Annotated in this window: 60 protein-coding genes; 30 read left to right on the top strand and 30 right to left on the bottom strand. The window is 55.0% G+C overall.

Going from position 1 to position 55,847, the window contains the following annotated elements; all coding sequences use genetic code 11:
• Positions 1-75: 75 nt before the first annotated feature.
• Positions 76-4,020 (top strand): trifunctional transcriptional regulator/proline dehydrogenase/L-glutamate gamma-semialdehyde dehydrogenase, encoded by a 3,945-nt coding sequence (gene putA, locus IB226_RS03270; RefSeq protein ID WP_192233554.1) that lies wholly within the window; start codon positions 76-78, stop codon positions 4,018-4,020.
• 70 nt (positions 4,021-4,090) lie between these two features.
• On the opposite strand, the gene IB226_RS03265 is transcribed toward putA, so the two are convergent.
• From IB226_RS03265 to IB226_RS03200, 14 genes are all read right to left on the bottom strand, one after another.
• Positions 4,091-5,173, bottom strand: coding sequence for an acyltransferase family protein (locus IB226_RS03265; RefSeq protein WP_101764049.1), 1,083 nt, complete (start codon positions 5,171-5,173; stop codon positions 4,091-4,093).
• A 467-nt stretch (positions 5,174-5,640) separates the two neighbouring features.
• The gene (locus IB226_RS03260) at positions 5,641-6,729 is read right to left on the bottom strand and encodes an acyltransferase family protein (protein ID WP_192233552.1); all 1,089 of its coding nucleotides are present in this window, start codon (positions 6,727-6,729) and stop codon (positions 5,641-5,643) included.
• 236 nt (positions 6,730-6,965) lie between these two features.
• Positions 6,966-7,718 carry an L-cystine ABC transporter ATP-binding protein TcyN gene (tcyN, locus tag IB226_RS03255; RefSeq protein WP_064739083.1) on the bottom strand — a complete coding sequence of 251 codons (753 nt, stop codon included), beginning with the start codon at positions 7,716-7,718 and terminating at the stop codon, positions 6,966-6,968.
• Positions 7,715-8,383 (bottom strand): cystine ABC transporter permease, encoded by a 669-nt coding sequence (gene tcyL, locus IB226_RS03250; protein ID WP_064739084.1) that lies wholly within the window; start codon positions 8,381-8,383, stop codon positions 7,715-7,717. The genes tcyN and tcyL overlap by 4 nt, the downstream gene beginning before the upstream one ends.
• Complete coding sequence (gene tcyJ / locus IB226_RS03245) at positions 8,383-9,183, bottom strand: cystine ABC transporter substrate-binding protein (protein ID WP_101764047.1); 801 nt, start codon at positions 9,181-9,183, stop codon at positions 8,383-8,385. Before tcyJ ends, tcyL begins: the two co-directional genes overlap by 1 nt.
• Positions 9,184-9,288: 105 nt before the next feature.
• A complete protein-coding gene (locus tag IB226_RS03240; RefSeq protein WP_192233550.1) occupies positions 9,289-10,275 on the bottom strand; it encodes a D-cysteine desulfhydrase in 987 nt (328 codons plus the stop codon).
• A 131-nt stretch (positions 10,276-10,406) separates the two neighbouring features.
• On the bottom strand, positions 10,407-10,910 hold the full coding sequence (gene fliZ, locus IB226_RS03235; RefSeq protein ID WP_007891377.1) for a flagella biosynthesis regulatory protein FliZ: 504 nt from the start codon (positions 10,908-10,910) through the stop codon (positions 10,407-10,409).
• A 51-nt stretch (positions 10,911-10,961) separates the two neighbouring features.
• The gene (locus tag IB226_RS03230; RefSeq protein ID WP_007891379.1) at positions 10,962-11,684 is read right to left on the bottom strand and encodes an RNA polymerase sigma factor FliA; all 723 of its coding nucleotides are present in this window, start codon (positions 11,682-11,684) and stop codon (positions 10,962-10,964) included.
• 143 nt (positions 11,685-11,827) lie between these two features.
• Positions 11,828-12,796, bottom strand: coding sequence for an HNH endonuclease signature motif containing protein (locus IB226_RS03225; protein WP_192233547.1), 969 nt, complete (start codon positions 12,794-12,796; stop codon positions 11,828-11,830).
• Positions 12,797-13,007: 211 nt separating this feature from the next.
• Positions 13,008-14,399, bottom strand: a complete 1,392-nt coding sequence (gene uhpT, locus IB226_RS03220; RefSeq protein ID WP_192233545.1) for a hexose-6-phosphate:phosphate antiporter — start codon at positions 14,397-14,399, stop codon at positions 13,008-13,010.
• A gap of 137 nt (positions 14,400-14,536) precedes the next feature.
• Positions 14,537-15,865 carry an MFS transporter gene (locus IB226_RS03215; RefSeq protein WP_192234502.1) on the bottom strand — a complete coding sequence of 443 codons (1,329 nt, stop codon included), beginning with the start codon at positions 15,863-15,865 and terminating at the stop codon, positions 14,537-14,539.
• 8 nt (positions 15,866-15,873) lie between these two features.
• Positions 15,874-17,370: a signal transduction histidine-protein kinase/phosphatase UhpB gene (gene uhpB, locus IB226_RS03210; RefSeq protein ID WP_192233543.1), complete on the bottom strand. Its 1,497-nt coding sequence runs from the start codon at positions 17,368-17,370 to the stop codon at positions 15,874-15,876.
• Positions 17,370-17,960, bottom strand: a complete 591-nt coding sequence (gene uhpA, locus IB226_RS03205) for a transcriptional regulator UhpA (RefSeq protein ID WP_192233541.1) — start codon at positions 17,958-17,960, stop codon at positions 17,370-17,372. The genes uhpB and uhpA overlap by 1 nt, the downstream gene beginning before the upstream one ends.
• 179 nt (positions 17,961-18,139) lie before the next feature.
• The gene (locus IB226_RS03200) at positions 18,140-19,882 is read right to left on the bottom strand and encodes a FliC/FljB family flagellin (RefSeq protein WP_192233540.1); all 1,743 of its coding nucleotides are present in this window, start codon (positions 19,880-19,882) and stop codon (positions 18,140-18,142) included.
• A gap of 337 nt (positions 19,883-20,219) precedes the next feature.
• Between IB226_RS03200 and fliD the strand changes: the two genes are divergently transcribed.
• The 3 genes from fliD to fliT are packed head-to-tail and all read left to right on the top strand — an operon-like array spanning position 20,220 to position 22,417.
• Positions 20,220-21,644 (top strand): flagellar filament capping protein FliD, encoded by a 1,425-nt coding sequence (fliD, locus tag IB226_RS03195; protein WP_192233538.1) that lies wholly within the window; start codon positions 20,220-20,222, stop codon positions 21,642-21,644.
• Positions 21,645-21,656: 12 nt separating this feature from the next.
• A complete protein-coding gene (fliS, locus tag IB226_RS03190) occupies positions 21,657-22,064 on the top strand; it encodes a flagellar export chaperone FliS (RefSeq protein ID WP_008105355.1) in 408 nt (135 codons plus the stop codon).
• On the top strand, positions 22,064-22,417 hold the full coding sequence (gene fliT, locus IB226_RS03185; protein WP_110866410.1) for a flagella biosynthesis regulatory protein FliT: 354 nt from the start codon (positions 22,064-22,066) through the stop codon (positions 22,415-22,417). The genes fliS and fliT overlap by 1 nt, the downstream gene beginning before the upstream one ends.
• A gap of 182 nt (positions 22,418-22,599) precedes the next feature.
• Here fliT and yedD read toward each other — a convergent pair whose 3' ends face one another.
• Entirely contained in the window at positions 22,600-23,067 is a 468-nt protein-coding gene (gene yedD, locus IB226_RS03180; RefSeq protein WP_192233535.1) for a lipoprotein YedD, read from the bottom strand.
• A gap of 195 nt (positions 23,068-23,262) precedes the next feature.
• On the opposite strand from yedD, the gene IB226_RS03175 reads away from it, so the two are divergent.
• The 3 genes from IB226_RS03175 (at position 23,263) to IB226_RS03165 (ending at position 26,586) form a co-directional block, all read left to right on the top strand.
• On the top strand, positions 23,263-24,807 hold the full coding sequence (locus IB226_RS03175; protein ID WP_137386036.1) for a methyl-accepting chemotaxis protein: 1,545 nt from the start codon (positions 23,263-23,265) through the stop codon (positions 24,805-24,807).
• An 8-nt stretch (positions 24,808-24,815) separates the two neighbouring features.
• A complete protein-coding gene (locus tag IB226_RS03170) occupies positions 24,816-26,108 on the top strand; it encodes a sugar ABC transporter substrate-binding protein (RefSeq protein WP_225608145.1) in 1,293 nt (430 codons plus the stop codon).
• Between the two features lie 154 nt (positions 26,109-26,262).
• Positions 26,263-26,586, top strand: a complete 324-nt coding sequence (locus IB226_RS03165) for a DUF6388 family protein (protein ID WP_101764036.1) — start codon at positions 26,263-26,265, stop codon at positions 26,584-26,586.
• 197 nt (positions 26,587-26,783) lie between these two features.
• Here the strand turns inward: IB226_RS03165 and iraP are convergent, their stop codons facing one another.
• Entirely contained in the window at positions 26,784-27,077 is a 294-nt protein-coding gene (gene iraP, locus IB226_RS03160; RefSeq protein ID WP_061717593.1) for an anti-adapter protein IraP, read from the bottom strand.
• Positions 27,078-27,140: 63 nt separating this feature from the next.
• On the opposite strand from iraP, the gene IB226_RS03155 reads away from it, so the two are divergent.
• Positions 27,141-27,380, top strand: a complete 240-nt coding sequence (locus IB226_RS03155) for a DinI-like family protein (RefSeq protein WP_101764035.1) — start codon at positions 27,141-27,143, stop codon at positions 27,378-27,380.
• A 20-nt stretch (positions 27,381-27,400) separates the two neighbouring features.
• On the opposite strand, the gene IB226_RS03150 is transcribed toward IB226_RS03155, so the two are convergent.
• The 4 genes from IB226_RS03150 to IB226_RS03135 all read right to left on the bottom strand — a co-directional run bounded on the left by IB226_RS03150 (position 27,401) and on the right by IB226_RS03135 (position 29,061).
• A complete protein-coding gene (locus IB226_RS03150; protein ID WP_110866413.1) occupies positions 27,401-27,667 on the bottom strand; it encodes a hypothetical protein in 267 nt (88 codons plus the stop codon).
• Positions 27,668-27,823: 156 nt separating this feature from the next.
• A complete protein-coding gene (locus tag IB226_RS03145; protein WP_192233533.1) occupies positions 27,824-28,279 on the bottom strand; it encodes a hypothetical protein in 456 nt (151 codons plus the stop codon).
• Between the two features lie 82 nt (positions 28,280-28,361).
• Complete coding sequence (locus tag IB226_RS03140) at positions 28,362-28,691, bottom strand: hypothetical protein (RefSeq protein ID WP_192233531.1); 330 nt, start codon at positions 28,689-28,691, stop codon at positions 28,362-28,364.
• Positions 28,672-29,061: a hypothetical protein gene (locus IB226_RS03135; protein WP_110866415.1), complete on the bottom strand. Its 390-nt coding sequence runs from the start codon at positions 29,059-29,061 to the stop codon at positions 28,672-28,674. Before IB226_RS03135 ends, IB226_RS03140 begins: the two co-directional genes overlap by 20 nt.
• Before the next feature lie 144 nt (positions 29,062-29,205).
• Here IB226_RS03135 and IB226_RS03130 point away from each other — a divergent pair, with 144 nt between their 5' ends.
• Both IB226_RS03130 and IB226_RS03125 read left to right on the top strand, forming a co-directional pair.
• Positions 29,206-29,853 (top strand): S24 family peptidase, encoded by a 648-nt coding sequence (locus IB226_RS03130; RefSeq protein ID WP_110866416.1) that lies wholly within the window; start codon positions 29,206-29,208, stop codon positions 29,851-29,853.
• Between the two features lie 120 nt (positions 29,854-29,973).
• Positions 29,974-31,185: a diguanylate phosphodiesterase gene (locus IB226_RS03125; RefSeq protein WP_192233529.1), complete on the top strand. Its 1,212-nt coding sequence runs from the start codon at positions 29,974-29,976 to the stop codon at positions 31,183-31,185.
• A 31-nt stretch (positions 31,186-31,216) separates the two neighbouring features.
• On the opposite strand, the gene IB226_RS03120 is transcribed toward IB226_RS03125, so the two are convergent.
• Positions 31,217-31,924: a YnfC family lipoprotein gene (locus IB226_RS03120; RefSeq protein WP_110866418.1), complete on the bottom strand. Its 708-nt coding sequence runs from the start codon at positions 31,922-31,924 to the stop codon at positions 31,217-31,219.
• Positions 31,925-32,052: 128 nt separating this feature from the next.
• Positions 32,053-32,364, bottom strand: coding sequence for a flagellar hook-basal body complex protein FliE (gene fliE, locus IB226_RS03115; protein WP_008105389.1), 312 nt, complete (start codon positions 32,362-32,364; stop codon positions 32,053-32,055).
• A gap of 258 nt (positions 32,365-32,622) precedes the next feature.
• Between fliE and fliF the strand changes: the two genes are divergently transcribed.
• The 15 genes from fliF (at position 32,623) to IB226_RS03040 (ending at position 46,490) form a co-directional block, all read left to right on the top strand.
• On the top strand, positions 32,623-34,353 hold the full coding sequence (gene fliF, locus IB226_RS03110) for a flagellar basal-body MS-ring/collar protein FliF (protein WP_192233527.1): 1,731 nt from the start codon (positions 32,623-32,625) through the stop codon (positions 34,351-34,353).
• Positions 34,350-35,342, top strand: a complete 993-nt coding sequence (gene fliG / locus IB226_RS03105) for a flagellar motor switch protein FliG (protein ID WP_101763955.1) — start codon at positions 34,350-34,352, stop codon at positions 35,340-35,342. The genes fliF and fliG overlap by 4 nt, the downstream gene beginning before the upstream one ends.
• Positions 35,335-36,036 (top strand): flagellar assembly protein FliH, encoded by a 702-nt coding sequence (gene fliH, locus IB226_RS03100; RefSeq protein WP_137386041.1) that lies wholly within the window; start codon positions 35,335-35,337, stop codon positions 36,034-36,036. Before fliG ends, fliH begins: the two co-directional genes overlap by 8 nt.
• The gene (gene fliI / locus IB226_RS03095) at positions 36,036-37,400 is read left to right on the top strand and encodes a flagellar protein export ATPase FliI (protein WP_008105395.1); all 1,365 of its coding nucleotides are present in this window, start codon (positions 36,036-36,038) and stop codon (positions 37,398-37,400) included. Before fliH ends, fliI begins: the two co-directional genes overlap by 1 nt.
• A 19-nt stretch (positions 37,401-37,419) precedes the next feature.
• Complete coding sequence (fliJ, locus tag IB226_RS03090) at positions 37,420-37,863, top strand: flagellar export protein FliJ (protein ID WP_064739112.1); 444 nt, start codon at positions 37,420-37,422, stop codon at positions 37,861-37,863.
• Positions 37,860-39,122, top strand: a complete 1,263-nt coding sequence (locus tag IB226_RS03085; RefSeq protein WP_192233525.1) for a flagellar hook-length control protein FliK — start codon at positions 37,860-37,862, stop codon at positions 39,120-39,122. The genes fliJ and IB226_RS03085 overlap by 4 nt, the downstream gene beginning before the upstream one ends.
• A gap of 129 nt (positions 39,123-39,251) precedes the next feature.
• The gene (fliL, locus tag IB226_RS03080; RefSeq protein ID WP_101763951.1) at positions 39,252-39,737 is read left to right on the top strand and encodes a flagellar basal body-associated protein FliL; all 486 of its coding nucleotides are present in this window, start codon (positions 39,252-39,254) and stop codon (positions 39,735-39,737) included.
• A 4-nt stretch (positions 39,738-39,741) separates the two neighbouring features.
• Entirely contained in the window at positions 39,742-40,749 is a 1,008-nt protein-coding gene (fliM, locus tag IB226_RS03075) for a flagellar motor switch protein FliM (RefSeq protein ID WP_064739115.1), read from the top strand.
• Positions 40,742-41,152: a flagellar motor switch protein FliN gene (gene fliN, locus IB226_RS03070; protein WP_110866421.1), complete on the top strand. Its 411-nt coding sequence runs from the start codon at positions 40,742-40,744 to the stop codon at positions 41,150-41,152. Before fliM ends, fliN begins: the two co-directional genes overlap by 8 nt.
• Before the next feature lie 2 nt (positions 41,153-41,154).
• Positions 41,155-41,550: a flagellar biosynthetic protein FliO gene (gene fliO / locus IB226_RS03065; protein WP_101763950.1), complete on the top strand. Its 396-nt coding sequence runs from the start codon at positions 41,155-41,157 to the stop codon at positions 41,548-41,550.
• Entirely contained in the window at positions 41,550-42,281 is a 732-nt protein-coding gene (gene fliP / locus IB226_RS03060; protein ID WP_097097688.1) for a flagellar type III secretion system pore protein FliP, read from the top strand. The genes fliO and fliP overlap by 1 nt, the downstream gene beginning before the upstream one ends.
• Positions 42,282-42,321: 40 nt before the next feature.
• Positions 42,322-42,591: a flagellar biosynthesis protein FliQ gene (gene fliQ, locus IB226_RS03055; protein WP_008105408.1), complete on the top strand. Its 270-nt coding sequence runs from the start codon at positions 42,322-42,324 to the stop codon at positions 42,589-42,591.
• A complete protein-coding gene (gene fliR, locus IB226_RS03050; RefSeq protein WP_101763949.1) occupies positions 42,591-43,379 on the top strand; it encodes a flagellar biosynthetic protein FliR in 789 nt (262 codons plus the stop codon). The genes fliQ and fliR overlap by 1 nt, the downstream gene beginning before the upstream one ends.
• Positions 43,380-44,008: 629 nt before the next feature.
• Positions 44,009-44,644, top strand: a complete 636-nt coding sequence (gene rcsA / locus IB226_RS03045) for a transcriptional regulator RcsA (protein ID WP_008105413.1) — start codon at positions 44,009-44,011, stop codon at positions 44,642-44,644.
• A gap of 142 nt (positions 44,645-44,786) precedes the next feature.
• Entirely contained in the window at positions 44,787-46,490 is a 1,704-nt protein-coding gene (locus tag IB226_RS03040) for a methyl-accepting chemotaxis protein (protein WP_110866422.1), read from the top strand.
• A gap of 124 nt (positions 46,491-46,614) precedes the next feature.
• Here IB226_RS03040 and dsrB read toward each other — a convergent pair whose 3' ends face one another.
• Entirely contained in the window at positions 46,615-46,809 is a 195-nt protein-coding gene (gene dsrB / locus IB226_RS03035; protein ID WP_101763947.1) for a protein DsrB, read from the bottom strand.
• A gap of 68 nt (positions 46,810-46,877) precedes the next feature.
• Complete coding sequence (locus IB226_RS03030) at positions 46,878-47,036, bottom strand: YqaE/Pmp3 family membrane protein (RefSeq protein WP_007891469.1); 159 nt, start codon at positions 47,034-47,036, stop codon at positions 46,878-46,880.
• 313 nt (positions 47,037-47,349) lie between these two features.
• Here IB226_RS03030 and yodD point away from each other — a divergent pair, with 313 nt between their 5' ends.
• The 3 genes from yodD (at position 47,350) to IB226_RS03015 (ending at position 49,986) form a co-directional block, all read left to right on the top strand.
• Entirely contained in the window at positions 47,350-47,583 is a 234-nt protein-coding gene (gene yodD / locus IB226_RS03025) for a YodD family peroxide/acid resistance protein (RefSeq protein WP_192233523.1), read from the top strand.
• Positions 47,584-47,941: 358 nt separating this feature from the next.
• Positions 47,942-48,739, top strand: coding sequence for a mannosyl-3-phosphoglycerate phosphatase-related protein (locus IB226_RS03020; protein ID WP_110868371.1), 798 nt, complete (start codon positions 47,942-47,944; stop codon positions 48,737-48,739).
• Positions 48,740-48,765: 26 nt separating this feature from the next.
• The gene (locus IB226_RS03015; protein WP_101763945.1) at positions 48,766-49,986 is read left to right on the top strand and encodes a glycosyl transferase; all 1,221 of its coding nucleotides are present in this window, start codon (positions 48,766-48,768) and stop codon (positions 49,984-49,986) included.
• A gap of 48 nt (positions 49,987-50,034) precedes the next feature.
• Here the strand turns inward: IB226_RS03015 and IB226_RS03010 are convergent, their stop codons facing one another.
• The 5 genes from IB226_RS03010 to IB226_RS02995 all read right to left on the bottom strand — a co-directional run bounded on the left by IB226_RS03010 (position 50,035) and on the right by IB226_RS02995 (position 52,312).
• On the bottom strand, positions 50,035-50,214 hold the full coding sequence (locus IB226_RS03010; RefSeq protein ID WP_101763944.1) for a YodC family protein: 180 nt from the start codon (positions 50,212-50,214) through the stop codon (positions 50,035-50,037).
• 182 nt (positions 50,215-50,396) lie between these two features.
• Positions 50,397-50,531: a hypothetical protein gene (locus tag IB226_RS23320; RefSeq protein ID WP_255253243.1), complete on the bottom strand. Its 135-nt coding sequence runs from the start codon at positions 50,529-50,531 to the stop codon at positions 50,397-50,399.
• Between the two features lie 44 nt (positions 50,532-50,575).
• On the bottom strand, positions 50,576-51,478 hold the full coding sequence (locus tag IB226_RS03005) for a DUF808 domain-containing protein (protein ID WP_101763943.1): 903 nt from the start codon (positions 51,476-51,478) through the stop codon (positions 50,576-50,578).
• A 14-nt stretch (positions 51,479-51,492) separates the two neighbouring features.
• Complete coding sequence (locus tag IB226_RS03000; RefSeq protein ID WP_008105433.1) at positions 51,493-51,765, bottom strand: hypothetical protein; 273 nt, start codon at positions 51,763-51,765, stop codon at positions 51,493-51,495.
• A 70-nt stretch (positions 51,766-51,835) separates the two neighbouring features.
• Positions 51,836-52,312, bottom strand: a complete 477-nt coding sequence (locus tag IB226_RS02995; protein ID WP_101763942.1) for a very short patch repair endonuclease — start codon at positions 52,310-52,312, stop codon at positions 51,836-51,838.
• 128 nt (positions 52,313-52,440) lie between these two features.
• On the opposite strand from IB226_RS02995, the gene dcm reads away from it, so the two are divergent.
• Both dcm and IB226_RS02985 read left to right on the top strand, forming a co-directional pair.
• The gene (gene dcm / locus IB226_RS02990) at positions 52,441-53,832 is read left to right on the top strand and encodes a DNA (cytosine-5-)-methyltransferase (RefSeq protein WP_192233521.1); all 1,392 of its coding nucleotides are present in this window, start codon (positions 52,441-52,443) and stop codon (positions 53,830-53,832) included.
• Between the two features lie 124 nt (positions 53,833-53,956).
• Positions 53,957-55,549 (top strand): methyl-accepting chemotaxis protein, encoded by a 1,593-nt coding sequence (locus IB226_RS02985; RefSeq protein WP_192233519.1) that lies wholly within the window; start codon positions 53,957-53,959, stop codon positions 55,547-55,549.
• Positions 55,550-55,590: 41 nt separating this feature from the next.
• On the opposite strand, the gene IB226_RS02980 is transcribed toward IB226_RS02985, so the two are convergent.
• Positions 55,591-55,839 (bottom strand): hypothetical protein, encoded by a 249-nt coding sequence (locus IB226_RS02980; protein WP_008105442.1) that lies wholly within the window; start codon positions 55,837-55,839, stop codon positions 55,591-55,593.
• Positions 55,840-55,847 lie beyond the last annotated feature (8 nt).

The raw sequence follows: 55,847 nt of genomic DNA, 5'->3' as shown, positions 1-55,847 counted from the left end.
TTGCACAAAGTTGCAACATAGGTGATATTGCTGCCACGCAAGCGTTGAATCACTACTTTTGAGGACGAGGACATCATGGGAACGACTACCATGGGGGTGAAGCTGGATGAAGCCACCCGCGATCGCATTAAACTGGCGGCGCAGAAGCTTGACCGCACATCACACTGGCTGATCAAGCAGGCCATTTTTAATTATCTGGAGCAGCTGGAAGCCGGTGAATCCGTGCCGGAAATCCCGCAGTTGCTGATTGATGCCGCCGGTGATGAAAGCGTGCCCGACGAGGCGCTGCAACCTTTCCTCGACTTCGCCGAACATATTTTACCGCAGTCAGTCAGCCGCTCAGCTATCACCGCCGCATGGCGTCGTCCGGAAACGGATGCGGTGCCAATGCTGCTGGAACAAGCGCGTCTCCCTGCCCCGCTGGCCGAGAAAACCCATCAGCTGGCTTACAGCCTTGCCGATAAGTTGCGGCACCAGAAAGGTGCAACCGGCCGCGCCGGCATGGTGCAAAGCTTGCTGCAGGAGTTCTCACTCTCCTCGCAGGAAGGCGTGGCGCTGATGTGTCTGGCGGAAGCGCTGCTGCGTATTCCGGATAAGCCGACGCGTGATGCGTTAATCCGCGACAAAATCAGCAATGGCAACTGGCAATCGCATCTTGGCCGCAGCCCGTCGATGTTTGTTAACGCCGCCACCTGGGGCTTGCTGTTTACCGGCCGTCTGGTCTCTACCCATAACGAGGCTAATCTGTCGCGCTCGCTCAATCGCATCATCGGTAAAAGCGGCGAACCGCTGATCCGTAAAGGCGTGGACATGGCGATGCGCCTGATGGGCGAGCAGTTTGTTACGGGTGAAACCATCGCCGAAGCGCTGGCCAATGCGCGCAAACTGGAAGAGAAAGGGTTCCGTTACTCATACGACATGCTGGGCGAAGCGGCGCTGACCGCCAGCGATGCCAAAGCCTATTTGGTTTCTTACCAGCAGGCGATTCACGCCATCGGCAAAGCGTCGAACGGTCGCGGTATTTATGAAGGTCCGGGCATCTCCATCAAACTGTCAGCGCTGCATCCGCGCTACAGCCGCGCGCAGTATGAGCGCGTGATGGACGAACTCTACCCGATCCTCAAATCCCTGACGCTGCTGGCGCGCTCGTATGACATCGGTATTAACATCGATGCGGAAGAAGCCGATCGCCTTGAGCTGTCGCTCGATCTGCTAGAAAAACTTTGCTTTGAACCGGAGCTGGAAGGCTGGAACGGCATCGGCTTTGTGATTCAGGCGTATCAGAAGCGCTGTCCGTTCGTGATTGATTCGCTGATTGATTTGGCGCAGCGCAGCCGTCGCCGTCTGATGATTCGCCTGGTGAAAGGCGCGTATTGGGACAGCGAAATCAAACGCGCGCAGATTGAAGGTCTGGAAGGCTATCCGGTCTATACCCGCAAGGTGTACACCGATATCTCTTATCTGGCATGCGCGCGCAAACTGCTCGCGGTGCCGAACCTGATCTATCCGCAGTTTGCTACCCACAACGCGCACACGCTGGCGGCGATCTACCAGCTGGCGGGCAATAACTATTATCCAGGCCAGTACGAATTCCAGTGCCTGCACGGCATGGGTGAACCGCTGTATGAGCAGGTTGTCGGTAAAGTGGCCGATGGCAAGCTGAACCGACCGTGTCGTATTTATGCGCCGGTCGGTACCCACGAAACGCTGCTGGCGTATCTGGTGCGTCGTCTGCTGGAGAACGGTGCCAATACCTCCTTCGTTAACCGCATCGCTGATAACACCTTGCCGCTGGATGAGCTGGTCGCCGATCCGGTGGCCGCCGTGGAGAAAATGGGCATTGCGGAAGGCGCGATTGGTTTACCGCATCCGAAAATCCCGCTGCCGCGCGATCTGTATGGCGCCAAACGCGCTAACTCCGCCGGTCTGGATATGGCGAATGAACATCGTCTGGCGTCGCTCTCCAGCGCCCTGCTCAACAGCGCTAACCAGCCGTGGATTGCCCAGCCGCTGGTAGAAGGTGAATTGGGCGAAGGCGTCAGCCGCCCGGTGCTTAACCCTTCTGCACCAACAGATGTGGTGGGCAGCGTGCGTGAGGCTACCGAAGCCGAAGTCTCGGCTGCACTGGATGCGGCAGTCAATGCCGGTCCAATCTGGTTCGCGACGCCACCGCAGGAGCGTGCCGCGATTCTGGAGCGTGCCGCCGAAGCGATGGAAGGCCAGATGCAGCAGCTGATTGGCCTGCTGGTGCGTGAAGCCGGTAAAACCTACAACAACGCCATCGCCGAAGTGCGTGAAGCGGTTGATTTCCTCTATTACTACGCTGGCATGGTGCGCGACGATTTCGATAACGAAACCCATCGCCCGCTTGGTCCGGTGGTGTGCATTAGCCCGTGGAACTTCCCGCTGGCGATCTTTACCGGACAAGTTGCCGCAGCGCTGGCGGCGGGTAACAGCGTGCTGGCCAAACCGGCGGAGCAAACGCCGCTGATTGCCGCGCAGGCGGTGCAAATCCTGCTCGATGCCGGCGTACCGGCTGGCGTGTTGCAACTGCTGCCGGGCCAGGGCGAAACCGTGGGTGCGCAACTGACCGGCGACGAGCGCGTGCGCGGTGTGATGTTCACCGGTTCAACCGCGGTGGCGACATTGCTGCAGCGTAATCTGGCTGGTCGTCTCGATCCTCAGGGTCGTCCGACGCCGCTGATTGCCGAAACCGGCGGCATGAACGCGATGATCGTGGATTCCTCAGCGCTCACCGAACAGGTGGTGGTGGATATCGTGGCTTCGGCCTTTGATAGTGCCGGTCAACGCTGCTCGGCGCTGCGTCTGCTGTGCGTGCAGGACGATGTGGCCGAGCACACGCTGAAAATGCTGCGTGGGGCAATGGCCGAGTGCCGCATGGGCAACCCGGAACGTCTCTCGACCGACATTGGTCCAGTGATCGATGCCGAAGCGAAAGCCAATATCGAACGTCACATTCAGGCGCTGCGCAACAAGGGCTTCAACGTCTATCAGGCGGCGCAGGAGAATCCACAGGACAGCAAAGAGTGGAACAGCGGCACCTTTATCAAGCCGACGCTGATCGAACTCGATCAGGTAAGCGATCTGGATAAAGAGGTGTTTGGACCAGTGCTGCACGTGGTGCGTTTCTCGCGCAATAACTTGCCGCAGCTGGTGGAGCAGATTAACGCATCGGGTTACGGCCTGACGCTCGGCGTGCATACGCGCATCGATGAAACCATCGCGCAGGTTACGGCGAGCGCTAAAGTCGGCAACCTGTATGTAAACCGCAATATGGTGGGTGCGGTCGTCGGCGTGCAGCCGTTCGGCGGCGAAGGCTTGTCGGGCACCGGTCCAAAAGCCGGTGGTCCGCTCTATCTCTATCGCCTGCTGGCCAACCGTCCAGATGGCGCGCTGCGTATCACCTTTGATCGTCAGGATGCCGAGCGCCCGGTGGATAGCACGGTGCGTGCCGAGCTGATGCGTGCGCATCAGGCATTGCAGCAGTGGGCGCAGGATAAGCCTGAGCTGCTGGCGCTGTGTCAGCGTTACGACGAGCTGGCGCAGGCCGGTACGGTGCGTCTGCTGCCGGGCCCAACCGGCGAGCGCAATACCTTCACCCTGCTGCCGCGCGAACATGTGCTGTGCATCGCCGATAACGCAGAAGACGCGCTGACGCAACTGGCGGCGGTAACCAGCGTCGGCAGTCAGGCCATCTGGCAGGATGATGAGCTGCATCGTGCGCTGCGTACGTCTTTGCCTGCTGCAGTGCAAGCGCACGTCAAGCTGGTGAAGGATGCGCTGGCGGCGGAGTTTGATGCGGTGATTTATCACGGTGATGCCGATCAGCTGCGCAGCCTGTGTGAGCAGGTCGCGGCACGCGATGGCGCGATTGTCTCGGTGCAGGGCTTCGCGCGCGGCGAAACCAATCTGCTGCTGGAGCGTTTGCTCATTGAGCGTTCACTCAGCGTCAATACCGCCGCTGCGGGCGGTAATGCGAGTTTGATGACCATCGGTTAAGACGCGCAATAAAGTGCGCCGCTACAGTCAGTGCATGATTTGGTAGCGGCGCGATTCATCGCATGAATTTTCAGGCCGCAGACTTATTCCGCTTCAACCCGATCAGCGTTGGAAACACAAACAGCGACTGCCCCAATCCACGATTCGTCACCTGCCACACCGCCACCGAACACAGCGAACAGATGCCAACAATCGCCAGCGGATAGAAACAGGCCCACAGAATGGAGAACCATGCTTGCTCAAACAGGTGATGGCGCTGGGCGAACAGAATCGCCGACATACCGAAGAACTCAATGAAGATGCGGTGAATCACGTAAATTTGCAGCGTGTTGCGCCCAACCCAATTCAAGTAACTCATCTTGAAACGCGCGTTCAACCAGCGACACGCCGCCACGCTACCCAGCACCGCAAGGATGCACAGGAACAGGCTCTTATCCAGACCAAAGATGATATGCAGGCCCGAGACCGCCGCCAATATCGCCCACGGCACAATGTTGTCACGACGCCATTCACTGAGACGCAGCATCATCGGGCTCCAGAACGCCCCCAGCAGGAAGAACAGGAAATACTGCGCTACGCTTTGGGGTCCCCAGTACGGAATGATCTTCTCCACCGCCAGATAGTTGAGCGCAATCGCCACCACCAGCAACGCCACTTTCTGCTGTTTAAAGATCTTGGCGCACAGGAAATAGAGCGCCAGGCCGTAGAGATACCACGAGGTGCTCATGGCGAGGAATGTCAGCTTTAAGAACTCCAGCAGCGAACCGGCATACGCCGCGTTGAGGTTCTGTGAAATACGCTGCCCGGTGATCTCGGTGGAGATGCCAACAATCGACCACCACTGAATAAAGCCCCACAAAATATAGAGATAAAACAGGTTGGTGATGCGACTGGTAAACACCTGTTTCCATGGCCGATTTAAAATACCGTTAGTGGCTAATAAGCCCGAAACAAAGAAAAACGCCGGCATACGCAGCGGCGATAATACGGTATTAAACTGCACCCATATTTCTGCCGGGATCCAACCAGCCGTCAATAATTTCACCGTGCCTTCGAATCCAGGTAATACGGTGTGATACAACACCACCAGTAATATGCAGGCTCCCTTGAGGGTATTTATCCATGCGATATCTTCTTTCCTGGCGTTATTCATATGATGACTCCCGCTGCTGTTGCTGTGTAGGTCTTAAAGAAGAAGGATGAGGAAATAAGCGTTGTAGCATTTATGATTATTAAACGATTATTCAACAGGCAGGGCGGGCATGATGTAGCGAAAGTCCTAAATGTTTTTTTGTGGTCCTGATATAACAATACTTTACACATCCAGACAAAAATAGAACCCTGAGCAGGCTAAGGAAATTTGTCTTAATTTGAGTCACTAAAAGAGGATTAAGTAAAATAAGTGTGATCGTTGTCGCGCAGGGAAATTAAGAACAATCCACCCTTTCTTATGCCAGATTAAATTCAAATTCTAAATGTGGATTTATTTAATGTGCCAAATGGATAAGCAGGAATATTAGCGTTGTGCTAAGCGATTTATTACCGCGCATTCCGTAGCGGCGCGATTTATCGCGCAATGAATTGCGCCGCTACGGAATGTGCGGCGCGTGATCAACAAAGTTATTGCAGCGGTGCGCTTTTGTTTTCGAGCGCAGGTTTGCGCAGCAGGCGCGGATAGAGAAACAGCATGCGGCCCGGACCACGGTTGAGCAGCGTCCACACCAACAACGAAATACTGGTACACAACGCAACGCCGATAATTGGCATCAGTAGCGCCCATGCCCAGCTAAAGACGGTATGGTCAAACCAACCATAATGCACCGCCAGCACAATCGCACTCAGCCCCAGCAGCTCAATAAAGATGCGGTGCAGCACGTAGATTTGCAGCGTGTTACGGCCAATCCAGTTGAGCCACGCCATATTGAAATGTTCATTGAGCAAGCGGCATAGCACAATGCCAAACACGATGGTCAGCAAGCTGTAGAACGGATTTTTATAGATGCCGCCGACATGGTGCAGCAGGCCAATCAGCGCAATGCCGCCCAGCATCAACCAGTGCTGACGCTTCAGTTCGCTCAACTCGATCAACGCCTGGCTGAAGAACACGCCGAGCAGGAAATAGAGATAGTTCTGCGCCACGCTGGCGGGTCCCCAGCCGGGAATCAGGCTAAACTGCGCGGCGTACGTCGCGACAATCGCCAGCGCCATCAGGGCCATCTTCTGTTTGTGGAACAGCTTGGTGAACAGGAAGAATCCGGCCAGCGCGTAGAGATACCACAGGCTGGTCATCGAGGTCATCAGCAGCTTAACGAACTCAAACGGCGTGTCCGCATAGGCGGCGTTTTTAGTGCTGGAGAGCCGCTCCCCGAGGTGGGTGGAGATGTAGTGAATGCTCAGCCACTGAATGACGCCCCACAGCAGGTAGAGATAGACGATGTTGCTGAACTTTTTGGTGAACACCTCTTTCCAGCTCTTTTTGGTGATTGAACTGGCAGCCAGCAAACCGGAGACAAAAAAGAAGGCCGGCATGCGCAGCGGCGACAGATAGGTGTTAAACGCCACCCACCAGTGCGCTGGCAGTAGCCCAGCAGTGAGATGAAGCAGCGAAGGCGCGAACGTGGTGATGATGGAATGGTGTAATACCACCATCAAAATGCAGCCCCCTTTGAGCGTGTTGATCCAGAGGACCTCTTTCCTGGCAGTTGTCATTGCTATGTCCTAATTGCGCCATGAATTTGTAAAGAATTATTTATATTTACAAAGATGTCTCAATCGGGACTTTCCTAATAAGAAACCACCCTAAGTCGCGTAGGATACTGGTGAAATTTAAACGTTGAAATTCAGAAGGTTATTAAAGTCAGGCGAATTGACTTTAGGAAAATACTGAGAAGAAAAATACCGGGAGAGATAAGAAAAGCGTCGCCCTTATCAGGCGACACTGGAGATTATTGGTTAAGAAACTTGTCGAGAAATTGCCGGGTACGCGCCTGTTGAGGATTGCTGAACAGCGCTTTTGCAGCGCCCTGCTCCACGATGCGTCCCTGATCCATAAAGATGGCGCGATCCGCGACGTCACGCGCAAAGCTCATCTCATGGGTGACGATCACCATGGTGCGTTTCTCCTGCGCCAGCGCGCGAATGGTGTTGAGCACCTCGCCCACCAGCTCAGGATCAAGCGCCGAGGTCGGCTCATCGAAAAGAATCACTTCCGGACGCATCGCCAGCGCGCGAGCAATCGCCACACGCTGCTGCTGTCCGCCGGAGAGACGACGTGGAAAACTCTCTTCCTTGCCGTGCAATCCCACTTTCTCAAGCAAACTGCGCGCACGCGCGATGGCTTCCGCCTTCGGCTCGCCCTTCACAATTACCGGCCCTTCAATGATGTTCTCCAGCACCGAGCGATGCGGGAACAGATTGAAGTTCTGGAACACAAAGCCAACCTGCTGACGCAACTGGCGCACCAGCTGCTTCTGCTTGTTGAGGCCGAGCGCCGCATCAATGGCAATATCGCCAACTTTGATACGTCCGCTTTCCGGCACTTCCAGCAGATTGATACTGCGCAGCAGCGTGGTTTTACCGGAGCCGCTTGGCCCGATAATGGCCACCACTTCGCCTGGTGCCACGTCGAGATCGATGCCGTGCAGCACCGTCTGGCCGTGAAACTGCTTCACCAGCTGACGGACTTCAATTGCACTCATTTGCCCTCCCGATCCTGTCGATTTACATGCGCTTCGAGGCGATTTTGCAGCGCCGACAGCACGGTCGCCATCACCCAGTAAATCAGCGAGGCCGCCAGATACATGGTGAACACTTCCAGCGTACGTGAGGTGATCAGCTGCGCCTGACGGAACAGCTCCGGCACCTGAATGGTGGCGGCCAGCGAGGTATCTTTCACCAGGCTGATAAAGCTGTTGCCCAGTGGCGGCAACGCGGTGCGCGCGGCCTGCGGCAGGATCACGCGACGCAGCGTTTGCCACGGCGTCATGCCGATGCTGGCAGCGGCTTCCCACTGCCCGCGCTCAATCGCGGCAATCGCACCACGCAGTGATTCAGAGGCGTAAGCGGCGGTATTCAGCGACAGACCAATCATCGCCGAGGGAATCGGATCCAGCTCGATACCAAACTGCGGCAGACCGTAATAGATCATAAACAGTTGGGCGATGAGCGGCGTGCCACGGAAAATCGACACGTAGATGCGTGCCAGCCAGTTGATCGGCCAGAAGTGTGACAGGCGCATCAGCGCCAGCACGAAGCCGAGTATCAGGCCGAAGAACATCCCGCCGATACTCAGCTGCAGCGTGAACAGCGCGCCTTTCAGTAAAAATGGTGCTGAATCCAGCACCAGTTGTAAGCTTTCCTGCATTATTTAGTGACGTCCGCGCCGAACCATTTTTCAGACAGTTTGCTCAGCGAGCCATCTTTCTGCATGTCCGCGATGGCGGAGTCGATCGCTTTCAGCAGATCGTCGTTGCCTTTACGCAGCGCCACGCCCGATTCCAGACGGGAGAAGGCCGGGCCCGCTACCGCCATGGTGTCGCCGGTTTTCTTCACCAGATCCAGCGCCGCCAGGCGGTCAACCAGAATGGCGTCTAAACGGCCTGAACGCAGGTCCTGATACTTGGTTGGGTCATCATCATAGGTACGCACATCGGCTTTCGGCACATTATCCTTCAGCCACTGTTCGTAGTTGGAACCGAGTCCGACGCCGACTTTCTTGCCGGCCAGATCGTCTGGCTTGGTGACGGTCGCTGCGTTTTTCTTCAGCGTCAGCGCCTGCACGCCAGAAATGGTGTACGGCGTAGAGAAGTCATACTTTTTCTTGCGCTCAGGGGAAATGGTGACCTGATTGATCACCACGTCAATGCGTTTGGAATCCAGCGACGCCAGCATGCCGTCCCATTTGGTCGGACGCAGATCGGCTTTCACGCCAAGGTGTTGAGCCAGCGCCTGCGCGAACTCCACTTCGAAGCCGGTCAACTGGCCTTTTTCATCCTGGAAGCTGAACGGCGGATAAGTGCCTTCCAGACCGACGCGCAGCTCGCCTTTACTCTTTACTTTTGCCAGCAAATCTTCAGCGGCAAAGGATTTAACGTTAACGCCCGCGACCAGCGCGACCGCCATCATGCCCATCACCATTTGGCGACGAATTGGAGAGAAAGTCATGTTTACCCCATTTATTGTGATGTGTTGTTGTGTGCTTTGTCAGGCCGCCCTCGACGGCGACCGTTTGAATAACCGCTGGATTATAAACCGTTTTTACGTTCTGTCTCAGACCGAAGGGTGATAAGCAAATAACGCCGGCGATCCCCCGGTATGCACGAACAGCAATGGACCTTCACGACGGAAGCGATTTTGCGCAATGCCATCAATTAATCCCGCCATCGCTTTGCCGGTGTAGACCGGATCGAGCATGATGCCTTCCAGCCGCGCCAGCAGTTTCACCGCCGCCATGCCCTCATCGTTTGGCTCGCCGTAAAGCGGCGCGAAGTAATCATCCCACAAGGTGATCGGCGCTTTGGCCTGCACTTCCAGCTGCTCTGCCAGCGCGCTGCGAATGCGCTCCACCACCGGCAACTGCGCCTCAACTTTGCGCGACACGGTAACGCCAACTAGCTCGGTTTCGGGCAGCAGCTGTTCCAGACCCACCGCCAGGCCCGCGTGCGTGCCGGCGCTGCCGGAAGCGACCACCACCGCGGCAAAATCCACCACGCCTTCGCTTTGATGCGCAATCTCCTGCGCACACTCAACGTAGCCGAGCGCACCGAGCGCGTTGGAACCGCCAACCGGCACAATATACGGACGAAATCCCTGCGCTTCGAGGTGTTCGGCCTGAGCGGCCAGCTGTTCAGTGGGATTGTGCAGCGCATCAACCATGACGATTTCCACATCCATCAAATCGAGCATGAGGCGATTGCCGTTGCTGAGGTAGTTTTCTGACGCGGTGCCAATCGGGTTTTCCAGCAGCGCCACGCACTTCAGGCCGAGCTTCGCCGCTACCGCTGCGGTTTGACGCACATGGTTAGATTGAATAGCGCCCGCCGTCAGCAGCACATCCGCGCCTTCGCGCAGCGCATCCGCAGCCAGGAATTCGAGTTTACGCAGTTTGTTACCGCCGAGGGCCACCGGCGTGAAGTCATCGCGCTTAATAAAGATATCGCGACCAAGATAGTCAGAAAGCCGGGGCAAATGCTCAAGCGGCGTAGGTGCACCGAGTAATTCAAGACGGGGAAACTGGTGCAGAAGATGTAAGGACAATGCAGCCTCCATTCGGGCAATGTGCAGTTATCCATACAGTGTTGCAGAAGATGAGAAAAGTCGCACCCGGAATTCACCGCGTGCTGCCCTTGTTGCTGTCATGCTCGACAACAACAAGGGTGGGATCACCCTCAGCCCTGCTGCCAGCCTAAAAACTGGTCATATTTTCGCAGTGCGATGCGGTAATTGTTATTGCCCGCATCAGGCAGATCGTTCTCCAGACATTCATGCCAGCTATTGCCCCGTAAACGATCAGCCGGGAAATTTTTCGCCTTCAGCATGTCATCAAGCCGACGCAAACGTACCACATACTCACGTATGGTACTGTGGCTCATCTCGGTCTGCTCAAACAGGTATTGCTTAAACGCCATAATGTCGAAGTAATTCGGATGGGTATTACAAAATATATCGCTGCAGAAACGACACAAGGCGGTCAATTCTGGCTGGAGTTTCATCCACACCTGATCGTCAATCATTTGGTCCATGCGTGCGATAGCCTCTTTATTGATGATCTGGCCGCGAAAGACTAACGCCATACGATCTAAAACTTTGCCACAGTGTGAACAATTGCTTTGGCTGTGCTTATAGTCTTTAAGATAGCGACTTAAAGGTCTGGCTTTAACTTTGGCTCCCATTGCTGAGTCCCCGGTTTTATTGTTTTTTTCGATCGCCAGGAACTGAGTCTGTTAGCGCGCCCCCGATAATCGGGCACGCAGGCGTTTGATCGCCTGACTGTGCAGTTGACTGACGCGGGATTCCCCCACTTCCAGCACCGCGCCAATCTCCTTCAGGTTCAGTTCTTCCTGGTAGTACAGTGTGAGCACGAGTTTTTCACGTTCAGGCAAGGCCTCAATCGCTTCAATCACGCGGTCACGTAGGTTTCCTTCCAACAACTGATGAAGCGGGTTGGCTTCCTCATGCCCCTCCGTCACCAGCTCCGCACTGTCGCCGTGTTCTTCCCGATACTCGTCGTAGGAGAAGAGTTGGCTGTTGTTGGTATCGAGCAGAATCTGCCGATACTCCTCCAGCGAAACATTCAGTCGCTCAGCCACTTCCTGCTCAGTAGCCGAGCGCCCCAACGCTTGTTCTACCTGATGCATGGCACCTGCCACTTCGCGCGCATTTCTGCGTACGCTGCGTGGTGCCCAGTCGCGACTGCGCAGCTCATCCAGCATTGCTCCCCGGATACGCTGCACGGCGTAGGTAGTAAAGGCGGTGCCCTGTAGCGCATCGTAGCGCTCCACGGCATTTAATAAGCCAATGCCACCGGCCTGCAGCAGATCGTCAAGCTCAACGCTGGCTGGCAAACGTACCTGCAGGCGCAGCGCTTCATGCCGCACCAGAGGAACGTAGCGCTGCCAGAGCGAATGTTTATCCATCACGCCATCGGCGGTATAGAGATCGTTCACATTGACTACCCTGCGTTAGTAAAGTTATCGGCATGATTATCCAATTCTGTAGGGGTTTTGATTGGCAGAATAGGCGGGCAAAAGCGAGGTTATTTCAAATTTGTTATGGATGGCGGTGGATCGCACCGCCATCCGCGCGGGCGTTAGCGTAAATTACGCAGTCTTTCCCGCGTGCCAGGCGGCACCGCGTCCCATAATGCGCAAACTTTGCCCTCAAGTGCCTGATAAAAAGGGGTAATCAACGCTTCAGTTTCCAGCACAGGATTAAACAGCACCTGACCGGTTTCCGCGTTGATGCTTATCATTTTGTTGATAAACAGCCGCTGCAGGTCGCTACGCAGGAATAAGCCGTTATCGGCGCTGTTATCCGCCAGAAAGCCCTCTTCGTTCTCTTGCGTGTCGATGTAGCAGGCTTCCACCCACGGCCAGCTGTGACGTTCGGTCAGCTGCGTGCCGGTGATAATGCAGGCGCCGTAGCGCGCTTTTACCGCCGAGGTGAACTCCGCCTGGCTGGAGCGCTGCAGCACTTTAGCTTTCACGCGGCGTCCGACTTCGGTGCCGGGCATCACGCCGCTCGGCACTTTGTATTGCGGCGTGCTCAACACCACCAGAAACTGGATTTTGCGCGACAGCGGGAAGCACGGATGCGCCTGCGCATCGAACAGCTGCCAATACTCATCCTCTTCGGTCTGCCGCATCAGCACCAGCTTAAAGCCCCGGCTGTTGAGCAGATTCTGCGCCGCTGCCGAATTGGGATCGAGCATGGCAAACACCTGGGTTTCGCCGACCACTTTCCAGCGCCCTTCTTTGCGCGCTTCGTCGTTGCGCCGGAAGTAGAGAAACGCCTGCTGGTTTTTCAGGTAATGCTCAAAGCGACGCAGATAATTTTTGCGCTCGTTGTCGTCCGAGACAAACAGCAGATCCTCGATCGGGCTGTTGATCTCCTCCTGCGCGAACAGCGCGCGGATCACCAAATTGCGAAAGCTGGTCGACGGGCTCAGCAACCCGCGTGCGGTAAGCTCTTTCTCGTCGGGATGCTGCTGCGTGTAGCGCAGGGCAATCTCTTCGAAGGTCAGTAGCTCACCCGGTAACAAGTCATAATTGAAGCGCATAGACACCCCAGAAACGGAAAAATGTGGTTCAAAAATTGGAATGATTCTGAGGAGAGTTATCGGCAATCTGGGCGAGGACTGTAACAAGGTGGTTACTTTTCTGAGGAAGTAGTGCAGCAGCTAAAATCGTCCATTCCCCTGCGTATGAATTTGTTTTAGGTCAGCAGGATTTATCGCCCGAAAAAGCCCCGGTGAAAACCGGGGCTAGACATCATGCTGCTTTCAACCGTTGCAGACGCTTTTCACGGCGAATCTTACGCTCTTCAAATACCGCCACCATCGCCATTAAGGCTATACAGCCAATCGCGGCGGCATCCAGCGCCGCAAAGGTCCCGGCCCAACCGGTTAAGCCAAAGATGGGCGTGCCATCGGCGATCATTCCCAAGCCTAACTTGGCGAAGCTGTCACCAATCAGGTAAGCAAAGGTGCCTTTGATGCCATCGGCGGCACCAATGGCTTTTTTTGGCACAAAGCCAACGGCGGCAACGCCAATTAACAGCTGCGGACCAAACACCAGGAAGCCCAGAGCAAACAGCGACACCAGATAAACATACTGATTGCTAGCATGTTGATAGATACCAAGCGTGGCGATAATCAACGCCAGCGCCACGCATGCCACCAGCGCACGACGACCATTCGCCAGATCCGACAACCAGCCCCACAGCAGCGTGCCGACTAACGCACCGACTTCAAACAGCGTGAAGCCCTGAATCGCCACCTCCTTCGACAGTTTTAATTCCTGGAAGGCATACACCGTCGACCACTGATCGATACCAATGCGCACCACGTACAGGAAGATGTTGGCGAAGCACAGCAGCCAAATCACTTTGTTTTTCAGCACGTACTCGACAAAGATCTGCCATTTGGTCATCGCCTGATCTTCGGTCTCTTTGTCCTCTTCACTGATCTCTTCGCCAAACAGTTCCTCGGCTTTACCCAGACCGTAAGATTCGGGTGAATCGCTGCCGTAGCGCAGACCGATAAAACCGACCACCAGGGCGATCAGTGACGGGAACACAAACATGCCGACCACGTGCCCATCGAACAGGTAATTGGCACCAAACAGCGCCACACCTGCCGCACCTGCGCCGCCCAGGTTGTGCGAAATATTCCACATCCCCAGATAGCTGCCGCGTTTACGCCGCGGCGTCCATTTGGTGATGGTGGAGTAGCTACAGGATCCGCCGGTACTTTGGAAGAAGCCGCTCAGCGCATAAAACGCGATCATCAGGAACAAACTCACCGAGCCCGCGCCCATGCTGGCGCTGAAGCCCAGCATGCAGATGGCCGAGAGGATCAGCATAAACGGCAGGAACTGCTTAGTATTTTTCCCATCGGCGTAATAGGAGACCAGCGTTTTACCGACGCCGTACGTAATGGAGAAGCCGAGCCCAATCATACCCAACTGGGTCATGCTGAGTCCGTAGGTGGTGATCATGTCGTTCTGCGCAATGTTGAAGTTTTTGCGGATCAGGTACATGGTCAGGTAGCCGATAAAGACCACCAGATAGGACTGCATAAAGGGTTTGAACCACATCTTGCGCCGCTCTTCGAGCGACAGATTCAGGGTCGGCTTGCGCACCTGATTTAAGAAAGCCAGCATGGAGTGCTCCTGATTAATGACCTGCGTGATGGCAGGCATTGTAAAAATCAGCAGCGGTTTCGGCCTGAGACAACTGCCCGGCGCAACCGGGAAAATTTCTTAGTTTTGTCGATGTAAGGATAAAAAGCGGGGATGCATCACACTTCCTCGCGCTGGCGCGGTGTTTGAGCATGCAGGAATGGCAACAGCAGCAAGGCCGAAATGCCCGCCGCGCAGGCGATGACCGCAAAGAAACCGTTCCAGTGCCAGACATCGATCACCCGCGCCAGCGGCCAGCCGGAGAGCGATGCGCCCAGATAGGCAAACAGGCCAACAAATCCGGTCGCCGCGCCCGCCGCGTCTTTATGCGAACATTCCGCCGCCGCCATGCCAATCAACATCTGCGGCCCGAAGACAAAAAAGCCGATGGTAAAGAAACACGCAGCCTGCATCACGTAGCTGGCAAACGGCATCAGCCACAGCGATCCCACTGACAGCAAAATGCCGGCGGCAAAGATCAGGTTCATCGGGCCACGATTGCCGTTGAACAATTTATCCGATCCCCATCCCGCCACTAACGCACCGCCGAAGCCACCGAGTTCAAACATGGTCACCGCCGAGTTGGCCGTCACCAGATTCACGCCCAGCGTCTCGGACATATAGAGATTGCCCCAGTCGTTAATCGCGGCACGCACCACGTAAACCAGCACGTAACACAGCGACAGCAGCCAGATGTAAGGGTTGAGCAGCACATATTTAGCGAGGATCTGTTTGTGACTCAGCCCCGCGCCCTCTTGCTGCTGAGCAATCTCCAGCGCATCGTGGCGCCAGTCACCGACCGGCGGTAAACCCACGGTTTGCGGACGATCGCGCAGGCGCCAGCAGAGAAAAATACCAGCGACGATCGCCAGTCCGCCTGCAATCATCATGCCGGCGCGCCAGCCATAGTGCAGCGCGGCGGCCCCGACGATCATCGGGATCAGCGCACCGCCAACGTTTTGTGCTGTGTTCCACAACGCCCACCAGCCGCCGCGTTCGGTGCGTGAAAACCAGCTGGTCAGCAGACGCGCACAGACCGGCGATCCCCATCCCTGGAAAAAGGCATTTAACACCCACAACACGGCGAAAGCCCACAGCGACGTGGAGAAGCCAAACAGAATATTCACCACGCCTGTCGCTATCAGCCCGATGCCCATGAAGTAGCGCGCGTTAGAGCGGTCGCTGACGATGCCAGAGAAAAACTTCGACAGGCCGTAAGTGATGTAAAACAGCGTCGCCAGCAGGCCGATGTCGGTGCGCGTCATCACGCCCGCCGCCAGAATTTCCGGCGATGCGGCGTTGAAGCTTTTACGGGTGAAATAGAACAGCGCATAGCCGAGCCAGATGGTGATCATGATATGGCGACGCCAGTAGCGATAGCGCGCATCAATGGTCGCTTTATCGCTGATCGGCTGCGCGCTGGCGGGCACTTTGAGAAATCTGAACATCATATTGGTTATCCCTTGCGCAGCGGTAACGTGACGCTAACGCGCGTGCCGTGGGTGCAGGAGATCCCCAGCGAGCCGCCGAGTGCCGTCACGCGTTCGCGCATGCCGGCAAGGCCAAAACCGTGCTGCGGGGAACCCAGCGGTAAGCCGCAGCCGTCGTCTTCAATCACCAGCTGCAACCGCTCGTCCTGCAATGTGCCTTGCAGCGTCACCGCACGGGCGCTGGCGTGTTTCACCACGTTATTGAGTCCTTCCTGACAAACGCGAAACAGCGTGACGCGCTGCGCTTCACTCAGTCGCGCTTCGTCGATGTGCCAGTCGAGATGGCTGATAATGCCGTGCCCTTCCAGCTCCATTTCCCGCATCAGCGAACGGATTGCCTGCTCGAGCGAAAGATCGTCCAACTGGCGCGGACGCAAGCGCCCCAGCAAACGGCGCACCGAATCGTAAATGCCCAGCGATAGCTGCTCAATCAACATGCCGCTCTGCTTGACGCCACTTTCCGGGCTGATGCGCTGCATGATCCCGGCCTGGGTGCGAATCGCGGTGATGGTCTGGCCGATATCATCGTGCAGCTCGCGCGCCACTTCGCGTCTGACGCTCTCTTCGGTCTCCAGCAGGCGCTCCGTCAGACGGCGATTGCGCACCAATTCGGTTTGCAGCGACTGATTGAGTTCACGTAAACGCTGAATACCCGCGCCGAGCAGCAGCCCGGTCAGGCTTTGCGCCAGCAGGGAGAGCAGCAGATCGACCGCGTGATCGTGCCAGGTCTGGCTGGCGATCAGCGCGATGGCGTTCATCAGTGTGGCGATCAGCGCGCCCTGCCAGCCGTAATGCCACGCCAGCGCAATAATCGGCAATGCCAGACAAAACGGCGTGAAGCGCGACAGCTCTGCAGGCAGCCCAAGCTGCAACCACAAACTGACCATAAACAGCAGCACATAACCAAACAGATGGCGCACGCGCCAGTTGACCGGCTGACCGACCAGCGAAGGGCCAAGCGGCTGCCAGCGCGTGCTGGTGAGGTAATGCCAGATCACCAAACAGGTTGGTGCCACGGTCAGCGCGCCGGTGAGTGTGAGCAGCACCGCATTCAGCGCGGCGGGTTCTGCGATCCACGGCAACGCCTGCAGCAGCGCCGCGCACACCATCGCACCGCCCTGCCACAGCAAGGTGTGCCAGTCGCGTTGATGACGATAACGGGAGATCAGCGCCACCGGCAGCAGCGTCAGCACGCTGCCCAGCATCAGCAGCGGCAGATGCGCCAGCGCCACTTCACGTGACAGCCAATAAAGCAGCAACCACTCGGCACCGAGCAGCACCGGCCAGTAGGCGCGCGGGCACTGCAACATCAGTCCAAGGCGCAGGCCAAAGGGAAACAGCAACACCGCCAGCTCAGGACGATCCGCCAGATGCAGGCTGATGCTCCACAGGCAAAACCACGCGGCAGAGAAGATACAAAAACTGGCGATGACGGCAATCAGCCGCGAAAAGAGTGGCTGCATTACCAGCCATCAAACATGCGGCGCGCCAGTTCAACGTCGTTACTGACGTTGAGCTTTTCCAGCAAATTGGCGCGATGAACGTGAACGGTTTTCGGCGACAGTCCCAGTTCGGCCGCGATCTCTTTTACCGCTAAACCTTGCGCCAGTTTTTCCGCCACCTGGCGTTCGCGTTTGGTGAGCGGGTCCTGACGTCCGGAGGCGAGCTTCATAGCAATATCGGGCGTCAGATAGCAGCCGCCTTTGGCCACGGTATGCACCGCGGCGATCAGTTCATCCGGGCTGCAACGTTTAGAGAGGAATCCACGCGCGCCCGCATTCAACGCCTGCTCCACCAGCGCCGGACTGTCGTGCACCGATAGCATGATGGTCGCCATGCCTTTCGGCAGTTGGCTCAATAACTCGAGCCCGGAAATATCCGGCATTGAGATATCGCAGATGCACACCTGCACGCCACGCCCCGGCAGCATATTGAGCGCTTCCCGCCCGGAACCGCATTCGGCAACAACCTGGAAATCCGGTTCCAGCCCCAGCAATTGGGCAAAACCCGAACGGACGATCATATGGTCGTCGATGAGCGCGATGGTGGTCATGAGGTTTCCTGGCGGTGAAAAAACGCGCTTACCTTAGCGATAAGCGGGGGAAGCTTCAAGGGGATTGGGTGGGTTTGGGTCACGTAATTTGTTGCGCCTGCAAATATGCATATTATGAATATGCAGGTATAAAAAAACCCCGCCGAAGCGGGGTTTGATAAGCAAAGAGCTTAGAGCGATTAGCCCTGCAGCAGAGACAGAACCTGCTGTGGAACCTGGTTAGCTTTCGCCAACACTGAGTTACCCGCCTGCTGGATGATCTGTGCTTTAGACATGTTTGAAACTTCAACCGCGTAGTCAGCATCCTGAATACGAGACTGTGCTTCAGACAGGTTAGTCGTGGTGTTGTTCAGGTTAGTTACCGCTGAATCCAGACGGTTCTGAATCGCACCCAGGCTTGAACGGAACTTATCGATGCTGCTGATAGCATCGTCCAGCGCTTTCAGTGGATCTGCAGTGGTAGCTGCAGTGGTTGCTGCATCAGTGGTGAATTTACCCGCTGCGTCTTTAAATACTGCTTTACCTGAACCGTTAGTTACCGAACCGTCTTTCTGCAAGAACAGGCTGGTTTGATTGCTGGTTGTCAGTGAACCATCAGTATTGGTATATGCAGCTGCAAAGGTCGTGCCGTCGGTGGTAGTTTGAACACTTCCATCCGCAGCAACCTTGATATCACCTGCGCCAGCACCAGCAGTACCATCAGCATCAATGGTGAATGCAGTACCTTTAGCAGCTGATTGCAGAGCAGCAGAGCTCATTTTAACATCAGTCAAGGTAACGGCACCTGCAGTTGTACCGGTATCAGCACTACCTGCAAAATTGATTTTAGTGTTGTCAGCGGTAGTGATTTCTACACCAACAGCAGCAGTACCATTGTTGTTCTTAGTTAAACCATCCATCGTAGCCAAGTTAGCACTAGTCAGGCCAGCGCTGTTCTGGGTCAGGTTACCTGTTGAATCGATGTAGAGAGCAGAACCATCTTTAGCAGTGATTTTGCCATCGCTTGCCAAGTTAACATCAACCGAAGTTGAACCAATTTTCACGCTCAGAGCGGCAGTATCACCTGCTTTCGGCGTCAGGAATGATTGCACCTGCGCGGCAGTAGTGTTTTCACCCGCAGCAACGTCAAAGGTATAGTTGCCCGACGTCTTGTCCAAGGTGTAGGTACGATCAGATGCTGCAGCTGCTGCATCGCCAAAACCATTAGCAATTTTAGCGGTAACTTTAGCGCCATCAGACAGGCTGGCGAAGGCATCAGCAGAAGTAGTGGCTTTCAGGCCAGCACTCACAGTATAAGTGCTAACACCGTTAGCATCTGGAGTTGGTGCAGCGCCAATCTGGGCAGCAGTTAAATCAGCTTTAGTTGCCGCAGTATTCGCTACTGAACCAGAACCGTTTACGTTGAAGCCAGTCAGGCCCAAAGTAGAAGAGTCGATTTTTTTCAGGTCAATAGTGATAGTTTCACCGTCGTTAGAACCAACCTGAATTTTCATTGAGCCGTCTTTCGCCAGCACGTTCACGCCGTTGAAAGTTGTTTGGCCAGATACGCGGTCAATTTCGTCCAGACGTGATTTGATTTCGTCCTGAATTGAGTCCAGGTCAGACTGGCTGTTGGTGCCGTTCTGAGACTGTACAGTCAGTTCACGTACACGCTGTAAGTTGTTGTTGATTTCTGACAGTGCGCCTTCAGTGGTCTGCGCTGCAGAGATACCGTCGTTAGCATTACGCGCTGCCTGAGTCAGGCCGTTGATGTTTGACTGGAAGCGGTTAGCAATTGCCTGGCCCGCTGCGTCATCTTTAGCGCTGTTAATACGAAGACCAGAAGACAGACGCTCGATTGAAGAAGACAGAGCAGACTGGTTCTTGTTGATGTTGTTCTGAGTGATCAGCGAGAGGCTGTTGGTATTAATGACTTGGGCCATGATAATTTTCCTGTTAATCAAGTCTTTCGGTTAAGGTGTGGGCTTCAACCCGCCGGCTTCAGCGCCGTCAATGTTGTTATCGTCTGCCCTTAAACAACCTTTAGAATTTTTTTAGGACCAGGTGAAAATTTTTCCCTTCAACCTGTCACGCTTATGGTTATCGCCACCCTGCCGCACTTCTTTAGACTTAATTAACGAATTTTCTAGCTGTCGAAATACCCTTCTATATAGGCCTTATTTACCTCATTACACTAAGGCAAATAATTCTAAACTTTAGTTATTAAAGGCCGATAACCCAGGTATTCAAAATCCGTGTCGACCATATAAAGGAAAAAGCATGGCTACTATTTCTACCCTCGGTATCGGTTCAGGCCTCGATTTAAGTACCATTCTGGATAACTTAAGCACCGCAGAAAAAGCGTCTTTAACGCCAATCTCGAATCAGCAGAGCGCCTACACCGCGAAGCTGAGTGCTTACGGCACCTTGTCGAGCGCGTTAACGACCTTTCAGACCGCTAACACGGCATTAAACAGCGCAGATCTGTTTACCGCGACCAGCGCCACCAGCAGCAGCTCTGCTTTTAGCGCCACCACATCTGGCAGCACCATCGCCGGAAAATACAGCATTAGCGTGACGCAGCTGGCGCAGGCACAGACGCTGACTTCCGGCGTGCAATCTAGCAACACCACTGCGCTGGGTAGCTCGGATGCCAGCCGCACGCTGTCGATTAAACTGGCCGACGGCACCAGCAAAGACATTACGTTGACCAGTGCACAAACCTCATTAACCGGCATGCGTGATGCAATTAACGGTGCCAATGCCGGTGTCAGCGCCAGTATTATCAAAACCGGTGATGGCGCTTATCGTCTGTCGCTAACCGCGTCGAAAACCGGAGAGGCCAATGCGGTTTCTTCCGTTACCGTAACTGGCGACGACACACTGCAAGGCATTGTCGGCTTTGATTCAACCAAAACCGATGCCGATAATCCGCTGGATGTCAGCGTCGCCGCACAAGATGCCGAGTTAACGGTCAATAATGTCGCCATCACCAGCAGCACCAACACCATTAGCGATGCGCTGGAAGGAATTACGCTGAATCTGAATGATGTCACCAGCGGTAATCAGACGTTGACCATCACGCAAGATACCTCTAAAGCCTCCACCGCAATTTCCAACTTTGTGGATGCCTACAACAATCTGCTGGATCAGTTCACTAGCCTGACTAAATACACTGCTGTGGATGTCGGCTCAGATACACAAGATTCCAGCAACGGTGCGCTAGTTGGCGATAGCACGCTGCGCGGTATTCAAACCCAGATTAAAAGTTTGCTGACCAACACGGCTAGCTCTTCAACCTACAAAACGCTGGCGCAAATCGGTATCACCACCGACCCGACTACCGGTGAGTTGTCGCTGGATTCCGACAAGCTGAAAACCGAGCTGACCAAAGATCCGGCGGGCGTGAAAGAGATGATTGTGGGTGACGGTAAAACCACCGGTATCACCACCAAACTGGCGACTAACCTGACCAGTTGGCTGTCATCTACCGGCAGCATTCAGTCCGCGAAAGATGGCGTCAGCAAGACGCTGAATAACCTGACTGAGCAGTACAACAACATGAACACGCGTATCAACGCCCTTATTGCGCGTTATAAGACGCAGTTCACGCAACTCGACGTCACCATGAGCTCGCTGAACAGCACCAGCGATTACTTGACACAGCAGTTCGATAGCATGACTTCGAGCAGCAGTTCTAAATAGTAAGGAGTGACCATGTACAGCGCTACAGGCACACAAGCCTACGCAAAAATCGGGGTGGAGAGCTCAGTGATGAGCGCCAATCAACAGCAGCTGATTACCTTGCTGTTTGACGGTGCGATCAGCGCACTGGTCCGCGCCCGCCTGTTTATGCAGGACAACAATATCCAGGGAAAAGGTAACTCGATTTCCAAGGCCATTAACATCATCGAGGGCGGACTCAAGCAGGGCCTCGATGAGCAATCAGGCGATGACCTGACCGACAACCTGTTAGGACTCTACTCCTACATGGTTCGCCGTCTGGTTCAGGCTAATCTGCGTAATGATGTCGAAGCCCTCGAAGAAGTTGAAGGTCTTCTGCGCAATATCGCTGATGCCTGGAAAGAAGTCGTACAACCTCAACACCTTCAGGACGCCGTTTAATGAATATTGCACCGCCACTGATTACCGTTTACCAACAGTTACTCGACCTCAGCCACGGAATGCTGCGTTTGGCAGCAGACGGCGAATGGGATGATTTGATTACCAAGGAAGTGGACTATGTCAGTGCGGTGCAAAGACTGGCGCAAACAACCGCAGCCGCCGCACCGTCGCGCCAGCTGCAAGAGCAGCTGCGTCCGGTGTTACGCCATATTCTCGATAACGAGAGCGAAGTGAAACGTCTGTTGCAGTTGCGTATGGACGAATTGACTCAGCTGGTGGGCCAGTCATCGATGCAGAAATCGGTGATGAGCGCGTATGGTAAGCAAGGTAGCGTGTATTTGCCGCAGGGTTAGATTTAGGACTCTGCGCGCTGATGCCCTCACCTGGCCCTCTCCCTCAGGGAGAGGGAGATGCTGCAATATGTCAGATGGCCCGATCGGTTCCCTCTCCCACAGGGAGAGGGAGATGCTGCAATATACCTGATGGGCTCGATCGGTTCCCTCTCCCACTGGGAGAGGGTTAGGGTGAGGGAAAACTACTTCTGCGTCGCCGCCGAAACCGGGCGCATAATCTCTGGCTCGATATCCTGAATCACCGCCTCATTCGGACGTTTCGCCACTTCTTCCAGCGCCTGCTGGCACTCAACGGTTGGGCGATCCACTTTACGCAGTCTCAATCCATCGTAACGCAGCTCACCGTTCTCCAGCACCAGCGGCATCACGCGGACCTGACGCGTCACGTTAACCCAGTCATCGCCCAGACGCGTTAATTTGCCCGGTTTGGCAATCACGCGCTGCCACTGACGGCAATCCAGCGTGTCGCCTTCGGCACCAATAATCAGGCTGCCCATCGCTTGCTTGCTGATCAGCTTGCTTTGCGGCCCTACAGTTTGCCAGTTGCCTTGCAGCTCCAGTGGTGCCGGGGTTTTCACCGCCTGGTCATAATTGCTGATCTGCGCACAGCCACTCAGCGCCAGCGCGGCCACTATCATCCACTTTTTCATTCTCGGTCCCTACACTCGCATCAATGGCGGCTACGTTATAATTTTTCCCGCGGGTTGCGCAAGGTATCTGCTGCGCGCCACATGATTTTCCTCAAGCTGCTCACTTCTGCGCCGATAACTCTTCTGGAGTTAAAAGTGCCTGTAAAAACAATAATGACCGATTACACACTCACCTTCGTTACGGAGAATCCCGTTATGCGATTGACCCTTCGCGCGCGTCTGACATCGATTGTTGGCCTGCTGTGCATTTTACTGATTGTTGCCGCCATCTGGGGAATCATCGGCCTGCGCGCCGCCGACCAACGGGCGCAAAACGCTTATCAGAATGAGCTGTTACCGCTGCAATATTCATCCCGCCTGTATCGCATGGTGCAGGAACAATCCGCGACCCTGTTCGATGCCCTGCGCTACTGGACCGACAGCAGCGAAGTGGAGAAACGTCTGGCGCGCATCGCGCAGTACGGCGAGCAGATTGCCAAAGACCGCCAAACCTGGCAGCAGCTGTCGTTTGATGCGCAAACCAAACCGCTTAGCCAGCAATTCATCACCCATCTCGATGGCTGGCAAACCGCGCTGAAAGATGCCGGTGAACTGCTGAAGGGCGGCAACCCGTCCGGCGCGCTGGTGGTGATTGAAACCCGCCTGCGCAGCGGCAGTCAGCTGCTGCAACAGGACATCGATCAGCTTGATGCGTTAATGCGCCAGCATGCGGAACTCACCTATCAGCAGAGCAACAGCGATTACCAGCTGGCGCGTAACAGCCTGATTATCATATTGCTGGTCGGGCTGAGCGTGGCGCTGGTGTTCGGCTGGCTGCTGATCCGCTCGATCAACCGCTCGATTGCTCAGGCGCGCGAGCTGGCCGAATCAATTGCGGCCGGTGAACTGAACCACGATATTGGCAGCGTTTCACGCGATGAGATGGGCGAACTGATGCAGTCGCTGCTGCGCATGGATGTGCGTCTGGCGGAGATCGTGCGCGACGTGGGCGAAAGCGCCACTGCGCTGAGTGATGCGGCGCGTCAGATGGCCGATGGCAATGACGATCTCTCTGAGCGCACCCATTCGCAGGCTAGCTCGCTGGAACAGACCGCCGCCAGCATGGAGCAAATGACCGCCACGGTGAAACACAACGCCGATAACGCTGCGCAGGCCAACGAACTGGCCACCGACGTACGTCATCAGGCCGAACGTGGCAGCAGCGTGCTGCGTGATGCGGTCAGCGCGATGGAGGAGATCGAATCTTCCAGCAAGCGCATCGCGGATATCAACCGGGTGATCGATGAGATCGCCTTCCAGACCAACCTGCTGGCCCTCAACGCAGCGGTTGAAGCAGCACGCGCCGGTGAACAGGGACGCGGCTTTGCCGTGGTGGCGTCCGAAGTGCGTCAGCTGGCGCAGCGGTCCGCCGGGGCCGCCCACGAGATCAAAGCGTTAATCGATGCCAGCGTGGGTAAAGTGGAAGCCGGTAGTGCGCTGGTGCAGCGTTCCGGCGCAATGCTCAATGACATCAATCAGGGCGTAGCGCGCGTGGTGGACATTGTCGGTGAAATTGCCGTGGCCAGCCGCCAGCAATCCAGCGGCATTGAGCAGGTCAACACCGCAGTGATTCAGATGGATGGCGCGACGCAGCAGAACGCCTCGCTGGTGCAGGAAGCCAGCGCCGCCAGCCAGACCGTTAGCGAACATGCCGGATTGCTGGTGGAGAAGATGGCCTTCTTCCGCCTGCAGCAGCGCTAAGGAGCGGGATGATGCGTAAACTTCTCGCTATGTTTCTGGCCACGCCGCTGCTGAGCCACGCCGCGACCACGCTGAATATCGCCACCATCGCTAACGGCGATATGACCATCATGCAGCAGCTCGCCACGCGCTACGAACAGGAGCATCCTGACGTCAAACTGCAATGGCATGTGATGGACGATGGCGCGCTGCGTCAGGCGGTGCTGTCGGCGATGAACAGCGGCCAGGCGCAGTTCGATGTCATCACCGTTGGCACCTATGAAGCGCCGCTGTGGGGTGAAAAAGGCTGGCTGGCGCCGCTCAATAAGCTGCCCGCCGATTACGACAGCGAGGATCTCATCGCGCCAGTGCGCAAAGCGCTGTCGTTCCAGCAGACGCTCTACGCCCTGCCGTTCTACGGCGAAAGTAGCATGACCTATTACCGCAAAGATCTGTTTGCGCAGAAAGGGTTAACCATGCCCGATAATCCCGACTGGACCGATATCAAAAACTTCGCCGCCAAACTCACTGACCCGCAAAAAGGCATTTACGGTCTGTGCCTGCGCGGCCAGCCTGGCTGGGGCGATAACGTGGCGTTCATGACCACCATGGCGAATGCCTATGGCGCGCAGTGGTTCGATGAGAACTGGCAGCCGACGCTCAACTCGCCGGAGTGGCGCGAGGCGCTGGGGGATTATTTGCAGGTGGTGAAGCAGGATGGACCGGCGGATACGGTGAAAAACAGTTTCGGCCAGATTCTGCGTCTGACTGCGCAAGGCAAATGCGCCATGTGGATCGACAGCACGGTGGCAGCCGGTTTGCTGGTGAATCCGCAGATCTCTTTAGTCGCCGATAAGCTGGCCTTTGCGCCTGCGCCGGGCGGCATAACGCGTAACGGCTCCAATTGGTTGTGGTCGTGGGCGCTGGCGGTACCGGCGAATACGCCGAATCGCGCGGCGGCGATTGCCTTTATTAGCTGGGCGACGTCAAAACAGTATATCCAGCAAGTGGCCGATACCGTCGGCTGGGGGGCGGTACCGCCGGGCAGCCGCAATTCGACGTATCAGCAGGCGAGCTATCAGCGCCTGGCGCCGTATGCCGCGCAGGTGCGTGCGGCGATTGATTCGGCCACCGTCGAGCAGCCGACGCTCAATCCGGTGCCTTATCAGGGCGTGCAGTACGTGAGTATTCCCGGATTTGATCAGATGGGTAACGCCGTCGGGCAGAATCTGGCGGATATGCTGAGCGGTAAACTGACGCTGGATGAAACGCTGACGAAGAACCAACAAGATGTGACGCGGATTTATCAGCAGATGCATTGATAGGCGGTGATCACAAGTTGCACATACCGTAGCGGCGCGCTTTATCGCGCAATAAATTGCGCCGCTACGATGCCCATGTTCTGTAAGATCGGGAACTGACAAGGCCACATGCGCGCGTTACACTAGCGCGCAAGTTGATACGCAGGAACACCGAATGAAAACCCCAGAAGAGTATTACGCTCAGGCGCGTACGATGTTTTTCGCCGCCCACCCCGATTTCCAGTCTGCACTGGATGAACTCACCGAAAGCGATGCCCGCCAGGCGAACCTGTCATTAGCGCAGTTACGCGACTGGCATGCAGAACGTATTTATGCCGCATTTTTGCGTCAGAAGAAGCTGGATGGCATGCTGTTTTCTATACAGCTGGCGGAGCCCGATAAAGCCGTTGCCGCGGATGCCATTGAAAAGTATCTGAAATCTCACGCAGAAGCCTTAGGCATGACGTGGGAAGAGTTCTGCATCAAAAACGAGTTGTAATCGGCCACGCACTGTAACGGCATCAAAGATACATCGCCAACCACACAAAATGTTCAGGAAAAAGTTGTACAAGTTGAGAAAACTTGTATAACTTACTCATCACGACGTCAGTCGTAGATTGTCCTTGAACGAATGGTGCTGTTGCACCGCCTCTGGAAGTGTTGCTGGATTTCCACTTCCAGAGGTAATATTTTTTCTTATCCTTCCCGCTCAATCCCTTTTACTTCGATGTAACTTGCCACCGCCAGCAGACGATTGACGTGGGTCAGCAGCAGATCAACATCGGACTGTAAAAATTCCTGCGATGCGCGCGAAGCGGTAACAATCGCCTCCTGCACCGTATCGGAAATAGTCAACGAGTTATTCTCTTTCGCCTGAATCAGCAGCGCTGCAATCAATAACGACTGCGCCTCTACCTGCGCCACCAGCTCTTTTGCTTCCACATCCATTTTTGCCATTTTCAATAAGATATCGATAACCAGTTGGCGCATATTTACCCCTGTTTTTATTTACAGTACTATATCGCACCCGATCCAATGAATGGAACGACCCTGATGTTTGTGGAGTTGATTTACGATAAGCGTAACGTGGCCGGATTACCGGGTGCACGCGAGATGATTTTGCAGGAGTTGGAAAAGCGTGTACAGCGCGTCTTTCCCGATATTGAGGTGCGCGTCAAACCGATGGAGCGTAACGCAATAGATACCGATATGAGTAAGAACGATAAAGCGACAGTTGCGCGGATTGTTGAAGAGATGTTCGATGAGGCAGAAATGTGGCTGGTGGCCGATTAGGCCACCAGTACGCTAGGCGCTTAGCTTTCCTGCTCAGCATGGTTGATGGCGATTTCTAGATCCTGAATCGCCGCATCAATGTCATCCAGCAGCTTGCCCTGCTTGTTCAGCAAGGTGTCGAAGCGTCCCGCGTATTCGGTGTCTTTATACTCACCCGCATCAAACGCCAGCCAGTGGGCAGATAGCGTCTCAGTGTTGGTCTGCGCGTAGTGGCGCATCTCTTTAAGCTGGGAGGTGACATCACGCAAGTATTCAGTTTTGGTTTTTACAGTTTCTGTATCACTCATGCTATCTTCCTTTTCGCTTAATAAGACGATTTAAATAACGCTTGAATGATTAAAGGTAGTGCAAAATATCGAAGCTGCCTTAGGAATAATCGGAAGTGACTAAAACCTGTTAGTAAACAGGGGACATCCCGGTCCCCGATGCTGAGTCGTCAGGCATTACAGATACTTCCTCGCCAGATCAATCAGCTCACCCTTCGCGGCATCGCCAAGTTTGATTACGCCCTGCTCGACAAAGCTAAACGCTCTGACAAAATCCTTCACCCCTTCTGAGAACGCCTGAGTCCCGTCGTGGCTCTGCGCCGTTGCGGCGGCTGGTGGCGCATCGGCTGCAGCGATGTCCGGTTCGCTGGGCGGCGCAACCTCGGCTGGCGCAGGCGTTACCGCCTCAGGCGCGGCAGTCGCCGCCACCTGCGCGGGTGCAGCGGTTATCGCCTCGGGTGCCGTAGCCGGTGGAACTTCAGCCGGTGCCGCTGCCGCTACCACTGCGGGCGCAACTTCAGGTGCTGCGGTCGGCGTCGGTGCAGCAACGGGCGTGGCGACTTCGTTGGCGAAATCTTCCGCTGGTGACGATGCGATGGTGCTGGTTGGATTGATGACAGTTTGATCGCTCATAATGCTCTCCTTCTTACTGAATAAAGATCGCAGTCGGGCAAGACGGGCTGCAATCCACGGGGTAATTCGCATGATGCCCTCCTTAACGCTTGGGTTGAGGTGGCGACTTATCTCCTTCTGCCGGTTTCCCTTTGTCAGCCGGATTGCTGACCGGGTGCTTCACGGTGCCATCGAGCTTGTTCTGCAGCGCCACCAGCTGGCTGGTAAGCTCCGCCACACGTGCTTCACGTCGTTCCGATATGGTTCGATATTGCTGTCGAATCTCTTCAACACGCTGATTGGCGCTGTTACTGACGAACAGGAATAGCACCGTCATCGCCACGCACATCAAAGACAACATCAGCAAAAAGCCGCCGAAGAACAGTTGGCGCCGATGGTTTTTCACTACGTACTCACTGTTTATCTGCATCATCACGACTCTCCTCCAGAGTGGTAATCAGTTGGTTAACCTGGCTGCGAAACTTCTCGCTGTGCTCGGCTTCCGTGGTGGCCAGCAAAATGCTCAGGGCGTTTTTTATCAGCCGCAGATCGGTTTCCAGCGAAGAGATACGCCGCAGGTTTTTGTCATGTCGGATGCGCAATTCATCGTTTTCCTGGCGCATCAAGGCGTGACCCTCTTTGAGCAGCATCACCTGTTCTTTGTAACTGGTGATGATCTCCCCACCGGCACGATTGCTGGTGACGATAGCGGCGATACCCGCCATTAACGGTTTCCAGAACACAGCTGCTGCGCCGCCGCCGAGAAGCAACGCACCTACGCTGGTGACTAAACTACTTTCCATGCTTCACCTCTCACCCCTGGCAAGGGATGTGCCCCATAAGCACGCTGACCACCCTTGCCAGCTTCGCGGTCAACGCCTGAATTTAAGTTTACTTTAAATTATGAATTTAAGTATACTTAAGTCATTCCTTCAGGAGATGTCAAGATGATGAAAAAAGAATCTTCCGGTGAGCGCATCCGGGCACGACGTAAAGCACTACAGTTGACGCAGCAGGCGCTGGCCAAAAGCATTGGGGTGTCGCATGTGGCTGTATCGCAGTGGGAAAAAGAGGAAACCGTACCGCGTGGCGAGAATTTGCTGCGGCTCGCGCAGTGGCTGCAATGCACGGCGGCATGGATTATCGACGGGGATGGCGAAGTGTTTGCCACCCACGCCAAAGCCGCACCGGTTGCGGCGGTGCCATTGATTAGCCTGGCGCAAGCGTCAGCGTGGTTGAGCGAGGAACGGTTGTTGCTCAAACAGCAGGCTGCGCATTTTCTCTATAGCGAGAGTCAGTTGGGCGATGGCGCGCTGGCGGTCACGATAGACGATCAGGCGATGCAGCCCGATTACCGGCCCGGTGACAAAGTGATCTTTGATCCTGACGTTCAGCCGCAGCCGGGCGATGTGGTGCTGGCGCTGGTGGATGGCGTGGCACGAGTGCGCATTTATCGCCTGCAAACGCAACAGCAGGATGAGCAGATCTTCACATTGCGCGCGTTGAATGATGATTTTCCGCAGCTGCATTCGGCGGAATCGGCGCTAGAAATTATCGGCACGCTGATGGAGTTGCGACGTTACCGAAGCGGCTAGCCGCTTCGCTTAAGCTGTTATAATAAAAAAAGTTTAGCCTGATCGCGGGAAGCTATGGACAGACCCCGCGGTAAGGCTGCTAATCTAGCCGCAAAATAATAAATTATCCGGACAATCTCGATGCTCACCACAATTATTTACCGCAGCCATCTGCACGATCACGTGCCAATCAAAACGCTCGAAGATATGGTTGCTAAAGCCAATAGCAAAAACAAAAACTTCGACGTTACTGGCATCCTGCTGTTCGACGGCCTGCACTTCTTCCAGCTGCTGGAAGGACCGCGCGAGTCCGTTCAGGGCATATACAAGCGTATTTGTCAGGACGCACGCCACCATAATCTGGTGGAGTTAATGCACGACTTCGCGCCTGAACGCCGTTTTGGCAAAGTCGGCATGGAGCTGTTCGATCTGCGCGAGCATGACAAAGACACAGTGCTGCAAGCAGTGCTGGATAAAGGCACCTCGCGTTATCAGCTTACCTACAACGATCGCGCGCTGCAGTTTTTGCGTACCTTCGTGGTGGCGCGCGACAAAGAGAACTACTTCGAGATCCCGCCAGCCAATACCTGGGAATTTGTTCCGGATATTGAATGGCAGAACGATCTGGAGGGTATCGATCAGAGCCTGCAGGATTGCCGCTTTGCTTTTCAACCCATCATCGATCCCTTCGCGCGCCGCGTCACTTCGTTTGAAGCGCTGATCCGCACGCCAAACGGTGGCTCACCCGATGAGTATTTCTCCGCGTTTGGCGGCGAAGCGATTTATCACGCGGATATCAAATCGAAACGTCTGGCCTTTCGCGTGGCGAACAAACTGGGCATTGGCGAGCATCGTCTGTCGATCAACCTGCTGCCGATGTCACTGGTGACGGTGCCAAACGCGGTGGAATTCCTGCTTACTGAGATCAACGCCAGCGGGCTGGTGCCGCAACAGGTGATTGTCGAAGTGACCGAAAATGAGATCATTTCGCGCTCGGATGAGTTTGCTGCCGAAGTGAGAAAGTTGAAAGCGGCAGGTATCAGCCTCGCGCTGGACGATTTTGGTGCCGGTTTTGCTGGCTTGTCGCTGTTATCAAAATTCCAGCCGGACAAAATCAAAATCGATCGCGAGCTGATCCGCGATGTGCACAAAAGCGGACCGAAGCAGGCGATCATGCACGCCATCATTAAGTGCTGCGCATCGCTGGAGATTGCGGTGATTGCCGAAGGTGTCGAGCAAGCTGAAGAGTGGATGTGGCTGGAAGCCGCAGGCATTAGCCAGTTCCAGGGTTTCCTGTTTGCTTATCCGCTGCTGAATGGATTCCCGGCGGTGGCGTGGCCGGAGATTAAATAGTGTTGGTCGCCATGCATGGCGACCCCACCAATCAGTAATACGTTACCTCAATATTGCCATACTGCTTATCAATCACGTTGCCTGCCGCGTCAACGCTAATAATGTCGCAATAATAGGGAACGTCGTGTTTGTATTTGCAGACATTGCTGACGGTTTTAATTTGGTCATTTCGCTTCACCGTGGTGACCACGTCAGAGATCTTTTTCTTATCTTCTGCTCGCACCGCGGTAGCACGCGACACTTCCGTTCCGGCCTGGGTAATACTCAATACCGCCATTTCACCGGCGCTGTTATAAGCGAGGTGAAACGCGGCATCGGAGGCGGGCGATGAGATCTGCTCGACCAAACCCTGTTTGTTATAGGCAATATCCACGGTCATGGTCGGCGTGACTTTCTTGACCATGGCGCAGTTCTTATCCAGCGTCACCACCACGTCCTGACCGTTTTCACTGCCTTTTAATTGGTCGCCATCGCGCGTGACATCAATCACTTCTCCCTGTTTGCGCACCGATTTCACGTGCGTCGGACAGCCGTTGCGGTCGAAATCGACATTCACTTCGAAGATCTGCTGGCCGTCGGCGGTAAACAGCGTTTGATGGGTCGTTTTGACTTTGCCGGGCAGCGCTTCGAATTGATACAGATAGGCAAAGTTTTTCATTTGCGGGTAGTAAGTCGCGTCATCCTTGTCACATCCCGTGAGCAGGACAATAGCGATTAAAAACTGCAGGCTTTTCTTCACGTGAGAATCCTCTTCTCAAAATAAGGCAGCGCGTTTGGCGGTGTACTCACTGTGATGCAGCAACCTTCCCGCCTGATATAACACCATTACCGCGCTGGACTATACCCGAAAGAAATACCCGAAAGAAACTAAACCTGCATGCTCATAATATCGGTATACGCCGACACCAGTTTGTTACGCACCTGCACGCCCATCTGCATGGAAATAGAGGATTTTTGCAGATCGACCATCACATCATTTAACTGGATGCCCGGTTTACCCATTTCGAAATCCTGCGCCTGAGCGCGAGCCGTTGTCTGGGTTTCGCTGATCTTGTCGAGTGCTGCTTTCATGGTGGCACTGAAATCGACCTGATTAGTGGACTCCGCTTGCTTACCGCTGGCCTGCAGAGACGTCATCTGCAGCTGCTGCAGCACACCCTCAATCGCCTGAATTGACATTGCCTGACCCCTAATGAAGAAGTGATTAAATTTTCACGATGAGAAAGTTAACACACTGTCAATAGGACAAAGGCGCTAAATGACCGCAAAAAACCCGGCTTATCCACCCATCGATGTCGCGGCTTTCAACAAATAATGCCTGCCATTAAGTGGAATTTAATTTTTCTCCTCTCCCGATTTTAGGGGAGAAGTCTTCAGGGAGTACGTTTTGTCACCACAACACCACACCCGATCAATAATGTCAGGCAGGAATCGGTCATGAATGCGAGTGCAGCCGCTACACAGGATACAGCTAAGAAAGGCTTCAGTGACCTTCTCGCCCGCCTGCGCGCCAATCCGCGTATTCCCTTAATTATCGCTGCTGCTGCGGTTATCGCGGTGGTGTTTGCGTTGGTGCTGTGGGCAAAAGCGCCAGACTATCGCGTGCTTTATAACAACCTCTCCGATGAGGATGGTGGCGCGATCGTCACGCAGCTGACGCAAATGAACATCCCTTACCAGTTCGCCGATAACGGTGGAGCACTGATGGTGCCCGCCGATAAAGTGCATGAGCTGCGTCTGCGTCTGGCACAACAAGGCTTACCGAAAGGCGGCAACGTTGGCTTCGAACTGATGGACAAAGAGAAGTTCGGGATCAGCCAGTTCAGCGAGCAGATCAACTATCAGCGTGCGCTGGAAGGTGAACTGTCGCGCACCATCGAAACGCTCGGTCCGGTGAAGAGCGTACGCGTGCATCTGGCAATGCCGAAACCGACCTTGTTCGTGCGTGAGCAGAAAGCCCCTTCCGCCTCGGTGACGCTGAACCTGCAGCCAGGCCGCGCATTAGATGAAGGCCAGATTCAGGCCATTCAGCATATGGTCTCCAGCAGCGTGGCCGGTTTACCGCCGGGCAACGTTACCGTTGTCGATCAGGCCGGTCGTCTGTTGACCCGCTCTGACAGCGAAGGTCGCGACCTGAATGATGCGCAACTGAAATATGCGTCTGAAGTGGAAGCGCGCTTCCAGCAGCGTATCGAAGCGATCCTCAATCCGATTGTCGGTCAGGGCAATGTGCATGCGCAGGTGACGGCGCAAATCAACTTCGACCGCAGCGAGCAGACCGACGAGAAATACCAGCCGAACGCCAATCCTAACAATAGCGCGGTGCGTTCACGCCAGACCAGCAACTCCGAACAGAATGGCAGCCCGTATCCAGGCGGCGTGCCAGGTGCATTGTCGAATCAGCCTGCGCCAGCCAATACCGCGCCGGTGACCAATCCGCCAACGAATAACAACAATAATGCCAACGGCCAAAACGCCAACGCGCAAACCGCCAATGCGCAGAATAACGGCAGCACCACCAGCACCGCACAGCCTTCTGGCCCGAGCAGCTCAACGCGCAACGACACGGTGAACTATGAGCTGGACCGCACCATTCGTCATACCAAGCTGAACGTCGGCGATGTGCAGCGCCTGTCGGTTGCCGTGGTGGTGAACTACCGCGACGACGGTAAAGGCAAAGCGGTGGCGCTTAACGAGCAGCAGATCAAGCAGATTGAAGATTTAACCCGTGAAGCGATGGGCTATTCACAAACCCGTGGCGACAGCGTCAACGTGGTGAACTCTCAGTTCAACATGACCGAACCAAGCGGTGGCGACCTGCCATTCTGGCAGCAGCAATCGTTCTTCGATCAGCTGATGACTGCCGGTCGCTGGCTGCTGGTGGCGTTGGTTGGCTTCATCCTCTATCGCAAGCTGGTACGTCCACAGCTGGTGCGTAAGAAAGAGCAGGAGAAGGCAGCGGCTGAAGCGCTGGCGGCACGCTCTGCGGCCATGGAAGAAGAAGAAGCCTTTAACGTTCAGCTCAGCAAAGACGAGCTGGATCAGGAGCGTAAATCTACTAACCGCATGAGCGCCGAGGTGATGAGCCAGCGTATCCGCGACATGTCTGAAAACGATCCGCGCGTCGTCGCGCTGGTTATCCGCGAATGGATGAGTAAAGAACTATGAGTCTGACCGGTACAGAAAAAAGCGCCATTCTGATGATGACCATCGGCGAAGAGCGCGCGGCGGAGGTGTTCAAACACCTTAACCAGCGTGAGGTTCAGCATCTGAGTGGTGCTATGGCCAACATGCGCCAGGTTTCACACAAACAGCTGACCGAAGTGCTGCGCGAGTTCGAAGCCGATGCCGAACAGTTTGCGGCGCTGAGCCTCAACTCCAACGATTATCTGCGTTCGGTGCTGATCAAAGCGTTGGGCGAGGAGCGAGCTTCAAGCCTGCTGGAAGATATTCTCGAGAAAAACGAGACCACCAGCGGTATGGAAACGCTCAACTTCATGGAGCCACAGGCGGCGGCCGACCTTATTCGCGACGAGCATCCGCAGATTATCGCCACCATCCTTGTCCACCTCAAACGTGGTCAGGCGGCGGATATTCTGGCGCTGTTCGACGAGCGTCTGCGTCACGATGTGATGCTGCGTATCGCCACCTTCGGCGGTGTCCAGCCGGCGGCGCTGGCGGAGTTGACCGAAGTACTGAATGGCCTGCTCGACGGCACCAACCTCAAGCGCGCGAAGATGGGCGGCGTGAGAACCGCAGCAGAAATTATCAACCTGATGAAAACCCAGCAGGAAGAAGCGGTTATCGAAGCAGTACGCGACTTCGATGGCGAGCTGGCACAGAAGATCATCGACGAGATGTTCCTGTTCGAAAACCTGGTGGAAGTGGACGACCGCAGCATCCAGCGTCTGTTGCAGGAAGTGGAATCCGAACAGTTGCTGGTGGCATTGAAAGGTGCCGAACAGCCGCTGCGCGAGAAGTTCCTCAAGAACATGTCCGCCCGTGCGGCCGATATCCTGCGCGACGATCTGGCCAACCGTGGTCCGGTACGTATGTCGGCGGTGGAGAACGAGCAGAAGGCCATTCTTCTGGTGGTGCGCCGCTTAGCAGAATCCGGCGAGATGGTGATTGGTGGTGGCGAGGAAACCTATGTCTGATGCCTTTTCCGCCCGCGCGTGGCAGCGCTGGCAGCCTGATGATTTAGGCAGCCCGTTCGGTGCCGAACCGGAACCTCAGTTAGAGGAGCCGGAGATCGATGTCGAACTGAGCGCCGAAGCGGAACAGCAGCAACAGCTGGAACGCATGCAGCAGCAGATGCGCAAAGATGCGCAGACGCAAGGCTACAGCGAAGGCTATCAGAAAGGTTTCGCCGAAGCGCAACAGAACGGTTATGACGCCGGTTTCCAGCAAGGCTTAGCCGATGCGCAGCAGCAGCAAGCGCCGCTGCAGGCACGTATGCAGCAGCTGGTGACCGAGTTCCATCACACGCTCGAAGCACTCGACAGCGTGATCGCTTCACGTCTGATGCAGCTGGCGCTGGAAGCCGCGCGCACGGTGATTGGCCAGGCCACGCAGGTGGACGGCACCGCCCTGCTGCGTCAAATCCAGCAGCTGATTCAGCAGGAACCGATGTTCAGCGGCAAACCGCAGCTGCGCGTCCATCCGGACGATCTGCAGCGCATCGAGCAGACGCTGGGTCCAACGCTCGATCTGCATGGCTGGCGCTTGCTGGCCGACAGCACGCTGCATCCTGGCGGCTGTAAGCTTAGCGCCGAAGATGGCGACCTTGATGCGAGCGTGGCAACGCGCTGGCAGGAGCTGTGCCGCCTGGCCGCTCCGGGGACACTGTAATGACCTCCTCACGCCTTTCACGCTGGCTCGGCGCGCTCGACGCCTTCGAAGAACGCATTTCGCAGGTACAAACCGTGCGTCGTTACGGTCGCCTGACGCGCGCCACCGGCTTAGTGCTGGAAGCCACCGGCCTGCAGCTGCCGCTCGGTGCTACCTGCATTATTGAACGTACCGATGGCAGCAAGATCACTGAAGTTGAAAGTGAAGTGGTCGGCTTCAACGGGCAGAAACTGTTAATGATGCCGCTGGAAGAAGTCGACGGTATTTTGCCGGGCGCACGCGTTTATGCGCGCGTCAGTGGCGACAGCGGCCACAGCGGCAAACAGATGCTGCTGGGCCCGGAGTTATTGGGTCGCGTGCTGGACGGCAGCGGCAAACCCCTCGACGGTTTACCCGCGCCGGAAACCGGCTATCGCGCCCCGCTGATCACCGCGCCATTCAACCCGCTGCAACGTACGCCGATTGAAGATGTGCTGGATACCGGCGTGCGCGCCATCAATGCTCTGCTCACCGTGGGTCGCGGTCAACGTATGGGCCTGTTCGCCGGTTCCGGCGTCGGTAAAAGCGTGCTGCTCGGCATGATGGCGCGCTACACCAAAGCCGACGTGATCGTGGTGGGATTGATTGGTGAACGTGGCCGTGAAGTTAAAGAGTTCATTGAAAATATTCTCGGTGCCGAAGGCCGTGCGCGTTCGGTGGTGATCGCCGCGCCGGCGGACGTCTCGCCGCTGCTGCGTATGCAGGGTGCCGCCTACGCCACGCGTATCGCTGAGGATTTCCGCGATCGCGGTCAGCACGTGCTGCTGATTATGGATTCCCTCACCCGCTACGCCATGGCGCAACGTGAAATCGCACTGGCCATCGGTGAGCCGCCGGCGACCAAAGGTTATCCGCCTTCGGTGTTCGCCAAACTGCCCGCGCTGGTGGAACGCGCCGGTAACGGTACGCACGGCGGCGGTTCAATCACCGCCTTTTATACCGTGTTGACCGAAGGCGACGATCAGCAAGACCCGATTGCCGACTCGGCGCGTGCCATTCTCGACGGCCACATCGTGCTGTCGCGCCGTCTGGCGGAAGCCGGTCACTATCCGGCGATTGATATCGAAGCGTCAATCAGCCGCGCCATGACCTCATTAATTGATGAGACGCACTACGCGCGCGTGCGTCAGTTTAAACAGTTGCTCTCCAGCTTCCAGCGTAACCGCGATCTGGTGAGTGTGGGTGCGTATGCCGCAGGCAGCGATCCGATGCTGGACCGAGCCATCAAGCTCTATCCCGAGATGGAAGCCTTCCTGCATCAGGGCATTTTCGAACGCAGCGACTACGACGATGCCTGTTTGCATCTGCAGGCGATGTTCGGTTAACGCCAAACGAGGTTAAGTGATGAAAACGGCCAGTGCGATCAACAAGCTGCGCGATATGGCGGAGCAGGAACTGGAGAGTGCGGTGATTCACCTTGGCGATATGCGCCGGGGTGTGCAGCAGGCCGACGAACAACTCAGCATGCTGCTGGATTATCAGGATGAGTATCGCAACAAGCTCAATCAGGATATGTCCGGCGGCATCGCCAGCACGCGCTGGACCAATTATCACCAGTTTATTCAGACGCTGGAAAAAGCCATCGAACAGCATCGCCAACAGCTTTCCCAGTGGAATCAGCGCCTCGACAGCGCGCTGAGCAACTGGCGTGAAAAGCATAAGCGGCTCAATGCTTATCAAACGCTGATTACGCGCGCTGAGGAAAACGCATTACGACAAGAAAACCGTCTCGATCAGAAACGGATGGATGAATTTGCCCAACGGGCCGCATTGAGGAAAGGCGAATGATTACGCTGCCAACAGTTGCTACGCAAACCTCGGTTTTGGGAGACGCTGACACTTCAGTTTCATCAGATGTTTTGCAGGGCGCGGAGTCGCTGCCGCAGGGATTTATTACTGAACTCGGCAACCGCTTGCTGACGCTGGTAAAGCAACAAGCTGTTAACACGCAATCGACTGATCTGACAGCAGAAGTTGATGAAAAAGACGTCAGTAAGGCTTCGCTAAGCGCTTTATTACAGGCGCTGGAGAAACCCGATGCGTTAAACGCACTTTTACAGCCGGAAAACACTAAAGCCACGCTGAAATCAGCCGATGATAAAGACAAGAGTGAGGCAAGTTCGTTAACTGCCAGCGACTTACAGAATGTGCAGGCGTTATTCGCCATGTTGCCGGTGGCGGTAGAGAACCGCACCAGCCCAACCAGCGTAAGTAGCAGCGCAGGCGAAGGGAAAACCGACACTCGCGCTTCGCTTAATGCCGCACTGTTAAGGGGTTCGCTGGACGGTGCAGTAAAAGAAGAGCACGCGCAGCCGGATGGCGCACAGAAGAAATCCAGCGATGCTGTAACGCTCTTAACGCAAACGGCCAGCAGCACGCAGAGCAGCAGCGTCAGCACCACCGCCAGTAACAGCAGCGGGTTGACGCTGGATGAGAGTTTTAAGCAGGTGCTGAATGCGCTGAGTAAGCCGGAAGCGCGCGCCGCCGCGCAGAGCAGTGATGACCCGGTGACGCCATTCACCAGCGCACCGCTCAGCGCCACCAGCTCGTTGGTAAGCAGCACCGCTTCGACCAGCACCACGCCGTCGACGCCCATGCTGAATGCGCAGCTCGGCAGCAGCGAGTGGCAGCAGGCGCTGAGTCAGCAAATTGTGATGTTTAGCCGCAACGGGCAGCAGAACGCCGAGTTGCGTCTACATCCGCAGGATCTGGGCGCTATCCAGATCAGCCTGACCCTTGATAAGGATCAGGCACAGTTAAATATGGTTTCCAGCCACAGCCAAGTGAGGGCCGCGCTGGAAGCGGCTCTTCCTCAGCTGCGTAGCGCGCTGGCGGAGAGCGGAATAAACCTGGGACAGAGTAACGTCAGCAGCGACGCCTTCGCACAGGGCCAGAGTTATCAGGGCCAGCAGGAAGGACGTCGTGATGGACAGCACGGCAGCTTTAGCCTCTCCCAGGACAGTGACAACGAGATAACGCCTATTGCCGTCCCGGCAGCCCTTCAAGCGCGCGCGGCCGGTAACGGCGCTGTCGATATCTTTGCCTGATAGCCGCTAAACGCTGAAGGTAAGCGTAAAACCCGCGTCTTTTCTTCCCATTGTTTGACTTAAGACGCGGGATAATCTGTCCAGGTCAGCCGAGAGGCTTACCCATAATTCACAGGAAGTAACTGCAAGATGTCTGATAACGCGAAAGCTAAAGGCCGCAAACGTTCACTACTACTACCGGTGTTACTGATTGTAACGCTGGCCGCTTGCAGCGTGGCAGGCTATGCAGTCTGGCGAATGATGAATAAACACGAAGGCAGCCAACCGGACGCGGCGAAAGTCGAGCCACCGGCTGCTCCCGTATTTTTTGCAATGGATACGTTTACAGTAAACCTGGTCAATCCTGACAACGATCCCGACCGTGTGCTGTACGTGGGTTTCACCCTGCGTCTGCCCGATGAGGATACCCGTCGTCGATTGAACGATTACCTGCCGGAAGTGCGCAGCCGTCTGCTGTTACTGCTTTCGCGTCAAAGCGCGACGGCTCTGGCAACAGAGCAAGGCAAACAGGCCCTGGTTGAGCAGATCAAACAGGTGCTGGCGCCGCCGCTGGTAAAAGGTCAACCGGCTCAGGTTGTCAATGACGTGCTGTTTACCGCCTTCATTTTGAGGTGATTTAATGGGCGATAGCATTCTCTCCCAGGCTGAGATTGACGCGCTGCTTAATGGCGACAGTGACAGTGCGGAAGTAGAGAACAGTTCCAAAGGGACCGATGGCGATATCCGTCCCTATGATCCCAATACTCAGCGCCGCGTCGTACGTGAGCGTCTGCAGGCGCTGGAGATCATCAACGAGCGCTTTGCCCGTCATTTCCGTATGGCGCTGTTTAACCTGCTGCGCCGTAGCCCCGATATTAGTGTGGGTGCGATCAAGATTCAGCCGTACCACGAGTTCGCCCGCAACCTGCCGGTGCCAACCAACCTGAACCTGATTCACCTGAAGCCGCTGCGCGGCACGGCGCTGGTGGTGTTTTCACCGAGCCTGGTTTTTATTGCTGTCGATAACCTGTTTGGCGGCGACGGTCGTTTCCCGACCAAAGTTGAAGGACGTGAATTTACCCATACCGAACAGCGCGTGATTCGCCGCATGTTGAAATTGGCGCTGGATGGCTACAGCGACGCATGGAAAGCGATTTATCCGCTGGAAGTGGAGTATGTACGTTCCGAGATGCAGGTGAAGTTCACCAACATCACCACTTCACCGAATGACATCGTGGTGAACACGCCGTTCCAGGTGGAGATTGGAAACCTGGTCGGTGAATTCAATATCTGTATTCCGTTTTCGATGATTGAGCCGCTGCGCGAGCTGCTGGTCAATCCCCCACTGGAAAACTCACGCCGGGAAGATAATCACTGGCGCGACAATCTGGTGAAACAGGTGCAGCACTCGGAGCTGGAGCTGATTGCCCATTTCGCCGAAACATCGCTGCGCCTGTCACGTATTTTGCAGCTGAAACCCGGTGACGTCCTGCCCATTGAGAAGCCGGACCGCATCATCGCTCACGTCGATAGCGTGCCGGTGCTGACCAGCCAATACGGCACCATCAATGGCCAGTACGCGCTGCGTGTAGAACATTTGATTAACCCGATTTTGAATTCGCTGAACGAGGAACAGCCCGATGAGTGACAGCATGAAACCGTCCGACGACGACATCTCCGCGGACGATCTGTGGGCTGCAGCTATGAACGAACAAACCACCACCAGCGCGCCAGATCCAACTGAAAATGTGTTCAAATCGCTGGAAAATCCTGGCATCAGCGGCTCGCTGCAGGATATCGATCTGATCATGGATATCCCGGTCAAGCTGACCGTGGAACTGGGTCGCACCAAGATGACCATCAAAGAGCTGCTGCGCTTGACGCAGGGTTCGGTGGTGGCGCTGGATGGCCTGGCCGGAGAACCGCTGGATATTCTGATCAACGGTTATCTGATCGCGCAGGGTGAAGTGGTGGTGGTGAATGACAAATATGGCGTGCGCATCACCGACATTATTACCCCGTCTGAACGTATGCGTCGTCTGAGCCGTTAAGCATGTTAAAACACACGCAAGCCGAACAACCGGTACCCAGCCAGCCGGTGGTCTCAACCGGTTCGGTGATTGGCCAGGTCAGCAGTGTGCTGGCAGTGATTGTTCTGCTGATTCTCGGCTGCGGCTGGCTGGCCAAACGCCTTGGCTTTGCACCGAAAACGGTGACCGGCCAGGCGCTGAAAGTCAGCGCGACGGTGCAGGTTGGCCAGCGTGAGCGTGTGGTCATTGTCGATACCGCCGATGCGCGTCTGGTGTTGGGCGTGACCGCCCAGCAGATCACCCATCTGCATTCGTTACCGCCGCTGCCGCCGGAAGAACGGGCAAATCACAGCGCTGCGCCACAGGATTTTCGTCAGCTGTTCCAGAACCTGGTTAAACGTCCCGGAAAACCACAATGATGCGTCGATTACTTCCTCTCTTGCCGCTGCTGTTGCTGGCACCGGTTGCGCATGCGCAGCTGCCAGGCTTAATCAGCCAGCCGCTGGCGAACGGTGGCCAGAGCTGGTCGCTGCCGGTGCAGACGCTGGTGTTCATCACCTCGCTGACCTTTATTCCGGCGGTGCTGCTGATGATGACCAGCTTCACGCGCATCATTATTGTGTTTGGTTTGCTGCGTAACGCCCTCGGCACGCCGTCGGCGCCGCCAAACCAGGTGCTGCTCGGCCTGGCGCTGTTTCTGACCTTCTTTATCATGGCGCCGACCTTCGACAAGATTTACTCCGACGCCTATGTGCCGTTCAGCCAGGACAAAATCAGTATGGCGGACGCGATTGACAAAGGTGCTCAGCCGCTGCGTGAATTTATGCTGCGTCAAACGCGCGAAGCCGATTTAGCGCTGTTTGCCCGTCTGGCTAACACCGCACCAATTCAGGGTCCGGAAGCGGTTCCGATGCGTATTCTGCTGCCGGCGTATGTCACCAGTGAACTGAAAACCGCCTTCCAGATTGGTTTCACCGTGTTCATTCCGTTCCTGATCATCGATCTGGTGGTCGCCAGCGTACTGATGGCACTGGGGATGATGATGGTGCCGCCGGCGACCATTTCCCTGCCGTTCAAGCTGATGCTGTTCGTGCTGGTGGATGGCTGGCAGCTGCTGGTGGGTTCACTGGCGCAAAGTTTCTACTCTTGAGTGGCGTTCGCCCTCACCTTTCTTTCTCGAGGAGTGCAGCATGACACCTGAATCAGTGATGGTTATGGGCCAGGAAGCAATGCGTGTCGCCCTGCTGATGGCCGCGCCGATGTTGCTGGTGGCGTTGATCAGCGGGTTGATCATCAGCGTGCTGCAAGCCGCGACCCAGATTAACGAACAAACGCTCTCCTTTATCCCCAAGATTCTGGCCGTTGCCGCTACGGCGGTAATCGCAGGTCCGTGGATGCTTAATCTGATGCTGGATTACATTCGCACGCTGTTTAGCAATCTGCCGTACATTATTGGCTAATGATTAACCTCGACAGCAGCCAGCTGATCCATTGGGTCGCACAATTCTTCTGGCCGATGGTGCGTTTGCTGGCGCTGTTTGCCAGCGCGCCGGTGCTGAGCGAAAAATCGATTCCCAAACGCGTCAAGATTGGCCTCGCGGTATTGACCACCTGGATCATCCTGCCGGTGCTACCGCCGGTGGAGGCGACCCTGTTTACACCCGCGGGATTTTGGTTGCTACTGCAACAGCTGCTAATTGGCGTGAGCATCGGCCTGACCATGCAGTTCGCCTTTGCGGCGGTGCGCATGGCGGGGGAAGTGATTGGTTTGCAGATGGGATTGTCCTTCGCCACCTTCTTCGATCCGGGCAGCCGCCTGAACATGCCGGTGCTGGCTCGTTTTCTCGATATGCTGGCCATGCTGCTGTTTCTTACCTTCAACGGACATCTGTGGCTGATTTCACTGCTGGTGGACAGTTTTCATACGTTGCCAATCAGCGATCAGCCGCTCAACGCCAATGCTTTTATGGCGTTGGTGAAATCCGCGGGATTAATTTTCCTTAATGGCATGATGTTAGCGCTGCCCTTAATAGTTCTGCTCCTCACGCTAAACATGGCACTAGGTTTGTTAAACCGTGTTTCACCACAACTCTCTATTTTCGCGGTTGGCTTCCCGATTACCTTAACGGTGGGCATCCTCAGCGTAGGGTTGATGATGCCGCTGCTTGCTCCCTTCTGCGAACATCTGTTTAGCGAAGTCTTTGATTTACTCGCCCAGTTTGTGTCAGAACTTTCCCGCGCCCGTTGATTAACTATTCTGTAGACGCCCTTAAGTAATAGTTAAGCATTCAAAATCTGTTAGTGCATTTTCTGAACCATATTTCTCAGAAATCAACTGAGGAAATTCTGATAAGTGCGCATTTTTGGTGAAAATTATTCTTATTAAACCGCGCTTCGCGTATTTTAGTCAGACGATTCCTAAGGGGTTAAACCTGCTGAATCGGTTGATTAAATGCTCAAAGGGCTGTTTTTAAACAAAAAAAATTTCACAGCGATTTTTCTTGTCTAAATCCCTTTTTTCCGGCATTGTCAACGCTCGCTGAAGCGTCATACTTTCGCCACACAAATGTTTTTAAGATTTGTCCTATCAGATTTGTCTGTGATCTGCGCGATAGTGACAGGGCTCTCAAAACAGAGCGAATAAAACACTTAATGCAAATCCTTAGCCATTCCCACTATGGCTGAGATGAGAGTGACGTGGATGTACTATAAAAAAAACTTCGCAGCACGGTTCAGGGAAGAGTCATGATGGCGCATGGACAACTATCGCCAATCTGCTGAGCAGAATAAAAAAGTGTCTTTGGAAATTTCTCTCGTACCGCAAACGCGTATTCATCGTTGATTTAAACGGATAACAAATTGGTGAGGGTCGCTATAATGCCAACGATTATTATGGATTCATGTAATTACACACGCCTGGGTTTGTCTGACTATATGTCTGCGAAAGGAGTTAAAAAGAAAAATATTACTCCTGTCTCGGATATCGACCAATTGCAACAAAGATGTGAGCAAATTAAGCCGGGCGTTGTGTTTATCAACGAAGAGTGCTTTATTCACGAATCTGATTCCAGCGATCGTATTCGTGCTATTATCATGCAGCATCCTGATACCTTATTCTTTATTTTCATGGCGATCTCGAATATCCATTTTGAGGAATACCTCTACGTTCGTAAGAACCTGATTATTACATCAAAATCGATAAAAACTTCGACGTTGGATTCCTTATTAGGCACCTATTTGCAAAAGAAACTCAACGCTTCGCCGCGTATTTCTGCCGGGCTCGACGTGCATCCACTGACATTAAGTCAGACTGAATCAAATATGCTGAAAATGTGGATGTCAGGTCATGACACCATTCAGATATCTGAGAACATGCAAATTAAAGCCAAAACCGTATCGTCACATAAAGGTAATATTAAACGTAAAATTAAAACCCATAATAAGCAGGTTATTTATCATGTCGTCCGTTTGACTGATAATGTCACCTCAGGGATTTATGTTAACGTGCGATAATTACCTACAGTGAATAAAAGGGCTGATCATCTGATTGGCCCTTTTCACGTTTTGAGAGTTTGATCCCACTTTCCTGCCTAATCCTTTCCCCCTGCCTGCCGATGCTTATTCTCATAACACCTACCTACATGAGAGCAAGGATATGAAAACAGCATCGATTGATGAGCAATATAAGCTCAGCATCTGGCAGAACCTGCGCCTGATGCCTTTGTTCAGTATGATCTTTGGTGGCATTCTGCTGCTTTTTGCCCTGTGCATTGGACTCGCCAGCTACTTTTTGATTCAGAGTAATAATTCCCTAAACGATGCCACCGAAGAAATTCAAATTCGTATGGGCATCTCTAACAGTTCTAACCATCTGCGTACTGCGCGACTCAACGTGCTGCAATCCGGTGCCGCCGCACGTATTGGTGAAATGGATGGTTATCGTGCCGATTTAGCGCGCACCGAGACGCGTATTAAACAAGCGCGCGAAGGTTTTAAACTCTATATGGATCGCAAGGCGAAAACGCCGGCGGATATTGCCCTCGATGAACCGCTGACCGCCAGCTTCAATGCCTATATTGATAAAGGTCTCAAGCCGATGATTGAATCGGCTAAACAGGGCAGCTTCGAAGGCATTGTGGCGCAGGAAACTGACGTCACGCGCAAACTGGATGATGCCTACAACGCCGTGCTGCTGAAGGCGATTAAAATCCGTACTGACCGCGCTGAAGCGATTAATGCCGAAGCCGCGCATCAATCACGCATTGGCTTTATTGCTATGGCGGTGGCGTTTGCTGCCGCCTTGCTGCTGGTGCTGCTGACCTTCGTGTTCCTGCGTCGCGTGGTGATCACCCCGCTACGTCAGTCCGTTGATCGCATCGAGCGTATCGCGCAAGGCGATCTCACCGCGCCGGAACAAGCCTATGGCCGCAGCGAGATTGGTAGCTTGCTGCATAACCTGCAGCTGATGCAGGCCTCGCTGGTGCGCACCGTCGGTACGGTGCGAGAAGGCGCGGTAGCGATTTATCAGGGTTCCAGCGAGATTTCCGCCGGTAACACCGATCTCTCATCACGTACTGAAGAGCAGGCCTCCGCGCTGGAGCAAACCGCCGCCAGCATGGAGCAGCTCACCGCCACGGTGAAACAGAACGCCGAGAACGCCCATCACGCCAGCCAGCTGGCCGCCGATGCCTCAGGCAAAGCGCGCAGCGGTGGCGATCTGGTGAGCGGCGTGGTGCAAACCATGAACAATATTTCTGGCAGCTCGAAAAAGATTGCCGAGATCACCAACGTCATCAACAGTATCGCCTTCCAGACCAATATTCTGGCGCTGAATGCCGCGGTGGAAGCGGCGCGTGCCGGTGAGCAAGGCCGTGGTTTTGCCGTGGTGGCCAGCGAAGTGCGTAACCTGGCGCAACGCAGTGCGCAGGCGGCGAAAGAGATTGAAACGCTGATTGCTGAATCGGTGGGTTTGATCACCAACGGTTCACGCCAGGTCGGCGAAGCCGGTAATACCATGGGCGAGATTGTTGAAGCGGTGCGGCGCGTGACGGACATTATGGCTGAGATTGCCGCCGCGTCGGATGAGCAGAGCCGTGGCATCCAGCAGGTGAGCCTGGCGGTGACCGAGATGGATAACGTGACGCAGCAGAACGCCTCGCTGGTTGAGGAAGCCTCTTCGGCAGCGGCTTCGCTGGAAGATCAGGCCGGCAGATTGACGCAGGCGGTGGCGGTGTTCCGTTTGAATGAAGCGCCGGTGGCGCACGTGGCTAAAGCGGCGCAGTCTGCGTTGCGTACGCCAAATCTGGCGCCACATCCTGCATTGGCGACGTCAGGGAATGATAACTGGGAGACATTTTGATTTGAGGTAGTGCGCGAAGTCCCTCACCCCGGCCCTCTCCCACACGTGGGTGAAGGAGTGGATGTTGCGGCGATCTTTCCCCTCTCCCGCTTGCGGGAGAGGGTTAAGGTGAGGGGAAAATTAATCAAGCCTCTTCATACGGCTCCACAAAAACCCCTTCAGCATGATCGCTTTCATTAAAGAACCAAATCCCCAGCGGGTAATCTTCTAACGCCACCAGATACATGATGCCTTCATTGAATGCTTCCACTGCCAGCACCGTACCCACACGGCGCGGGCCGCCGTCGGTTTTAACCGTAACGCGATCGTTCACCTTCATTGATTACTCTCCACAAATTGTCCTGCGACACAGTTTAACGGAAGATAATCAACACTGCCTGATCGCGATCAGCGTCGGGCGATAACCCACACCGCATGCACGATGCCTGGAATGTAGCCGCACAACGTCAGCAGAATATTGAGCCAGAAAGCCCCACCAAAACCGACTTGCAAGAATACGCCCAGTGGCGGAACCAAAATGGCGATGACAATACGTAAAAAGTCCATATTCACTCCCTGATATCACTTAACAATCAATCGCTAAGCATAGTCGCTGTTACGCACTGTGCACTTAAAGGCAGGTAAAACTCTGTCAAGATGCGCTTTTTCGCTTTCTTAACGTTTCGCAGAGAGACTTTTGACGCAGCCTGCTCGTACACTTCTCGGTACTGCACCAACCCCAAAGGCGCAGTCAACCTAAAAGTAACAAGGATTTTTGCCCGCGCAGCGCGGGCTTTTTTTTGCCTGCCATTTGCCCTCCGCGCCCTCTTTTCACCAACGACTATACTGGTGTAGATCCGATCGCCTCCGGGAGGCCGCCATGACCACTGCAAAAGAGTACAGCGAGACAGTTAAGCGCGAAGTGAATGTCGATGTTGATGCGTTGCTGGAAGTGATTCAGAAGAGAACGTCGGGCGAGGTAAAAGAGTTTATGGAAGCCGAAGACGCGCATCGCGTTAAGGTAAATGGCGCAGCCTATGACTCTTACTCCGAGCTAGCGGAAGCCTTCGAACTCGACATTCGCGACTTCGCCAGCAGCGAAGTGAACCGCTGAAATCGATTTCAAAAAAATACCCGGCGGGATGGCCGGGTAAAGTAAATCAGTAAGTTCGTTACACCAGGGAATTCTTAACACCCTGTCAGATTACGCCTTAGTCTGATTAAGACAAGATTCATCCCTGCATGTAAATCGAACAATTTTGTATGAGCATTCATGTGAATCGTCCTACGCGCCGCGTCACTGCTGCTTTCAGCTGTGCACGAAATGTGCATCGCGCCTTCCGTCACGTTTGCCATTTAAGAATTATCCTGGATGTCGCTGGCCGGGTCGCGGGAAAAAGTGTGATCGCGATTCCGCTATTATACTGATTACTCTTCGCTTTACGGATGCCACTGGCGTAAGGAGTGTGATGATGCTGAGTCTTAACTCTTCCCTGATGATCATTACCGATCTTGATGGCTCATTGCTGGATCATCATGACTATAACTGGGATGCAGCCAGTGAATGGCTGGCGCGTCTGAAACAACATCAGATCCCGCTGGTGATTTGTTCCAGCAAAACGGCGGCCGAGATTATTCCACTACAAAAGAAGTTAGGCATTGTCGGTGCCCCTTTTATTGCTGAAAACGGTGCGCGCGTGGTATTGGGCGGTGAACATACACCGCCGATCGAAACCAGCGCCAGCTATCATGCGCTGTGCCAGACGCTGCAGGCGTTGCAGGCACGATTTCGCTTCAACGGCTTTCATGAATTTAGTGATGCCGAAGTCGCACGTTTTACCGGTTTAACCCTTGCCGAAGCCAGCCAAAGCCGCCTGCGCGAAGCGTCGGAAGTGGTGTTGTGGCGCGATGACGAACAGCGTTTACCGGAATTCCGCGCGGCGCTGGCAGAACACAATCTGGCGTTAACCCAGGGCGGGCGTTTCTGGCATGTGATGCCCGCCGGCACCGGCAAAGGTATCGCGCTGGCGGACATTCAGCAGCATCTCGCCGCGCAGGAAGGAGAAGCGCGCACCACAATCGGCTTGGGCGATGGTCCTAACGATGTGCCGATGCTGGAGCGCGTTGATTATGCCGTGGTGATAAAAGGCTTCAGTAAAACGCCGGTGGAGTTGCAACGCACCGATACTGAGAACGTTTACCACACCGCGCACGTCGGTCCGCAGGGCTGGCGTGAAGGTCTGGACTATTTTCTTGCGCCGAATGAGTAACGGCCTTTAACCAAAAGGATGAGACGATGAGTGATTTTTACCAGAATGGTGTCATTACTAATTTCCATAATCTCACCCACCGCAGCGTCGAATCGCTGGAAAAAGAGATGGTGCGCTTCTCACGCAAACGCAAAATGGGGCTGATATTGCCGTCGCTGTTCTCGGAACTGGAAGGCCCGGCGCTGGATAATATCGTTAACGAACTGGCGAAGGTACCTTACCTGGAGGAGATTGTGATTGGCCTCGACCGCGCCGATCGCGACCAGTTTCTGTTTGCGCGTGAGTTCTTCTCCCGCCTGCCGCAGCGCCATCGCATTTTATGGAATGACGGGCCGCGCCTGAAAGCGCTGGATGCCGAACTGGATAAAGAGGGTTTATCGCCGAGCCAACCCGGCAAAGGGCGCAATGTGTGGTTCTGTACTGGCTACACGCTGGCTTCCGACCGCACTCAGTGCGTGGCGCTGCACGACTGCGATATCGTCACCTATGAACGCGGCATGCTGGCGCGTTTGCTCTATCCGCTGGCCAATCCGTCGTTTCAGTATGAGTTCTGCAAAGGTTTCTACGCGCGCGTCGCCGACGGCAAGCTGAATGGCCGCGTCGGGCGTTTGCTGGTCGGTCCGCTGCTGCGCTCCTTGCAGAAGGTCTACGGTCACTCGGAATATCTCGATTACCTCACCAGCTTCCGCTATCCGCTCTCTGGCGAGTTTGCCATGCGCACGCATGTGCTCAACGGCATCAAGATTCCTGGCGATTGGGGATTAGAGATTGGCGTGCTGTCGGAGATTTATCGTAACTACACCACGCGTCAGACCTGCCAGGTTGAGATCGCCGATAACTACGACCACAAGCATCAGCCGCTGGCCGAAGATGATGGTACCGGCGGATTGAAACGCATGAGCAATGACATCGTGCAGTCGCTGCTGCGTAAGCTGGCCACCATGGGCGTGCCGCTCACCAGCGATTCGTTCCGGGTGTTGAAAGCCACTTACTACCGTAATGCGCTGGACATGATGGAGATCTACAACCACGAAGCCACCATGAACGGCCTCAAGTTTGATCAGCACATTGAGGAAGCGGCGGTAGAAATGTTCACTCAGGCGATTCTCGATGCCGGACAAGCCTTTATTGAGCGTCCGAATGAGAAACCCTTTATTCCCAGCTGGAGTCGCGTGCAATCTGCTTTTCCGGATATTCTGCAGCGCATTTATCAGGCGGTGGAAGAGGATAACGACGGCAAGGTGTAATGCAGGGTTGAACCACATTCGGGACGACGGGCATCGTCCCGAATGTGTTTAACTGGCCAGCTGTTGCGCGCTCGATACGTGACTGAGTTCATCACTGCGAAACGCCTCACGTCGCACGCTGTAACCATCATACCAACGACACTCTACCATTCCGCTGGCATAGCCGGTGACCACCATGGTGGGTCCGCCCTGTTTGTGCTGAACTTCGTCACTGATTGCAAAGATCATACCGCACCTCCCTCTTTCATCGTTAAATGACCGAATTTAGGTATAGCAGCTGTGACCGATTTTTTCCTATACGATTAATCTATTACTGCTACTAAATCAGAATAAGCAGTTAAAAACTCTGTAAATAAAAAAAGCCGACAAAATTTATTGTCGGCTTTGATAGCACGTCCTGGACAGGAAAATTAGATTTTGCAGCCTTCGCAATCCGCTTCGTCGCTGATATCCGCAGGCACTTCGTTGGCTTTTTCTGCCGCTTTGGCTTCAGCCTGTTCCAGCTGTGCATCGATATCAAATTCAAACATATCGTCGTTCATCATCGTTCTCCTGACCGTGATTAAAAATTTACAGCGCTTTATAACTGCTAGCCGCGCAGCTTAGCAATCAGATTTACGCCCAACAGCACGATCGACCCAATGATAAAGCCGATCACCAGATTGGCGCCGTTGCTCAGCAGTGCCGAGACCAAACCGTTGAATCCGGCGCTGTATTCCGTAATGGCGTGATGCAGCGGCGTGATGCCGTGCACCACAATGCCGCCACCAACCAAAAACATCGCCAGCGTGCCGACTAACGTTAAGGCTTTCATCAACCAGGGGGCAAAGGCCAGCAATACGCCGCCAATGGCCTGCGCGACCGTGGAAGATTTCTCTTTTAACCAAAAGCCCAAATCGTCAATTTTAACAATCATCGCCACGATGCCGTACACGCCAATGGTCACCAGAATGGCGACACCGGCGAGAATCAGCACCTGATTCAGCAGCGGCGCCTCTGAGACGATGCCCAGCGTGATGGCGACAATCTCCGCCGAGAGGATAAAGTCAGTGCGCACTGCGCCTTTTACTTTGTCCTTTTCAAACGCCCGCGGATCCTGCTGCGCCAGTTTGTCGAGACGCTGCTGACGCGCCTCCGGACTCTGCTCGGCCTTATCGTGATTGAGGCTATGCAGCACTTTCTCCACGCCTTCGTAGCAGAGATAGGCACCGCCAATCATCAGCAGCGGCGTAATCAACCAGGGCGCAAACGCCGAGATCAATAACGCCAGCGGCACCAGAATGAATTTATTAAGAAAGGAGCCTTTTGCAACGCTCCATACAACGGGCAATTCACGGTTGGCTTTGACACCGCTAACCTGCTGCGCATTCAGCGACAGATCGTCACCCAATACGCCTGCGGTCTTCTTTGCCGCAACTTTGCCCATGACCGAGATATCGTCGAGCAGTGTTGCAATATCATCCAGAAGGGTGAGTAAACTGGTTCCTGCCAAAGTGGTATTCCTTATTATTCCGGTTCGTGATCCTGACAACAGGGGCAACGCTCAATCGCCGTTACTGACATATCGGCGATGCCCGCACAGTCCCATTCGACGCGTAACGGCCCCGTCAGATCCCCGGCGTGCAAATACTTGCTCACTGGACTTTCCGTCATGCCGCTGATCTCTTCGGTGGCTACCAGCCGGTCGCCAAGATAAATGCGCGCCGTGGCTTGGGTTGTCACCATCCGCTCATCGCGGAGTTGATACAGGCGCTTAACGGTAAGTTTGATGCTGCTCATGGCTCAATTCCGCGTCCCAGAGAAAAGGGAGATCTAAACTGTTATAGCGGCTAAAAGCAACAATCTCGCACTATTCAACGCGATAGTGATGCAAGCCCTGATGGTCGATTTCGCTGCTGTCGGTTGCGGCCAGCAGCCACTCTTCTAAACGTTCAATCAGCGCGCTGTCCTGCAGCTGCAGTTTGCCGCGCAGCGCGCACTCCCAAACAATCAGTACTTTCCAACCTCCTTCGCGCAGTTGTTCGACGTAACGCCGGTCGCGCTCAACGTTACTGTTAATTTTGCCACTCCAAAATTCGGTGCGCGTGGCCGGCATTTTGAATAAGTAGCAGTGATGTCGATGCCAGAAGCAGCCATGAACAAAGATAATCGCTTTCTCAGCGGGCAGGACAAAATCCGGGCGGCCCGGTAGCGCTTTATCCTGTACGCGATAGGTGAAGCCGCGATCTTTGAGAATCAACGCAATACGCTGTTCAATCGCGGTATCCTGATTGCGAATCGCGCGCATGTTTTTGCTGCGAATGGCTTGCGAGTGAACGTCTGCCATGGCGTCTCCTTGTATTAGCGCTTCTACAACTTTAGCGGTTTAAGCCAAAAGCGAAAGCACACCGCACGCCAATTTCCTCGTTGCGTGATGAGTGTTAGCATAGCCGCTTCACTGTTAAGGAAAAACGCATGCTCGCTATCGACCCCGTCTCGCCCTCCCCGTTAACCGCCGATCAGGATGACGCGACGTCGCTGTTACTGCAGGTGCTCGATATCTATGCCGCACGCGATGTGGTTATCACCTTAACTGAAGCCGGTGGCCGCGACTGGAGCGTGCCGCGTTTGAATCGCATCCGCGCCGGTAAAAGTGCCGCGCCGGCGCTCTCCAGCCGCGAAGTGGCCAGCCTGCAGGCCTTGCTGCCGCAGCGTCCGGCGCACTATGACGACGCCAAATTCCAGTTTGTCGATCTGTTTGCCGGTATCGGCGGCATTCGTCGTGGCTTCGAGCAGATTGGCGGTCAATGCGTGTTCACCAGCGAATGGAATAAAGAAGCGGTGCGCACCTATAAAGCCAATCTGTATAGCGATCCACAGTTGCATCACTTCAACAGTGATATTCGTCTGGTAACGCAGCCCGCGGGCATCAGCGATGAGCAGGCAATTTATCAGCATATCGATCGCACCATTCCCGATCATCAGGTGCTGCTGGCCGGTTTTCCTTGTCAGCCCTTCTCGCTGGCGGGCGTGAGCAAGAAGAATGCGTTGGGTCGCGCGCACGGTTTTGAGTGCGAAGCGCAAGGCACGCTATTCTTCGATGTGGCGCGCATTTTGGCCGCCAAGAAGCCGCCGTTCTTCGTGCTGGAGAACGTGAAAAACCTTAAGAGCCACGATAAAGGCCGCACCTTCGCCATCATTATGGCCACGCTGGATGAACTCGGTTATGACGTGGCCGATGCCAATGACGGCGGTTTGCCGGATGCGAAAATTATCGATGCGCGCCATTTCCTGCCGCAGCATCGTGAGCGTATCGTGCTGGTGGGCATTCGCCGTGATAGCGGGCTCAGCAACGGCTTTTCGTTGCGCGCCCTGCCCGCGCTCTATCCGCAAAAGGTGCCGTCGTTACACAGCCTGCTGGAATCCGAGCCGGAAGCAAAATACACGCTATCGCCCACGCTGTGGAACTATCTGTATCAATACGCGAAAAAGCATAAAGCCAAAGGTAACGGCTTCGGCTTTGGCCTTAACGATCCGCGTAATCTGAACATTTGCGTGCGTACTTTATCGGCGCGCTACTACAAAGATGGTTCGGAAATCCTCATCGATCGCGGCTGGGATCACGCGCAAGGCGAAGCAGATTTCCAGCAGGCGGAGAATATGGCGCGCCGTCCGCGTCGTTTAACCCCGCGAGAATGTGCCCGCCTGATGGGTTTTGAAGCGCCGGGCGAGGCCAAACTGCGCATTCCGGTTTCCGATACGCAGGCCTACAAGCAGTTCGGCAACTCGGTAGTGGTGCCGGTATTTGCTGCGGTGGCACAACTGTTATTGCCGCTGATTGAACAGCACGCCGCGCAAAAGGCGTAGCGATTCAGGACCACAATTTTATTTAGGGCCGCGCTTTATGCTGTTTTCCGCCTAATCGCGCCCGCTGTCACCAAACTGTCACGCGTGCTGCCAATACTCCTGTTTTATTTTTTGGAGGCGTGTGATGTCACTTCTGTCTGTTATCACTCTGCCGTTGCGGTTACGCGCGCGGTTCTCCCCGCGTATTCCGCTGTGGCTCACCAGTTTACGTAGCCAGTTTTTGCTGTTCATTGCGCTGTTCTGCTTGCTGCAGTTTGCCGGCGTGCTGCTACTGAATACCCACGTTAACCAGACGCAAACCTCGTTGCAGCAGGCGAATCAACTGCGCGAACGTCTGGCCCTGCTGGATAAAGCGCGCATCGAACTGCTCACCGCCAGTGATAACAGCCATCGCGCCGGTATTTATCTGATGCAGGATCAACAAAGTGGCTCGGTGGATAGCTGGAAAAGTCTGGCGGCGGCAGCCGATGACTCGTTGAAACAGGCGCAACAACAGTTCGCCGCCTACCACGCCCATGCGGATAGCCCGCTGGCGCAAGGTTTTACCATGCTAGCGGCAGGATTGCAGGAGCAGCTGAAAGGATTAGCGGCCAACGACATCAACGCCTTTTTTATGGTGCCGATGCAGGCATTTCAGCAGCAGTTTAATGATGCCTGGTTCAGTGAAATCGAGCAGGCCAATCAGCAGCTCAGCAGCGTGAATCAAAACACCCTCAGCACCTTGAAGCAGAGCCGCAATCTGTCGCTGATGGTCAGCGCGATACTGATGGCGCTGTTAGTGCTGGCGTCCAGCCTGCTGATGCGCGGCGTATTGTTGCCGCTGCGTCGCGCGAATGCGCAGCTGGAACAGATCGCCACCGGTGATCTGGTCGATGCGCAAAACCTTCCGCGTCGTCAGTCGCTGGAAACGCGCCAGCTGTTCCAGTCAATCGAGACCATGCGGCGCGGCTTGCAGCAGATTGTGCGCGACATCAACACGGTGGCGGTCAGCGTGGCCGCCGGCGCAGAAGATATGCAGCAGTACAATGAGAAAGTGATGCAGCAACACCAGCAGCAAAATGCCAGCTTCCATCATCTGTCGCAGCGCTTAGATCGCGTTTCTGAAGAGGTGGAGATTGGTGCCCAGTTCTCGCAGCAGGCGACGCAGGAAGCGCAATCTGCCGATGCGTTGATGCGTAACTGCGCACTGGAAGTCGATAAGATGGAAACCCAGATGCAGCAAATTGTCACCGCGTCGGATGATATCGCCGGGATTGTTGGCATGCTGGATGACTTGTCGATGCAGACGCGTTTGTTATCGCTGAATGCCGCAATTGAGTCGGCACATGCCGGCGCTTACGGACGCAGCTTCTCTGTCGTCGCCAAAGAGATGGGTTTGCTCTCGCAGCAAAGCGGTGCCTCGACGCGCCAGATTGACGGATTGATTCAGCATACGCAGCAACATGTGCATGCTGGCTTCGATAAGGTGAAAGCGCTGGAGGTGCTGTTCGCGCAGATCGGCAGCGCGGTGTCTGGCGTGGTGACGCAGTTGAACGAGCTACAGCACAACAGTGCTGCGCAGAGTCATCGGGTGAAAAAGATTGCGCTGGAAGTGGTGGAGATGAGCGGACAGCTGCAGCAGAACGAAGCGCTTAACGCCCATCAGGTGCAATCGGCAGTGCAATTGCGCGCCTTATCGGACCGCCTAACGCAGCGCGCGCAGCAGTTCCGTATTTAATCTGCAGGCATAAAAAAACCCGTCAGTGACGGGTTTTCTGCTTATTTCTTCTTCTTACTTTTCTTCAGCAGTGCACGAATCTGCTTCAGTTCCGCAGCGGAGAGCTGATCTTCCACCGCTTCCTGAGTATCCAGACTATCAATGGCCGGTTGCGCACCCGCATCTAAACTGGCCTGCAGGCGATTAACGATCTCCTGACTCATGGAGATTTGGTTATCGGCGGCTAACTGTTTGATGTGCTCTTTCAGTGCCGGGTCAATTTTGATGGTTAAGTTAACTGTCTCGGTCATTTTCATAC

The organism is Pantoea sp. PNT03 (assembly GCF_014852515.1).
In the GTDB taxonomy this organism is placed as follows: domain Bacteria; phylum Pseudomonadota; class Gammaproteobacteria; order Enterobacterales; family Enterobacteriaceae; genus Pantoea; species Pantoea leporis.
The sequence above is the reverse complement of the archived record's forward strand: the minus strand, read 5'-3'. Positions and strand labels throughout refer to the sequence as shown.

Bases quoted from the DNA above. Each gene is read 5' to 3' on its own strand.
- putA (WP_192233554.1), top strand. From the start codon at position 76: ATGGGAACGACTACCATGGGGGTGAAGCTGGATGAAGCCACCCGCGAT.
- IB226_RS03265 (WP_101764049.1), bottom strand. From the start codon at position 5,173: ATGAATAACGCCAGGAAAGAAGATATCGCATGGATAAATACCCTCAAG.
- IB226_RS03260 (WP_192233552.1), bottom strand. From the start codon at position 6,729: ATGACAACTGCCAGGAAAGAGGTCCTCTGGATCAACACGCTCAAAGGG.
- tcyN (WP_064739083.1), bottom strand. From the start codon at position 7,718: ATGAGTGCAATTGAAGTCCGTCAGCTGGTGAAGCAGTTTCACGGCCAG.
- tcyL (WP_064739084.1), bottom strand. From the start codon at position 8,383: ATGCAGGAAAGCTTACAACTGGTGCTGGATTCAGCACCATTTTTACTG.
- tcyJ (WP_101764047.1), bottom strand. From the start codon at position 9,183: ATGACTTTCTCTCCAATTCGTCGCCAAATGGTGATGGGCATGATGGCG.
- fliZ (WP_007891377.1), bottom strand. From the start codon at position 10,910: ATGGGAGCCAAAGTTAAAGCCAGACCTTTAAGTCGCTATCTTAAAGAC.
- IB226_RS03225 (WP_192233547.1), bottom strand. From the start codon at position 12,796: ATGCGCTTCAATTATGACTTGTTACCGGGTGAGCTACTGACCTTCGAA.
- uhpT (WP_192233545.1), bottom strand. From the start codon at position 14,399: ATGCTGGCTTTCTTAAATCAGGTGCGCAAGCCGACCCTGAATCTGTCG.
- IB226_RS03215 (WP_192234502.1), bottom strand. From the start codon at position 15,865: ATGTTCAGATTTCTCAAAGTGCCCGCCAGCGCGCAGCCGATCAGCGAT.
- uhpB (WP_192233543.1), bottom strand. From the start codon at position 17,370: ATGCAGCCACTCTTTTCGCGGCTGATTGCCGTCATCGCCAGTTTTTGT.
- uhpA (WP_192233541.1), bottom strand. From the start codon at position 17,960: ATGACCACCATCGCGCTCATCGACGACCATATGATCGTCCGTTCGGGT.
- IB226_RS03200 (WP_192233540.1), bottom strand. From the start codon at position 19,882: ATGGCCCAAGTCATTAATACCAACAGCCTCTCGCTGATCACTCAGAAC.
- fliD (WP_192233538.1), top strand. From the start codon at position 20,220: ATGGCTACTATTTCTACCCTCGGTATCGGTTCAGGCCTCGATTTAAGT.
- fliS (WP_008105355.1), top strand. From the start codon at position 21,657: ATGTACAGCGCTACAGGCACACAAGCCTACGCAAAAATCGGGGTGGAG.
- fliT (WP_110866410.1), top strand. From the start codon at position 22,064: ATGAATATTGCACCGCCACTGATTACCGTTTACCAACAGTTACTCGAC.
- yedD (WP_192233535.1), bottom strand. From the start codon at position 23,067: ATGAAAAAGTGGATGATAGTGGCCGCGCTGGCGCTGAGTGGCTGTGCG.
- IB226_RS03175 (WP_137386036.1), top strand. From the start codon at position 23,263: ATGCGATTGACCCTTCGCGCGCGTCTGACATCGATTGTTGGCCTGCTG.
- IB226_RS03170 (WP_225608145.1), top strand. From the start codon at position 24,816: ATGATGCGTAAACTTCTCGCTATGTTTCTGGCCACGCCGCTGCTGAGC.
- IB226_RS03165 (WP_101764036.1), top strand. From the start codon at position 26,263: ATGAAAACCCCAGAAGAGTATTACGCTCAGGCGCGTACGATGTTTTTC.
- iraP (WP_061717593.1), bottom strand. From the start codon at position 27,077: ATGCGCCAACTGGTTATCGATATCTTATTGAAAATGGCAAAAATGGAT.
- IB226_RS03155 (WP_101764035.1), top strand. From the start codon at position 27,141: ATGTTTGTGGAGTTGATTTACGATAAGCGTAACGTGGCCGGATTACCG.
- IB226_RS03150 (WP_110866413.1), bottom strand. From the start codon at position 27,667: ATGAGTGATACAGAAACTGTAAAAACCAAAACTGAATACTTGCGTGAT.
- IB226_RS03145 (WP_192233533.1), bottom strand. From the start codon at position 28,279: ATGAGCGATCAAACTGTCATCAATCCAACCAGCACCATCGCATCGTCA.
- IB226_RS03140 (WP_192233531.1), bottom strand. From the start codon at position 28,691: ATGATGCAGATAAACAGTGAGTACGTAGTGAAAAACCATCGGCGCCAA.
- IB226_RS03135 (WP_110866415.1), bottom strand. From the start codon at position 29,061: ATGGAAAGTAGTTTAGTCACCAGCGTAGGTGCGTTGCTTCTCGGCGGC.
- IB226_RS03130 (WP_110866416.1), top strand. From the start codon at position 29,206: ATGATGAAAAAAGAATCTTCCGGTGAGCGCATCCGGGCACGACGTAAA.
- IB226_RS03125 (WP_192233529.1), top strand. From the start codon at position 29,974: ATGCTCACCACAATTATTTACCGCAGCCATCTGCACGATCACGTGCCA.
- fliE (WP_008105389.1), bottom strand. From the start codon at position 32,364: ATGTCAATTCAGGCGATTGAGGGTGTGCTGCAGCAGCTGCAGATGACG.
- fliF (WP_192233527.1), top strand. From the start codon at position 32,623: ATGAATGCGAGTGCAGCCGCTACACAGGATACAGCTAAGAAAGGCTTC.
- fliG (WP_101763955.1), top strand. From the start codon at position 34,350: ATGAGTCTGACCGGTACAGAAAAAAGCGCCATTCTGATGATGACCATC.
- fliH (WP_137386041.1), top strand. From the start codon at position 35,335: ATGTCTGATGCCTTTTCCGCCCGCGCGTGGCAGCGCTGGCAGCCTGAT.
- fliI (WP_008105395.1), top strand. From the start codon at position 36,036: ATGACCTCCTCACGCCTTTCACGCTGGCTCGGCGCGCTCGACGCCTTC.
- fliJ (WP_064739112.1), top strand. From the start codon at position 37,420: ATGAAAACGGCCAGTGCGATCAACAAGCTGCGCGATATGGCGGAGCAG.
- IB226_RS03085 (WP_192233525.1), top strand. From the start codon at position 37,860: ATGATTACGCTGCCAACAGTTGCTACGCAAACCTCGGTTTTGGGAGAC.
- fliL (WP_101763951.1), top strand. From the start codon at position 39,252: ATGTCTGATAACGCGAAAGCTAAAGGCCGCAAACGTTCACTACTACTA.
- fliM (WP_064739115.1), top strand. From the start codon at position 39,742: ATGGGCGATAGCATTCTCTCCCAGGCTGAGATTGACGCGCTGCTTAAT.
- fliN (WP_110866421.1), top strand. From the start codon at position 40,742: ATGAGTGACAGCATGAAACCGTCCGACGACGACATCTCCGCGGACGAT.
- fliO (WP_101763950.1), top strand. From the start codon at position 41,155: ATGTTAAAACACACGCAAGCCGAACAACCGGTACCCAGCCAGCCGGTG.
- fliP (WP_097097688.1), top strand. From the start codon at position 41,550: ATGCGTCGATTACTTCCTCTCTTGCCGCTGCTGTTGCTGGCACCGGTT.
- fliQ (WP_008105408.1), top strand. From the start codon at position 42,322: ATGACACCTGAATCAGTGATGGTTATGGGCCAGGAAGCAATGCGTGTC.
- fliR (WP_101763949.1), top strand. From the start codon at position 42,591: ATGATTAACCTCGACAGCAGCCAGCTGATCCATTGGGTCGCACAATTC.
- rcsA (WP_008105413.1), top strand. From the start codon at position 44,009: ATGCCAACGATTATTATGGATTCATGTAATTACACACGCCTGGGTTTG.
- IB226_RS03040 (WP_110866422.1), top strand. From the start codon at position 44,787: ATGAAAACAGCATCGATTGATGAGCAATATAAGCTCAGCATCTGGCAG.
- dsrB (WP_101763947.1), bottom strand. From the start codon at position 46,809: ATGAAGGTGAACGATCGCGTTACGGTTAAAACCGACGGCGGCCCGCGC.
- IB226_RS03030 (WP_007891469.1), bottom strand. From the start codon at position 47,036: ATGGACTTTTTACGTATTGTCATCGCCATTTTGGTTCCGCCACTGGGC.
- yodD (WP_192233523.1), top strand. From the start codon at position 47,350: ATGACCACTGCAAAAGAGTACAGCGAGACAGTTAAGCGCGAAGTGAAT.
- IB226_RS03020 (WP_110868371.1), top strand. From the start codon at position 47,942: ATGCTGAGTCTTAACTCTTCCCTGATGATCATTACCGATCTTGATGGC.
- IB226_RS03015 (WP_101763945.1), top strand. From the start codon at position 48,766: ATGAGTGATTTTTACCAGAATGGTGTCATTACTAATTTCCATAATCTC.
- IB226_RS03010 (WP_101763944.1), bottom strand. From the start codon at position 50,214: ATGATCTTTGCAATCAGTGACGAAGTTCAGCACAAACAGGGCGGACCC.
- IB226_RS23320 (WP_255253243.1), bottom strand. From the start codon at position 50,531: ATGATGAACGACGATATGTTTGAATTTGATATCGATGCACAGCTGGAA.
- IB226_RS03000 (WP_008105433.1), bottom strand. From the start codon at position 51,765: ATGAGCAGCATCAAACTTACCGTTAAGCGCCTGTATCAACTCCGCGAT.
- IB226_RS02995 (WP_101763942.1), bottom strand. From the start codon at position 52,312: ATGGCAGACGTTCACTCGCAAGCCATTCGCAGCAAAAACATGCGCGCG.
- dcm (WP_192233521.1), top strand. From the start codon at position 52,441: ATGCTCGCTATCGACCCCGTCTCGCCCTCCCCGTTAACCGCCGATCAG.
- IB226_RS02985 (WP_192233519.1), top strand. From the start codon at position 53,957: ATGTCACTTCTGTCTGTTATCACTCTGCCGTTGCGGTTACGCGCGCGG.
- IB226_RS02980 (WP_008105442.1), bottom strand. From the start codon at position 55,839: ATGACCGAGACAGTTAACTTAACCATCAAAATTGACCCGGCACTGAAA.